Source organism: Pantoea sp. UBA5923 (genome assembly GCF_002431095.1).
Classification (GTDB): domain Bacteria; phylum Pseudomonadota; class Gammaproteobacteria; order Enterobacterales; family Enterobacteriaceae; genus Pantoea; species Pantoea piersonii.
In genome coordinates, this window is record NZ_DJDN01000078.1 from 93,537 (window position 1) to 149,111 (window position 55,575).

At 56.9% G+C, this 55,575-nt stretch carries 58 protein-coding genes and 1 other RNA gene (1 of these 59 cut by a window edge); 29 read left to right on the forward strand and 30 right to left on the reverse strand.

Features of this window, described 5'->3' with window-relative positions; all coding sequences use genetic code 11:
* The 3 genes from B3797_RS17750 to B3797_RS17760 all read right to left on the reverse strand — a co-directional run.
* The coding region (locus tag B3797_RS17750) for an AAA family ATPase (protein ID WP_311791775.1) at positions 1-394 on the reverse strand (394 nt) is incomplete at its 3' end.
* Positions 395-533: 139 nt separating this feature from the next.
* On the reverse strand, positions 534-1,085 hold the full coding sequence (gene apt / locus B3797_RS17755; protein ID WP_120451319.1) for an adenine phosphoribosyltransferase: 552 nt from the start codon (positions 1,083-1,085) through the stop codon (positions 534-536).
* Between the two features lie 141 nt (positions 1,086-1,226).
* A complete protein-coding gene (locus B3797_RS17760) occupies positions 1,227-1,616 on the reverse strand; it encodes a DUF454 family protein (RefSeq protein ID WP_311791776.1) in 390 nt (129 codons plus the stop codon).
* A 56-nt stretch (positions 1,617-1,672) separates the two neighbouring features.
* Between B3797_RS17760 and priC the strand changes: the two genes are divergently transcribed.
* From priC to rsmS, 3 genes are read left to right on the forward strand one after another with little or no spacing between them, the layout of a single operon-like run.
* Complete coding sequence (priC, locus tag B3797_RS17765) at positions 1,673-2,194, forward strand: primosomal replication protein (RefSeq protein ID WP_311782066.1); 522 nt, start codon at positions 1,673-1,675, stop codon at positions 2,192-2,194.
* Positions 2,195-2,230: 36 nt separating this feature from the next.
* Complete coding sequence (locus B3797_RS17770; RefSeq protein WP_311782067.1) at positions 2,231-2,476, forward strand: hypothetical protein; 246 nt, start codon at positions 2,231-2,233, stop codon at positions 2,474-2,476.
* Between the two features lie 9 nt (positions 2,477-2,485).
* The gene (gene rsmS, locus B3797_RS17775) at positions 2,486-2,641 is read left to right on the forward strand and encodes a pleiotropic regulatory protein RsmS (RefSeq protein ID WP_311782068.1); all 156 of its coding nucleotides are present in this window, start codon (positions 2,486-2,488) and stop codon (positions 2,639-2,641) included.
* On the opposite strand, the gene acrR is transcribed toward rsmS, so the two are convergent.
* A complete protein-coding gene (acrR, locus tag B3797_RS17780) occupies positions 2,638-3,276 on the reverse strand; it encodes a multidrug efflux transporter transcriptional repressor AcrR (RefSeq protein ID WP_311782069.1) in 639 nt (212 codons plus the stop codon). The genes rsmS and acrR overlap by 4 nt on opposite strands.
* Before the next feature lie 142 nt (positions 3,277-3,418).
* On the opposite strand from acrR, the gene B3797_RS17785 reads away from it, so the two are divergent.
* The 4 genes from B3797_RS17785 to ykgO all read left to right on the forward strand — a co-directional run bounded on the left by B3797_RS17785 (position 3,419) and on the right by ykgO (position 8,356).
* The gene (locus B3797_RS17785) at positions 3,419-4,621 is read left to right on the forward strand and encodes an efflux RND transporter periplasmic adaptor subunit (RefSeq protein ID WP_311791777.1); all 1,203 of its coding nucleotides are present in this window, start codon (positions 3,419-3,421) and stop codon (positions 4,619-4,621) included.
* A gap of 16 nt (positions 4,622-4,637) precedes the next feature.
* Entirely contained in the window at positions 4,638-7,793 is a 3,156-nt protein-coding gene (locus B3797_RS17790; protein WP_311782071.1) for an efflux RND transporter permease subunit, read from the forward strand.
* A gap of 159 nt (positions 7,794-7,952) precedes the next feature.
* Complete coding sequence (locus B3797_RS17795; protein ID WP_311791778.1) at positions 7,953-8,204, forward strand: type B 50S ribosomal protein L31; 252 nt, start codon at positions 7,953-7,955, stop codon at positions 8,202-8,204.
* A gap of 11 nt (positions 8,205-8,215) precedes the next feature.
* Positions 8,216-8,356 (forward strand): type B 50S ribosomal protein L36, encoded by a 141-nt coding sequence (gene ykgO, locus B3797_RS17800; protein WP_071997379.1) that lies wholly within the window; start codon positions 8,216-8,218, stop codon positions 8,354-8,356.
* Between the two features lie 41 nt (positions 8,357-8,397).
* Here ykgO and B3797_RS17805 read toward each other — a convergent pair whose 3' ends face one another.
* Genes B3797_RS17805 through B3797_RS17815 form a run of 3 tightly spaced genes read right to left on the reverse strand, consistent with a single transcriptional unit; the run spans position 8,398 to position 10,793 of the window.
* Positions 8,398-9,276 carry a metal ABC transporter substrate-binding protein gene (locus B3797_RS17805; protein ID WP_311791779.1) on the reverse strand — a complete coding sequence of 293 codons (879 nt, stop codon included), beginning with the start codon at positions 9,274-9,276 and terminating at the stop codon, positions 8,398-8,400.
* A gap of 12 nt (positions 9,277-9,288) precedes the next feature.
* A complete protein-coding gene (locus tag B3797_RS17810; RefSeq protein WP_311791780.1) occupies positions 9,289-10,128 on the reverse strand; it encodes a metal ABC transporter permease in 840 nt (279 codons plus the stop codon).
* Entirely contained in the window at positions 10,125-10,793 is a 669-nt protein-coding gene (locus tag B3797_RS17815) for an ABC transporter ATP-binding protein (RefSeq protein WP_311791781.1), read from the reverse strand. Before B3797_RS17815 ends, B3797_RS17810 begins: the two co-directional genes overlap by 4 nt.
* A 349-nt stretch (positions 10,794-11,142) precedes the next feature.
* Between B3797_RS17815 and B3797_RS17820 the strand changes: the two genes are divergently transcribed.
* The 3 genes from B3797_RS17820 to B3797_RS17830 all read left to right on the forward strand — a co-directional run bounded on the left by B3797_RS17820 (position 11,143) and on the right by B3797_RS17830 (position 12,264).
* Positions 11,143-11,496 carry a hypothetical protein gene (locus tag B3797_RS17820; protein WP_311782076.1) on the forward strand — a complete coding sequence of 118 codons (354 nt, stop codon included), beginning with the start codon at positions 11,143-11,145 and terminating at the stop codon, positions 11,494-11,496.
* 148 nt (positions 11,497-11,644) lie between these two features.
* On the forward strand, positions 11,645-12,022 hold the full coding sequence (gene tomB, locus B3797_RS17825) for an Hha toxicity modulator TomB (RefSeq protein ID WP_120451306.1): 378 nt from the start codon (positions 11,645-11,647) through the stop codon (positions 12,020-12,022).
* Between the two features lie 23 nt (positions 12,023-12,045).
* Positions 12,046-12,264, forward strand: a complete 219-nt coding sequence (locus tag B3797_RS17830) for an HHA domain-containing protein (RefSeq protein WP_120451305.1) — start codon at positions 12,046-12,048, stop codon at positions 12,262-12,264.
* A gap of 125 nt (positions 12,265-12,389) precedes the next feature.
* On the opposite strand, the gene ffs is transcribed toward B3797_RS17830, so the two are convergent.
* Positions 12,390-12,486: signal recognition particle sRNA small type (gene ffs / locus B3797_RS17835), an RNA gene on the reverse strand.
* Between the two features lie 165 nt (positions 12,487-12,651).
* Here ffs and B3797_RS17840 point away from each other — a divergent pair.
* The gene (locus B3797_RS17840; protein WP_311782077.1) at positions 12,652-12,963 is read left to right on the forward strand and encodes an MGMT family protein; all 312 of its coding nucleotides are present in this window, start codon (positions 12,652-12,654) and stop codon (positions 12,961-12,963) included.
* A 31-nt stretch (positions 12,964-12,994) separates the two neighbouring features.
* Here the strand turns inward: B3797_RS17840 and B3797_RS17845 are convergent, their stop codons facing one another.
* Complete coding sequence (locus B3797_RS17845) at positions 12,995-13,552, reverse strand: YbaY family lipoprotein (protein ID WP_311782078.1); 558 nt, start codon at positions 13,550-13,552, stop codon at positions 12,995-12,997.
* A 189-nt stretch (positions 13,553-13,741) separates the two neighbouring features.
* On the opposite strand from B3797_RS17845, the gene tesB reads away from it, so the two are divergent.
* Entirely contained in the window at positions 13,742-14,605 is an 864-nt protein-coding gene (tesB, locus tag B3797_RS17850; RefSeq protein ID WP_311782079.1) for an acyl-CoA thioesterase II, read from the forward strand.
* 118 nt (positions 14,606-14,723) lie between these two features.
* Here the strand turns inward: tesB and amtB are convergent, their stop codons facing one another.
* The 5 genes from amtB to B3797_RS17875 all read right to left on the reverse strand — a co-directional run bounded on the left by amtB (position 14,724) and on the right by B3797_RS17875 (position 20,668).
* Positions 14,724-16,016 (reverse strand): ammonium transporter AmtB, encoded by a 1,293-nt coding sequence (gene amtB, locus B3797_RS17855; protein WP_311791782.1) that lies wholly within the window; start codon positions 16,014-16,016, stop codon positions 14,724-14,726.
* A 33-nt stretch (positions 16,017-16,049) separates the two neighbouring features.
* Positions 16,050-16,388 (reverse strand): P-II family nitrogen regulator, encoded by a 339-nt coding sequence (gene glnK, locus B3797_RS17860; protein ID WP_033752690.1) that lies wholly within the window; start codon positions 16,386-16,388, stop codon positions 16,050-16,052.
* 257 nt (positions 16,389-16,645) lie between these two features.
* Entirely contained in the window at positions 16,646-18,421 is a 1,776-nt protein-coding gene (locus tag B3797_RS17865) for a SmdB family multidrug efflux ABC transporter permease/ATP-binding protein (protein ID WP_311791783.1), read from the reverse strand.
* On the reverse strand, positions 18,408-20,183 hold the full coding sequence (locus B3797_RS17870) for a SmdA family multidrug ABC transporter permease/ATP-binding protein (RefSeq protein WP_311782082.1): 1,776 nt from the start codon (positions 20,181-20,183) through the stop codon (positions 18,408-18,410). Before B3797_RS17870 ends, B3797_RS17865 begins: the two co-directional genes overlap by 14 nt.
* Before the next feature lie 23 nt (positions 20,184-20,206).
* Positions 20,207-20,668, reverse strand: coding sequence for an Lrp/AsnC family transcriptional regulator (locus B3797_RS17875; RefSeq protein ID WP_120451298.1), 462 nt, complete (start codon positions 20,666-20,668; stop codon positions 20,207-20,209).
* A gap of 115 nt (positions 20,669-20,783) precedes the next feature.
* On the opposite strand from B3797_RS17875, the gene B3797_RS17880 reads away from it, so the two are divergent.
* On the forward strand, positions 20,784-21,815 hold the full coding sequence (locus B3797_RS17880) for a PLP-dependent cysteine synthase family protein (RefSeq protein WP_414693110.1): 1,032 nt from the start codon (positions 20,784-20,786) through the stop codon (positions 21,813-21,815).
* Positions 21,816-21,849: 34 nt separating this feature from the next.
* Here B3797_RS17880 and cof read toward each other — a convergent pair whose 3' ends face one another.
* Entirely contained in the window at positions 21,850-22,671 is an 822-nt protein-coding gene (gene cof / locus B3797_RS17885; protein WP_311782083.1) for an HMP-PP phosphatase, read from the reverse strand.
* Between the two features lie 92 nt (positions 22,672-22,763).
* On the opposite strand from cof, the gene B3797_RS17890 reads away from it, so the two are divergent.
* Together B3797_RS17890 and queC are read left to right on the forward strand one after the other, a co-directional pair.
* Complete coding sequence (locus B3797_RS17890; RefSeq protein WP_311791784.1) at positions 22,764-24,446, forward strand: SgrR family transcriptional regulator; 1,683 nt, start codon at positions 22,764-22,766, stop codon at positions 24,444-24,446.
* Between the two features lie 74 nt (positions 24,447-24,520).
* Positions 24,521-25,216 carry a 7-cyano-7-deazaguanine synthase QueC gene (gene queC, locus B3797_RS17895; protein ID WP_311791785.1) on the forward strand — a complete coding sequence of 232 codons (696 nt, stop codon included), beginning with the start codon at positions 24,521-24,523 and terminating at the stop codon, positions 25,214-25,216.
* A gap of 21 nt (positions 25,217-25,237) precedes the next feature.
* Here queC and B3797_RS17900 read toward each other — a convergent pair whose 3' ends face one another.
* The 9 genes from B3797_RS17900 to bolA form a co-directional block, all read right to left on the reverse strand.
* Positions 25,238-25,636: a YbgC/FadM family acyl-CoA thioesterase gene (locus B3797_RS17900; RefSeq protein WP_311791786.1), complete on the reverse strand. Its 399-nt coding sequence runs from the start codon at positions 25,634-25,636 to the stop codon at positions 25,238-25,240.
* A 102-nt stretch (positions 25,637-25,738) separates the two neighbouring features.
* Positions 25,739-26,062, reverse strand: coding sequence for a ComEA family DNA-binding protein (locus B3797_RS17905; protein ID WP_311791787.1), 324 nt, complete (start codon positions 26,060-26,062; stop codon positions 25,739-25,741).
* Positions 26,063-26,201: 139 nt separating this feature from the next.
* Entirely contained in the window at positions 26,202-28,070 is a 1,869-nt protein-coding gene (gene ppiD, locus B3797_RS17910; protein WP_311791788.1) for a peptidylprolyl isomerase, read from the reverse strand.
* A gap of 246 nt (positions 28,071-28,316) precedes the next feature.
* Positions 28,317-28,592 (reverse strand): nucleoid-associated protein HU-beta, encoded by a 276-nt coding sequence (gene hupB / locus B3797_RS17915; protein ID WP_120451291.1) that lies wholly within the window; start codon positions 28,590-28,592, stop codon positions 28,317-28,319.
* Positions 28,593-28,806: 214 nt separating this feature from the next.
* Positions 28,807-31,161: an endopeptidase La gene (lon, locus tag B3797_RS17920; protein WP_311791789.1), complete on the reverse strand. Its 2,355-nt coding sequence runs from the start codon at positions 31,159-31,161 to the stop codon at positions 28,807-28,809.
* Between the two features lie 190 nt (positions 31,162-31,351).
* Entirely contained in the window at positions 31,352-32,623 is a 1,272-nt protein-coding gene (gene clpX / locus B3797_RS17925; protein ID WP_120451289.1) for an ATP-dependent protease ATP-binding subunit ClpX, read from the reverse strand.
* Positions 32,624-32,750: 127 nt separating this feature from the next.
* On the reverse strand, positions 32,751-33,374 hold the full coding sequence (gene clpP, locus B3797_RS17930) for an ATP-dependent Clp endopeptidase proteolytic subunit ClpP (RefSeq protein ID WP_033752709.1): 624 nt from the start codon (positions 33,372-33,374) through the stop codon (positions 32,751-32,753).
* A 336-nt stretch (positions 33,375-33,710) separates the two neighbouring features.
* On the reverse strand, positions 33,711-35,015 hold the full coding sequence (gene tig, locus B3797_RS17935; protein ID WP_120451288.1) for a trigger factor: 1,305 nt from the start codon (positions 35,013-35,015) through the stop codon (positions 33,711-33,713).
* 299 nt (positions 35,016-35,314) lie between these two features.
* Complete coding sequence (gene bolA / locus B3797_RS17940) at positions 35,315-35,629, reverse strand: transcriptional regulator BolA (protein ID WP_120451287.1); 315 nt, start codon at positions 35,627-35,629, stop codon at positions 35,315-35,317.
* 278 nt (positions 35,630-35,907) lie between these two features.
* Here bolA and B3797_RS17945 point away from each other — a divergent pair, with 278 nt between their 5' ends.
* The 8 genes from B3797_RS17945 (at position 35,908) to B3797_RS17980 (ending at position 44,732) form a co-directional block, all read left to right on the forward strand.
* Positions 35,908-36,486 carry a lipoprotein gene (locus B3797_RS17945; protein WP_311782090.1) on the forward strand — a complete coding sequence of 193 codons (579 nt, stop codon included), beginning with the start codon at positions 35,908-35,910 and terminating at the stop codon, positions 36,484-36,486.
* 51 nt (positions 36,487-36,537) lie between these two features.
* Entirely contained in the window at positions 36,538-38,028 is a 1,491-nt protein-coding gene (gene ampG, locus B3797_RS17950) for a muropeptide MFS transporter AmpG (protein WP_311791790.1), read from the forward strand.
* Between the two features lie 446 nt (positions 38,029-38,474).
* Complete coding sequence (gene cyoA, locus B3797_RS17955; RefSeq protein WP_120451284.1) at positions 38,475-39,401, forward strand: cytochrome o ubiquinol oxidase subunit II; 927 nt, start codon at positions 38,475-38,477, stop codon at positions 39,399-39,401.
* A 4-nt stretch (positions 39,402-39,405) separates the two neighbouring features.
* Positions 39,406-41,388 carry a cytochrome o ubiquinol oxidase subunit I gene (gene cyoB / locus B3797_RS17960; RefSeq protein WP_311791791.1) on the forward strand — a complete coding sequence of 661 codons (1,983 nt, stop codon included), beginning with the start codon at positions 39,406-39,408 and terminating at the stop codon, positions 41,386-41,388.
* Complete coding sequence (locus B3797_RS17965; RefSeq protein WP_311782093.1) at positions 41,388-42,005, forward strand: cytochrome o ubiquinol oxidase subunit III; 618 nt, start codon at positions 41,388-41,390, stop codon at positions 42,003-42,005. The genes cyoB and B3797_RS17965 overlap by 1 nt, the downstream gene beginning before the upstream one ends.
* Positions 42,005-42,334: a cytochrome o ubiquinol oxidase subunit IV gene (locus B3797_RS17970; RefSeq protein ID WP_120451281.1), complete on the forward strand. Its 330-nt coding sequence runs from the start codon at positions 42,005-42,007 to the stop codon at positions 42,332-42,334. The genes B3797_RS17965 and B3797_RS17970 overlap by 1 nt, the downstream gene beginning before the upstream one ends.
* A 13-nt stretch (positions 42,335-42,347) precedes the next feature.
* On the forward strand, positions 42,348-43,235 hold the full coding sequence (gene cyoE, locus B3797_RS17975) for a heme o synthase (RefSeq protein ID WP_311782094.1): 888 nt from the start codon (positions 42,348-42,350) through the stop codon (positions 43,233-43,235).
* 132 nt (positions 43,236-43,367) lie between these two features.
* Entirely contained in the window at positions 43,368-44,732 is a 1,365-nt protein-coding gene (locus B3797_RS17980) for an MFS transporter (protein WP_311791792.1), read from the forward strand.
* 66 nt (positions 44,733-44,798) lie between these two features.
* On the opposite strand, the gene adhP is transcribed toward B3797_RS17980, so the two are convergent.
* Positions 44,799-45,824 carry an alcohol dehydrogenase AdhP gene (gene adhP, locus B3797_RS17985; RefSeq protein WP_311791793.1) on the reverse strand — a complete coding sequence of 342 codons (1,026 nt, stop codon included), beginning with the start codon at positions 45,822-45,824 and terminating at the stop codon, positions 44,799-44,801.
* A gap of 160 nt (positions 45,825-45,984) precedes the next feature.
* A complete protein-coding gene (locus tag B3797_RS17990; RefSeq protein ID WP_120451277.1) occupies positions 45,985-46,476 on the reverse strand; it encodes a YajQ family cyclic di-GMP-binding protein in 492 nt (163 codons plus the stop codon).
* Between the two features lie 138 nt (positions 46,477-46,614).
* Between B3797_RS17990 and panE the strand changes: the two genes are divergently transcribed.
* Both panE and yajL read left to right on the forward strand, forming a co-directional pair.
* Entirely contained in the window at positions 46,615-47,535 is a 921-nt protein-coding gene (gene panE / locus B3797_RS17995) for a 2-dehydropantoate 2-reductase (protein ID WP_311791794.1), read from the forward strand.
* Positions 47,489-48,085 (forward strand): protein deglycase YajL, encoded by a 597-nt coding sequence (yajL, locus tag B3797_RS18000; protein WP_126689259.1) that lies wholly within the window; start codon positions 47,489-47,491, stop codon positions 48,083-48,085. The genes panE and yajL overlap by 47 nt, the downstream gene beginning before the upstream one ends.
* Before the next feature lie 51 nt (positions 48,086-48,136).
* Here the strand turns inward: yajL and thiI are convergent, their stop codons facing one another.
* Positions 48,137-49,585 (reverse strand): tRNA uracil 4-sulfurtransferase ThiI, encoded by a 1,449-nt coding sequence (thiI, locus tag B3797_RS18005; RefSeq protein ID WP_311782098.1) that lies wholly within the window; start codon positions 49,583-49,585, stop codon positions 48,137-48,139.
* Between the two features lie 231 nt (positions 49,586-49,816).
* On the opposite strand from thiI, the gene xseB reads away from it, so the two are divergent.
* From xseB to B3797_RS18025, 4 genes are all read left to right on the forward strand, one after another.
* The gene (gene xseB, locus B3797_RS18010) at positions 49,817-50,059 is read left to right on the forward strand and encodes an exodeoxyribonuclease VII small subunit (RefSeq protein WP_311782099.1); all 243 of its coding nucleotides are present in this window, start codon (positions 49,817-49,819) and stop codon (positions 50,057-50,059) included.
* On the forward strand, positions 50,059-50,958 hold the full coding sequence (gene ispA, locus B3797_RS18015; protein ID WP_311791795.1) for a (2E,6E)-farnesyl diphosphate synthase: 900 nt from the start codon (positions 50,059-50,061) through the stop codon (positions 50,956-50,958). The genes xseB and ispA overlap by 1 nt, the downstream gene beginning before the upstream one ends.
* Positions 50,959-50,977: 19 nt before the next feature.
* A complete protein-coding gene (dxs, locus tag B3797_RS18020) occupies positions 50,978-52,843 on the forward strand; it encodes a 1-deoxy-D-xylulose-5-phosphate synthase (protein WP_311782101.1) in 1,866 nt (621 codons plus the stop codon).
* Between the two features lie 62 nt (positions 52,844-52,905).
* The gene (locus B3797_RS18025) at positions 52,906-53,880 is read left to right on the forward strand and encodes an aldo/keto reductase (RefSeq protein WP_311791796.1); all 975 of its coding nucleotides are present in this window, start codon (positions 52,906-52,908) and stop codon (positions 53,878-53,880) included.
* A gap of 159 nt (positions 53,881-54,039) precedes the next feature.
* Here B3797_RS18025 and pgpA read toward each other — a convergent pair whose 3' ends face one another.
* The 3 genes in view from pgpA to nusB are tightly spaced (at most 50 nt apart) and all read right to left on the reverse strand, a layout consistent with a single transcriptional unit that may run on beyond the window.
* Entirely contained in the window at positions 54,040-54,579 is a 540-nt protein-coding gene (pgpA, locus tag B3797_RS18030) for a phosphatidylglycerophosphatase A (protein WP_311791797.1), read from the reverse strand.
* On the reverse strand, positions 54,524-55,501 hold the full coding sequence (gene thiL, locus B3797_RS18035; protein ID WP_311791798.1) for a thiamine-phosphate kinase: 978 nt from the start codon (positions 55,499-55,501) through the stop codon (positions 54,524-54,526). Before thiL ends, pgpA begins: the two co-directional genes overlap by 56 nt.
* Positions 55,502-55,551: 50 nt before the next feature.
* Positions 55,552-55,575: the 3' portion of a transcription antitermination factor NusB gene (gene nusB / locus B3797_RS18040; RefSeq protein ID WP_120451267.1), read on the reverse strand. The gene runs 396 nt beyond the window's last position; only the last 24 of its 420 coding nucleotides appear in the window; its start codon lies beyond the right edge, outside the window; its stop codon occupies positions 55,552-55,554.

Consider the following 55,575-nt stretch of genomic DNA (forward strand, 5'->3'; position numbering starts at 1 on the left):
ACAACATATGCACTTCGTCGATCAGATAGACCTTAAAGCGGCCCCGCGCGGGCGCATACTGCACGTTGTCCAGCAGATCGCGCGTATCTTCGACTTTCGTGCGCGACGCAGCGTCGATCTCAATCAGATCGACGAAGCGGCCCTGTTCAATCTCGCGACAGTTGTCGCACTGGCCGCATGGCGTGGCGGTGATGCCGGTTTCGCAGTTAAGTCCCTTCGCCAGCAGGCGCGCAATGGTGGTTTTACCTACGCCGCGCGTGCCGGAAAAGAGATAAGCATGATGGAGACGTCCCAGTGACAGTCCATTCGCCAGCGCGGTCAGGACATGTTCCTGACCGACAACGTCAGCAAATGCCTGGGGACGCCATTTTCGCGCAAGTACCTGATAGCTCATGTGGATTCGATCACTGGATGTGGTTGGAAAGATGAGCGCAGACGCGCTGCAACCCCTGTATATCGTTGCAGTAGTTTAACAGCGACGGCGGGCATTGCCTATCACTTGCTGGCCTCGCACACGGCGAGGCCATCGTCACTTAGTGACCCGGGAAGTTGACCAGGCTGTAGCAGTTGATGCCCAGCGCTTTCAGGCGGGATTCGCCGGTCAGATCGAAGAGGTTGATCACAAAGGCTGCGTCTTTAACTTCACCGCCCGCGCGGCGGATCAGCTTGACCGTGGCTTCGATAGTGCCGCCAGTCGCCAGCAGATCGTCCACCACCAGCACCACGTCGCCAGGCTTAATGGCGTCTTTGTGCAGTTCGAGGGCATCGGTGCCATATTCCAGCTCATAGGATTCGCTGAACGTTTCGCGCGGCAGTTTGCCAGGCTTACGCACCGGCACGAAGCCGACGCCTAACGCCAGGGCGACAGGTGCGCCAAACAAGAAGCCGCGCGCTTCGGTTCCGACGACTTTAGTAATGCCCTGATCGCGGTAGCGCTCAACAAACAGCGCAATAGTCGCGGCGTAGGCTTTAGGATCTTCCAGCAGGCTGGTGACGTCGCGGAAAAGGATCCCCGGTTTCGGGTAATCCGGAATGCTTTTGATGCTCTCTTTAATGAATTCAAGCTGCTGCGCAGTTGCGGTCATAATGTTACGCCTGGTAAAAACTTTATATCGCGCAGCTTCCATAGCGTCAGATTCCAAAATGAATCAGACGCAGAGAGTAAAAAAAGGGAAGCCACGCACGAAGATGCCCAAATCTAAGCAAATGGTCGGCTAAATGCAACCTTATCGCGGTGGCGCGCGATCGTCGGGCGATTCCGCCGTCACAGGAATACGCCACATCATCAGCAGCAAAATGCAGAGCATTACGCCAAGAAAAACGCGCACCCACAGAATTTTCACTATCCAGAGCGACACGCCGAAGGTCACCAGCATTAGTGCAACGGCGCGCCCTTTCGCGCCCGGCGGCATAGCGCGGTGCTGCTGCCAGTGGCGCAGATAGCGGCCGAACGGCGAACGCCACAGCAGCCAGTGATGAAAACGCGGCGAGGAGCGAGCGAAACACCAGGCGGCCAGCAGCACAAATGGCGTGGTCGGTAATAATGGTAATACAATGCCCAGCGCGCCGAGTATGATGGCCAGCCAGCCGAGAGTCAGAAGTAAAATACGTTGCATAGCGTTGCCTGGATCCTTTGCCTCCGCGCTACGTTAGCACAGATAAGGAAAAGATGATGACGGACGCCACCACACAACAGCGTCTCACCGCCTGCCTGGCGGCGCTTAAGGCGCAGATCGCCCGTCACCCCGACGGACGCTGCCGCACGCCGCGCTTCGACAGACAGCTGTTTATCACCACCGGCACGCGGCTGGCCGATTATCTGCAGGAGATCGAACGTAATCTGCAGCTGCTCTGCGCCTCTGCGAATGCGCAAGAGCGCGCCTGGCTGGCGGAAAAGCTGGTGAATCAAATCGCCGCCCTGCAGCGCGAAGCCAGCACGCAGCAGCTGCGCCCGCGCCGTGAAAGGCCCGTCGCGTCGCTGCGCCAGCAGAAGCTGGAAGAGTACCGCGAATATGAAAGGCGACTACAGGCGATGATCGACCAGCGCGAACAGCGACTGGCGCTGGCGGAGAGCCTGGCGACGCAGCAGCAGCTCAAACAGGATCTTGAGGTGCTGGAAGGCCGCATGGCGCGCTGTCGTCAGGCGATTCATGCGGTGAGCTGGGCGCTTTCGCTGCGCGGCGACGCCATCTGACGCCTATACTTAGCGCCACCTGTTCAGGAGCCTGAAATGGGAATCGTAGCCTGGATTATCACTGGCGTGGTCGCGGGCTGGCTAAAGCGGCGGTTTTTCCCCGGTCGGCCCGGCGGTCTCGCCGCCACGCTGGTGCTGGCGGTTATCGGCGCGCTAGTCGGCGGCTATATCGCCAGCTACTTTGGTCTTGGCTCGCTGGCGACGCTTCACCCTGCCGCGCTCGGTATCGCGCTGGCCGGCGCGTTAGCGATGATGCTGGTCGCAGCGAAATTGCGCATATGAGGAGCCACAATGTCACTGGAAAACGCCCCTGACGAAATAAAACTGGCGGTAGATTTGATTCAGCTGCTGGAAGAGAACCAGCTGCCAGCCGACACCGTGCTGGCGGCGCTGGCGATTGTACAGCGCGACTTTGAGAAGAAGCGCGCCGCAGAGCAGCAGGCCTAATGCGAAGCCGTTAACGTTGGGCTCAGGCGCAGCATATCGATAAACGACTCGACAATTTGCGGCGCGGTCGCAGCCAGGTCGAAACTCTCTGGCGTAAACAGCCAGCTCTCCATCATGCCGTTGACGTAGCCCCGCAGCAGCAGCGCCGCCTGGCGGGTATTGAGTGTGACGGGTAGTTGTCCTGCCTCAATACACTCTTTCAAAACGTCTTCTATTTTGTCATAACATTCCGACAGCAAACTTTGCTGCATGATTTGCAGCGCAGCCATTTCGCCGACGAATTCGCACTTATGGAAAATGATCTCCATCAGCGCGCGGCGTTGCGGATCCTTTGCTGTCGCTTCAAAGATATAGATCAGCATTGCGCGTAAGACGGAAAGTGGATCGCCGGGGTATTTTGTCTGATACTCAAGTTCCACATCATCAAGCCCAGCGTCGGTGCGCAGCCAGATCTCGTGTAACACATCGGCTTTATTTTTAAAGTGCCAGTAGATCGCGCCCCGCGTCACGCCAGCCGCTGCCGCAATATCCGCAAGAGAAGTGGCGGAAACGCCCTGGCAGGAGAAGAGTGCAAGGGCGGCATCAAGAATTTGGTGACGCGTTTCAAGCGCTTGGGCTTTGGTTTTTCGTGCCATAGGGAGCTTTTTTTACAAACTGGCAAGTTTACATACATTTGTGAATGTATGTACCATAGCACGACCCGGGTTTTAGCGCAGCAATGGGTTTATCGGTTTGTGATCCATTGATCAATTGATATCGGACACTAGAGGTTTATTTATGAATAAAAACAGAGGATTAGCGCCTCTGGCGGCCGTCCTGATGCTTTCAGGCAGCTTTGTGTTAACAGGATGTGATGATAATAAATCCCAGCAAGCCGCCCAGCAACATCCGCCGGAAGTGGGCGTTGTCACCCTTAAAAGCGAACCCCTGAAGATCACCACCGAGCTGCCGGGTCGTACCTCCGCCTATCGCGTGGCTGAAGTGCGCCCTCAGGTTTCCGGTATCATTCTGAAACGTAACTTTGTGGAAGGCAGCGACATCAAAGCGGGCGAATCGCTTTATCAGATCGATCCTGCAACCTATCAGGCGAGCTACGACAGCGCAAAAGGCGATCTGGCGCAGGCTGAAGCCAACGCGCGCATCGCGCAGTTAACGGTTAACCGTTACAAGCCGCTGCTCGGTACCAAATATATCAGCCAGCAGGATTACGATAACGCCGTTGCTACCGCCGCGCAGAACGCCGCCGCAGTGCAGGTCGCCAAGGCGAATGTCGAAACCGCCCGCATTAACCTTGCCTACACTAAAGTAACCTCGCCTATTAGCGGCCGTATCGGCAAATCGTCCGTGACCGAAGGCGCGCTGGTGCAGAGTGCGCAGACCACCGCGCTGGCCACTGTGCAGCAGCTCGACCCGATGTATGTCGATGTAACCCAGTCCAGCGACGAGTTTATGCGTCTGCGTGCAGAACTGGAGTCTGGCCAGCTGAAGCAGGTCGACGGCAAGGCCAGCGTAACCCTGCTGATGCAGGACGGCAGCGAATCGCCGCAGAAAGGCACGCTGGAGTTCTCTGACGTAACGGTTGACGAGACCACCGGTTCTATCACTCTGCGCGCCATCGTGCCGAACCCGGATCACCGTCTGCTGCCGGGCATGTTCGTCCGCGCGCGTCTGGAAGAAGGTACCAACCCGAATGCGCTGCTGGTTCCACAGCAGGCTGTAGCGCGCACCCCGACCGGTCAGGCGACCGTGATGGTGGTTGGCGCGGACAACAAGGTTGAGGTACGCAATGTCAACGCCGCGCAGGCGATCGGTGACAAATGGCTGGTGACCTCTGGCTTGAAAGAGGGTGAACGCGTCATCAGCGTCGGCACTCAGCGCGCGAAGCCAGGCGCCCAGGTGACGCCGCAGGAAGTCTCTGCCGAGCAAAAATCTGACGCGAATGCGCAATCTCAGACCCAGTCTGAAAAATCTTCGTCTTAACAGGAGCCGTTGATACATGGCTAAGTTCTTTATCGATCGCCCCATCTTTGCGTGGGTAATCGCCATCATCGTGATGCTGGCGGGTGCGCTATCGATTCTCAAACTGCCGATCGAGCAATATCCCAACGTTGCTCCGCCGGCCGTACAGATTCGTGCCGCTTATCCAGGCGCGGATGCGAAAACGCTTCAGGATTCCGTGACGCAGGTTATCGAACAGAATATGAACGGTATTGATGGGCTGATGTACTTCTCATCAAACAGTGATTCTTCCGGTAACCTGCAGCTGACCCTGAGCTTCGAATCCGGCACCGATCCCGATATCGCGCAGGTCCAGGTGCAGAACAAACTGCAGCTGGCGATGCCGCTGCTGCCGCAGGAAGTGCAGCAGCAGGGTATTCAGGTGCAGAAATCCTCCAGCAGCTTCCTGATGGTGGCGGGTTTCGTCAGCGATAACGGCTCCATGACGCAGAACGATATCGCAGACTTCGTCGCATCGAATATCAAGGACCCCATTAGCCGTACCTCCGGCGTGGGCGATACCCAGATCTTCGGTGCGCAGTATGCGATGCGTATCTGGATGGACCCGGCCAAGCTGAATAACTACCAGCTGACGCCAGTTGACGTCATTAGCGCCATCAACACGCAGAACGCCCAGGTAGCGGCGGGTCAGCTGGGCGGCGCGCCTGCCGCGCCAAATCAGCAGCTTAACGCCTCGATCATTGCGCAGACGCGTCTTACCTCTACCGACGAATTCGGCAAAATTCTGCTGAAGGTTAATACCGACGGTTCGCAGGTGCGCCTGCGCGACGTGGCGAAAATCGAGCTGGGCGGCGAGAACTACGAGGTCGTTGCGCGCTTTAACGGCAAACCGGCATCCGGTATCGGTATCAAACTGGCGACCGGCGCCAACGCGCTGGATACCGCTAACGCGGTGAAGGCGGAGCTGGGCAAGCTGCAGTCCACCTTCCCGGCCGGCCTGAAAGTCGTTTACCCTTATGACACCACGCCGTTCGTTAAAATCTCGATCTTCGAAGTCGTTAAGACCCTGTTTGAAGCGATCGTGCTGGTATTCCTGGTCATGTATCTCTTCCTGCAGAACTTCCGCGCGACGCTGATTCCAACTATCGCGGTGCCGGTGGTGCTGCTCGGCACCTTTGCCATCATCAATGCCTTCGGCTACTCGATAAACACGCTGACGATGTTCGGTATGGTGCTCGCCATCGGCCTGCTGGTGGATGACGCCATCGTGGTGGTAGAGAACGTCGAGCGCGTAATGGGCGAAGAGGGTCTGCCGCCGAAAGAGGCGACGCGCCGCTCGATGGAGCAGATTCAGGGCGCGCTGGTCGGTATCGCGCTGGTGCTGTCAGCGGTATTTATCCCGATGGCCTTCTTCGGCGGGTCAACCGGCGTTATCTATCGTCAGTTCTCCATCACCATCGTCTCCGCTATGGCGCTTTCGGTGCTGGTGGCGTTGATCCTGACGCCCGCGCTCTGCGCCACCCTGCTGAAGCCGATCCAGAAAGGCGAGCATGGCAAAACCAAAGGTTTCTTCGGCTGGTTTAACCGCCTGTTCGACAAGAGCACCAACCATTACGTCGACAGCGTAGGTCATATCGTGCGCAGCACCGGCCGTTATCTGGTGATCTATCTGGTGATCGTTGTGGGTATGGCCTATCTGTTCCTGCGCCTCCCCTCTTCGTTCCTGCCGGAAGAAGATCAGGGTCTGCTGCTTGCTCAGGCGCAGCTGCCTGCGGGCGCGACGCAAGAGCGTACGCAGAAGGTGCTGGATCAGGTGACGGATTACTTCCTGAATAAAGAGAAGGACAGCGTGCAGTCGGTGTTTACCGTTAACGGCTTCGGCTTCTCCGGCCGCGGTCAGAACACCGGTATCGCCTTCGTCAGTCTGAAACCCTGGGATGAACGCAGCAGCAGCAATCTGAAGGTACCGGCTATCGCCGGCCGCGCCATGGCGGCGCTGGGCCAGATTAAAGATGCAATGGTGTTCCCATTCAACCTGCCGGCGATTATCGAACTGGGTAACGCCACCGGCTTCGACTTTGAACTGATCGACCAGAATAACCTCGGCCATGAAAAACTGACCGAAGCGCGTAATCAGCTGCTGGGTATGGTGGCGCAGCACGCCGATACGCTGGTAGGCGTGCGTCCTAACGGTCTGGAAGATACGCCGCAGTACAAGCTGACTGTCGATCAGGAAAAAGCGCAGGCGCTGGGCGTGTCGCTCTCTGATATCAATACTACGCTGGGTGCGGCCTGGGGCGGCTCTTACGTTAATGACTTTATCGATCGCGGTCGCGTGAAGAAGGTCTACGTAATGGGTCAGGCCAAAGACCGTATGCTGCCTGACGACATCAGCAAGTGGTACGTGCGCAACAGCAGCGGCAATATGGTTCCCTTCTCCGCCTTCTCGTCGGCGAAGTGGCAGTATGGTTCGCCGCGTCTGGAACGCTATAACGGTCTGCCGTCAATGGAGATTCTGGGCCAGGCTGCGCCAGGTAAAAGCTCCGGCGACGCCATGAACCTGATGGAACAGCTGGCGGCGAAACTGCCTGCGGGCATCGGGTATGACTGGACCGGCATGTCCTATCAGGAACGACTCTCCGGCAACCAGGCTCCTGCGCTCTATGCCATCTCGCTGATTGTGGTCTTCCTCTGTCTGGCAGCGCTTTATGAGAGCTGGTCAATTCCGTTCTCGGTAATGCTGGTGGTGCCGCTCGGTGTTATCGGCGCGCTGATCTTTACCACGCTGCGCGGACTGAGCAACGACGTTTACTTTGTGGTGGGTCTGCTGACCACCGTCGGCCTGTCGGCGAAGAACGCCATTCTGATTGTCGAATTCGCCAAGGATTTGATGGAGAAAGAGGGCAAAGGTCTGGTAGAAGCGACGCTGGAGGCGTGCCGTATGCGTCTGCGTCCTATCCTGATGACCTCGCTGGCCTTTATTCTCGGCGTGTTGCCGCTGGCGATCAGCACCGGCGCGGGTTCCGGCGCGCAGAACGCCGTCGGTACCGGCGTAATGGGCGGTATGGTCACGGCGACCGCGCTGGCGATCTTCTTCGTTCCGGTGTTCTTCGTGGTGGTACGTCGCCGCTTCAGCAAGAACAAATCGGAGCTGGAAAAAGGTCACCCGACCGAACAAAGCCATCAGCACTAATCTTTTGCTGACTCACAAAAGGCCGCGCAAGCGGCCTTTTTTATTGGCTGCCTGCCCGCTTTCCTTTCACTCTTCCCGTTCAGGCATTAATCAGAGTTGCATTCAGGATGGATGAGCGCCATAATAATGTTACTTTATAACATAACATTTGGAGGCGTTATGAAACCGAATATCCATCCTGCTTACCGCCCGGTCGTGTTCCATGACACTACCGTCGATCAATATTTCAAAATCGGCTCCACCATTAAAACGGAGCGCACCATCGAGTTTGAAGGCGAAACCCTGCCCTATGTGACGCTGGATGTCTCTTCCGCTTCCCATGTCTATTACACCGGCAAGCAGAAAGACTTTGCCAAAGAAGGCAGCGCCGCGCGTTTCAATCAGCGCTTCGGTCGCTTTCTTAAGAAATAGGAGCATTACAGATGCAGGTACTAAGTTCGCTGGCGTCGGCAAAGAAGCGCCACAAGGATTGCAAGATCGTGCGGCGTCATGGACGTGTGTTTGTGATTTGCAAATCGAACCCGCGCTTTAAAGCGGTACAGGGAAGAAAGAAAAAACGTTAGGATGTGTCGTGATAGCTGGCCGGGGAACTCCCCGGCCTTTTTTATTTCATGCTGCGGATCATGGCATCTACGTTATGCCGGAACGCCGCGACATAGGTCGGCGCCGGGCCGGAGGACTGCGAAAGCGCTTCCGGATAGAGTTCGCCACCCGGCTGCGCGCCCGTTGCGCTGGCAATCTGCTTCACCAGGCGCGGGTCGGTCTGATTCTCAATAAAGTAGCTGTGGATATGCTCGGCCTGTAGCTGCTTTATCAGGCCCCCCACCTCGCTGGCGCTGGCCTCCGCTTCGGTAGAAAAGCCCACCGGCGCAAGAAAGGTTACGCCGTAGCGCTGGCCGAAGTAGCCAAAGGCATCGTGGCTGGTCAGCACCTTGCGCTTCGCCGCCGGTACCGTCGCGAAGGATGTTTTCGCCCAGCTGTCCAGCGCCTGCAGCTTCTGAATATAGTTTTCGCCGCTGCGTCGAATAGCATCAGCATCTTGCGGGTCAGCTTTAATCAAGGCGTTCATTACGTTGGTGGCGTAGATAACGCCGTTATACATGCTGTTCCATGCATGCGGGTCGGTAACGGTTTTGCCCTCTTCCTCCATGCTGCGCGTTGAAACGCCGCGCGAGGCGACCACCGGTTCGCCTTTATAGCCAGAGGCGCTGACCAGACGATCCATCCAGCCTTCAAGGCCAAGGCCGCTGACGAATACGATATCTGCTTTAGCCAGCGCCTGGCTGTCCTGCGGCGTAGGCTCAAAGGTGTGTGGATCGCCATTTGGCCCCACCAGCGATTTCACACTGACATGCTCGCCGCCGACCTGCTTCACAATGTCTGCCAGTACGGTAAAGCTCGCGACGGCATTAACGGTTTTCGCCATGGATAACGGGCTAATCAGCAGCGCGCCAATCGCCAGACTTAATGGTAACTTTTTCATAAATACCCCTGTTTAATGGCGGCGCAAAATGCCGCCGCATGGCCCTGCCAGAATGGAAAGGAAAAAGATCAGCGCGGCGCTCAGCACCACCGCCGGCCCCGCCGGCAGCGAATAGCGCCAGGAGAGAATCAGCCCGATAACGGCTGCGGCTATCGCCAGCGCCATAGCGACGGCCAGCATCCATGCCAGATGCCGGCTCCAGAACCGCGCGCTGGCAGCGGGCAGCATCATCAGCCCGACCGACATCAGCGTGCCGAGTACCTGAAAGCCCGCCACCAGATTCAGCACCACCAGCATCAGAAAAAGCCCGTGAACTAGCGGCGCACTCCATTTGCCCTGAGCGCGCAGAAAATCGGGATCGAAAGCGTCAATCACCAGCGGTCGGTAAATAACCGCAAGCATCAGCAGGGTAAAGGCGGCGATGCCCCCTACCAGCAGCAGCGCCGGGTTATCCACCGCCAGCAGCGAACCGAACAAGACGTGCAGCAGATCGACGCTGGAGCCGCGCAGCGACACCAGCGTGACGCCAAGCGCCAGCGAGCCCAGGTAGAATCCGGCAAAGCTGGCGTCCTCTTTCAGCGGCGTAAAGCGACTGACCGCGCCAGAGAGCAGCGCGACCGCCAGACCGGCGATCAGCCCGCCTACGCCCATCGCTACCAGCGATAAACCGGAAATCAGGTAGCCGATAGCCGCACCGGGCAAAACCGCGTGAGAAAGCGCATCGCCAATCAGGCTCATGCGACGCAGCGACAAAAAGACGCCGAGCGGTGTAGCGCTGACGGCCAGCGCCACGCAGGCGATCAGCGCGCGGCGCATAAAGCCGAATTCAATAAAAGGCTGAATCAGCGTCATGACGCCAGGCTCCGTAACGCGACTGACGCCTTAGCGACCGATCGGCTTGAATCAACGTCCATTGACAGCACGTCGCTGAAATAGCGCTCGACCAGCGGACGATCGTGCAATACCACCAGCAGCGTTGTGCCCGCCTGCTGCTGCCGTTGCAGGATCGACATCAGCAGCGTCACCGTTTTGTTATCAATACCGTTAAAAGGTTCGTCCAGCAGCCACAGCGGGCTGCGCTGCATCAGCAGCCGGGCAAAGAGCACGCGCTGCAGCTGACCGCCTGACAGCGTGGCGGGCTGTGCCTCGGCAAACTCGCGCATCTGCACCGCCTCCAGCGCCTCGTCGATCTCGCGCCGCATGGCGCGATTGATGCCGCCGAACCAGCCACAGCGCGGCCAGCAGCCCATCGACACCAGTTCGAAAACCGTTATGGGAAAGCGCGTTTCCAGCTCGCTGCGCTGCGGCATCCAGCCGATGGCTTTGCGGGGAAGCTGCAGTTCGCACCTTCCGGCCACCGGTTTAATGAGTCCGGCAATGGTTTTCAGCAGCGTAGATTTACCGCTGCCGTTGGCGCCGATCAGCGCCGTCATACTTCCAGACGTTAATTCAGCATTAACGATCGGCGTCACCGCCCTGTTCTGATAACCCGCCTGAAGTTGAATAAAACGCATCACGAAGCGATTCCCCACACGATTGCCAGCGCCAGCAGAGCGATAGTCATCAACGCGACGGCTAACCTTTCTCCCAGCGAAAGCAGCATTCCACTCTGATTCATCACACAGCCTATATGTTATAACATAACAATACTCTATCGTATCTCTGTGCCGCTGCGCGTAAGGAATATGTTTCAAAAGGTATCAACGATCTCAGACGTGCTGACGATATGCCCCGCCATTTATCTGATTCAATGAGAAAAAAAGGTTTGCGAATAATAACAATAGGTTTTGTCATTAACAGATGAGTTGCAAAGAGGTTGCACAAGCCTAATGATCGGTTTATCACTCTACTGAACCGGTAAACGTTATGTCACTGCAGCTTGAAAGCAATATCAACCCGGATAACCCAGACGTCCCAGAATTAAAGGCGTTTATCCAACGGAATATTCCCAAAATAGCGCAACCCCTGGCAGGCGATCTGCAATGGTATTCACCACACGCTCAGTTAGTTCCTGAGAGTTTTAAAATAAAGTCTGTTGAAAAGTTAGCCAGCAATCGTTTTAAAATGCTTTATCAATTCGATGGACATATATTTAGTCCTTGTCTGGATTTAAATGAGACATTTACCAGGGAAGAACAGGTTATGTTTCATGTTTTTCCCGGCAGACTTGAGTTTGAGTTGATTGACAACCAGCAACCTTCGCCCGCTGACGAATTGTAATATTTGGTAATTGAGGTGAGCAAAACTAATGATTGTGACTTATATTTAATGTAACCCTAGCTCTGACCGCTATTCATAATCGCTTCCTGGCCGCTTAACCTTAACTCGCCGCATTGCGGTATCCGTGCAAGCTATGGAGGGGAAAAAGATGGACGAGTACTCACCGAAACGGCATGATATTGCCCAGCTTAAATTCCTGTGTGAGAACCTGTTTGATGAAAGTATGGCGACGCTGACCGACAGTCATCACGGCTGGGTTAACGACCCGACTTCCGAGAACAATTTACAGCTTAATGATTTGATTGAGCACATTGCTTCTTTCACGATGAATTACAAAATAAAGCATGCTGAAGATGAAGATCTGATAACGCAAATCGACGACTATCTTGACGATACCTTTATGCTATTCACTAATTACGGTATCAATGCGCAAGATTTGAATCGGTGGCAGCGTTCTGCCCGGCGCTTATTTAATCTTTTTAGCGAAGAGTGCGCTTACCTTCAGCAACCCAGTCACTCCATTTAGGTAAACATGAGACCGGTTTATTTATGAACGATAAAACTCTGACTAAAACTGATTATTTGATGCGGCTGAGACGCTGCCGCTCGATCGATACGCTTGAACGCGTAATTGAAAAGAATAAGTATGAATTATCCGATGACGAACTGGCGGTATTCTACTCTGCCGCCGATCATCGTCTGGCTGAACTGACGATGAATAAACTTTACGACAAAGTGCCTGGCTCAGTATGGAAGTTCGTGCGTTAACACACTGTTTTTCCTTTCCCTTTGCTACAACCAACCCGTTTTGTTCTGAATAAATCTTTAACTGGCCATGGAGTGGCGGTTATAAGAGACGTATGAGGATTTTCCGAGGGAGAAAATGGTGGAGGCTCTGCCAGCCACATCCCGGCACACGCGTCGCCTGCTGCGGCTGCTTCCTTCCGGACCTGACCGAGTTCACAAGTTAGCATTGCGGGAGGACCAACAGAGCCTCCATTGATAAGCCCTCTTTCGAAGGCGGGGGCATTATCAGGGAAGCCCCCGGCAATTGCAAGCGCCGTCCGGGTGACCGTTGTTTTCTTGAACAATGGGTGCCGCCTGCGCGCGCGCCGCTATGCTAAAGTAGCGTTTTACGCCTACCGGAACGACGTTATGGATCCGCAAGAGAGTTTTCAGCAGCGTATATGGCATATTGTCGCCGCTATTCCGCAAGGAAAAGTCGCTACCTATGGCGATATTGCGCGTCTGGCGGGTTCGCCGCGCGCTGCGCGCCAGGTTGGCGGCGTATTGCGTCGTTTGCCGCAAGGCACGCAGCTGCCGTGGCATCGCGTAATTAATCGCCACGGCGCTATTTCACTACAGGGCGACGATCTGCTTCGGCAGCGCGATGCGCTGGCGGCCGAAGGCATTGAGATAAGCGACGATGGGCATATCGCGCTGGAACAGTATCGCTGGCAACCCTGACAGCGGGGCTATACGCCCCGCTCTCATCAGATTACAGGCTGGTCGGTGCAGGTACGGAAGAAGACGGCGTCACCTGCGTGGGAGAGGTTGACGGCACCGTAGTGGCCGCGCCCGGTTGTGTCGGCAGCGCCGTTTGCGGTACCGGCACCAGCAGCAGTTCCGCTTTGGTTCCGCCCTGGTTAATTACCGGCTTAACGGAATCGGTAATAAATGCCAGCTTGCCGTCAATAGTGATGGCCGCACTCAGCAAAATACGCGCGTTGGGCTGGATATCAGCAGGATTAAACGGCAGCACGAAGTTAAACGGCGCCTGCTTGCCCCGCGTGTGTACCGCGCGCTGCGAAAGCACTTTCGACGGCGCATTCGCCATCGTGGCATCAGAGAGCGTAACCGTCAGCACCGCGTCTGGCGGTAGCGCGACGCGCTGACGAATATAGACTGACCCGCTCACATTTGGCTGCGCAATCGCCGCCTGCTGTCCTGCTGCGCTTGCGCCCAGCGTCGGCACCGGTACAGATTTGCTGTGATCGGCACAACCTGCGGCGGCTGCAATTAACGTAATACCACTTACCACTTGCCAGAGTTTCATTGATGTCGTCTCCATCTGATCACTATGATTATCGGCTGCGAATTTATCGACTGGGATTTCATTCGCCTTATAGGGTTAATCCTGGCATAAAATCCAGATATTTCCTGTCGGTGCCTGATGCACTCTTTGATTGACGTTAACTGGTCGGATCTTTCACACTGAGCCGGTTAACTTTGTGAGGATTGCACTATGAGCCAGGCGCTGGAAAATCTGCTGAATTTATTAAATCTGGAAAAGCTGGAAGAGGGCCTCTTTCGCGGCCAGAGCGAAGACTTAGGACTGCGTCAGGTCTTTGGCGGTCAGGTGGTCGGCCAGGCGCTCTACGCGGCGAAACAGACGGTGCCGGAAGAGCGTATTATCCACTCTTTCCACAGCTACTTCTTACGGCCGGGCGACAGCAAGAAAAGCATTATTTACGACGTAGAAACGCTGCGCGATGGCAAAAGCTTCAGCGCGCGGCGCGTCAGTGCGATTCAGAACGGTCAGCCTATTTTCTATATGACCGCCTCTTTTCAGGCGCCGGAGAGCGGTTTCGAGCATCAGAATGAGATGCCCGCGGTACCCGGCCCGGAAACGCTGGTGTCGGAGCAGGATCTGGCGCAAAAGATGGCGCATCTGCTGCCAGAAAAGGTGCGTGAAAAATTTATTGCCGAGCGCCCGCTGGAGATTCGGCCGGTGCAAATCCACAATCCGCTTAAAGGCCGCGTCGACGAGCCGGTGCGTCAGGTCTGGATCCGCGCCAACGGCGGCTTGCCTGCTGATCTGCGCATCCATCAGTATCTGCTGGGCTACGCCTCCGATTTAAACTTCCTGCCGGTGGCGCTTCAGCCGCACGGCAAGGGCTTTCTTGAGCCAGATATGCAGGTCGCCACTATCGATCATTCGATGTGGTTTCATCGCCCGTTTAACTTCAGCGACTGGCTGCTCTATAGCGTGGTAAGCACCTCCGCCTCCGGCGCGCGCGGTTTTGTGCGCGGCGAGTTCTATAACCAACAGGGGGTGCTGGTCGCCTCGACGGTGCAGGAAGGGGTGATGCGCCAGCGCAGCGAATAACTTATTCGGGCGCTGAAAAACGCAGCGGGCTGGCCCGGCGACGGGCAAAAAATAAGGGGCGAATAGTCGCCCCTTGTCATTTTATAGTATGTTGCGCACTGCTCTTCTTTGCCCCGGCTTACTGGTTGTAAGCGTTTTCGCCGTGGCTGTTTACATCGAGACCTTCGCGCTCCTGCTCTTCCGGCACGCGCAGACCCACGATCATATCCGCCAGCTTAAAGCCGATAAAGGCGACCACCGCAGACCAGACGATAGTAATGGCGACGCTGTAGAGCTGCACCCATACCTGATGTCCCATGGTGACCCCTTCCGCATACCCAACGCCGCCCAGCGAAGAGGAGGCGAATACGCCGGTCAGAATACAGCCAATGATGCCGCACACGCCGTGTACGCCGAAGACGTCACAGGGATCGTCCACGCGCAGCATTTTCTTCAGCGAGGTTACGCCCCACAGCCCTGCCAGACCGCCCACCAGGCCGATAATCAACGCCCCGCCGACGCCTACATAGCCACAGGCTGGGGTAATGGCGACCAGACCGGCGATAAAGCCTGAACAGGCGCCCAGCAGTGAGGGTTTGCCGCGCACCGCCCACTCGCCGAAGGTCCAGGAGAGCACCGCGCCTGCGGTCGCTACTACGGTGTTCAGGAAAGCCAGCGCGGCGATCTCGTTAGCGGCAGAGGCCGAACCGGCGTTAAAGCCAAACCAGCCCACGTAAAGGATCGCCGTACCAGTAAAGACCATCGGCAGGTTATGCGGTTTAAATGCCTCTTTGCCGAAGCCTGCGCGCTTGCCTACCAGATAGGCGCCCACCAGACCGGCGATAGCGGCGTTAATATGCACGACCGTACCGCCCGCAAAGTCCAGCGCGCCATCCTGCGCCAGGAAGCCGCCCGCCCAGACCATATGTGCAATAGGCAGATAAGCCAGAGTGACCCAGACGCCGACAAAAATCAGTACGGCGGAGAAGCGAATACGCTCGGCGATAGCGCCAACGATCAGTCCCACGGTAATGCAGGCGAACGACGCCTGAAATGCGACGTGGATATACTGATAGAAGGTACCCATAACCGCCTTCAGCTCGATGTTTTTCAACATCGCCCACTGGAAGCTGCCGAAAAAGGCGTTGCCTTCGCTGAACGCCAGCGAATAGCCATACACAATCCACAGCACGCAGACTAACGCAAAGGTCACTGCGACCTGCGTCAGCATAGAGAGGACGTTTTTGCCGCGGATCAGGCCGCCGTAAAAGAGTGCGATCCCTGGAACCGTCATAAACAGCACCAGCGCGGTGCAAATCATCATAAACGCGTTGTCGGCCTTATCTGCAACCGCCGGCGCGGGCGCAGCCATCGCCAGCGAGGGCAACAGGGCCAGGCTGATGAGGCCCAACAAGGTGAGTGCTTTATTCATTTTTTTCCATCCCATCAGATTACGTAGCCGAAATCAGAGCGCAGCTTCGTCGGTTTCACCGGTGCGAATACGAATAACGCGCTGAAGCTCAGCGACAAAAATTTTGCCATCACCGATCTTGCCGGTGTAGGCCGCTTTGCTGATCACATCCACCACTTCGTCGAGCTGGTCGTCGGCAATGGCGACATCAATCTTGACCTTGGGCAGAAAGTTCACGCTGTATTCAGCGCCGCGATAAAGCTCTGCATGGCCCTTCTGACGTCCAAATCCTTTAACCTCAGATACGGTCAGCCCCTGAATGCCGATAGAGGAGAGTGCTTCGCGCACATCCTCCAGTTTGAATGGTTTGATGACTACGGTAACCAGCTTCATTACATCCCCTCCGGGTAGTAGACAAGTGAGTCGCCTCAGACGTGCAGAGACAGAAGCAAAGGCTGTGCCAGGAATGAAAAAGCGCGCGCAGTGCGCCCTGAATGCAGCGCAGCATGGCTTAACGCGGCAGGAAAAAAGAACCGGAGAAGAAAAGCGAAGCGGGATAGCGACAGGGTTGCACTTCTTTGGTGCTTCGGGCCTCAAAGAAGTGCAGCGATACGGAACATTCTGATAAATGCGCGCAAAAAAGGTGCAATTTACTCGACGGAGGCGACGGCTGTGCCCGACACCAGTTCATCGCCCGCCTGCTGTAGCTGGTACATTTGCCAGTATCGCCCCTGACGCGCCAGCAGCCCGGCGTGATCGCCCTGCTCCACCACCTGACCGCGATGCAGCACCAGAATGGTATCGGCCTCGGTAATGGTCGACAGACGATGGGCGATGACCACCAGCGTGGTGTGCTGGCGCAGCGCGCTCAGGGTCTGCTGAATCGCCTGCTCGGTGCCGGAGTCGATATTGGCGGTCGCCTCGTCGAGAATAAGGATCTGCGGCATCTCCACCAGCACGCGCGCCAGCGCCAGCAGTTGCTTCTGCCCCACCGACAGATTATTGCCCTGCTCGCCTAAACGCGTATGAATGCCGTCAGGCATATCGCGTGCCAGCGAGGCGAGCTGCACCTGCTCCAGCGCCTGCCAGACCGCCTCTTCGCTGATATCGCGGCCGAGGCGCACGTTAGCCAGCAAGCTGTCTGCCAGCACCACAGGATCCTGCTGCACCATAGCAATACCGCGACGCAGGGTCCGGTGGCTGAGCTGGCTGACGGGACGATCATCCAGTCTTATTTCACCGCGTGTCGCCGGGTAATAACCCATTAAAAGGCTGGCGAGAGTACTTTTTCCGCTGCCGGTATGTCCTACCAGCGCGACAAAGCTGCGCGCCGGCACTTCAAGGTTGATATCGCTCAGCACGTCGCGATCGGCGCGATAGGCGAAGCTCAGATGACGCAGCGAGATACGGCCTGAGCTCAGCGGACGATCGTCATCGCCGTAATGCTGCTGCGTCGCGTCCATCAGCTCGAAAATGCGCTCGCCCGACACCACCGCCTGCTGCAGCATTGACTGCTGCGTCGTCAGTTCGATCAGCGGTTCGTTGAGACGGCCAAGGTAGGTAATAAAGGCATAGAGCACGCCGACCTCAAATATGCCCGGCGAGGAGAAGCTGAACAGCATCAGCAGACCGCAGAGGATCAGCGCGGAAAAGAGGCTAAGCAGCGGGCGCAGCAGAAAACCGTCCAGCCGCAGCGTCTGCATACGCGCCAGATAGTGCGAACGACTGGCTTCGTTCATGCGCTCGCCGAAGCGCGCCTGCTGACGAAACTGCTGGATCACGCTCATGCCGTTGATCACTTCGTTAAAACCGTTATTGATATCTGCCAGATAGCTGCGTACGCGGCGCGCAATCGGCGTGCTGTAGCGCTGGTAAATCAACATCACCGTCAGCACCAGCGGGAAGATTACCATTGCCACCAGCGCCATGCGCCAGTCAAGGCTGAACATCGCCACCATCATCGCGCCGATCAGCGCTGCGCTGCGCAGTACCGTCGCCACCACGGTAACGTAGAGATCTTTAATCACCTCGGTGTCGTTGGTAACGCGTGAAATAATCTGCCCGACCGGCTGGGTATCGAAGGCGCTGAGCGGCTGACGCAGCGCCGCGTCCATAACGTCGCTGCGCAGCCGCTGTACCACGCCGATCGCCGCGCGGTTGAACAGCAAAGCCTGAAAATAGTGCAGTCCTGCCGCCAGCAGCTGCAGCAGAATAAAACTCACCACCAGCCCGGCAACGATGCCCCAGGGCATCCGGTGTTTCGCCACCAGGTTGTCGATAAAATAGCTGACCAGCACAGGGCCGGTCACCTCGGCCGCGGCGGCGATCCAGAGCATGCCGACCGCGAGGCCCAGCGACCGGCGCCACGGTTTACCATAGGCAAGCAGCCGCTTCAGCGTCGGCCATAAGCGTTTAGACTTCGCCATCGGGCGCTCCTTTTGCTGATTCATCCTCATCCAGCGCCGCCTCAAGCTGCTGATAGCGATACATATCGCGATACCATCCCGGCTGCGCCGCCAGCGCATCGTGATCCCCGCGCTGGGCGACCGCGCCCTGTTGCAGCACCAGAATTTCACTCGCCTCCGCCAGCGCCGACAGACGATGCGCGCTGATGATCAGGGTGCGGCCCTGCCCCCAGCGGCGCAGGTTATGCAGGATGTCATGTTCGGTACGGCCATCGACCGCCGACAGGGCATCGTCGAGGATCAGGATCTCCGCGTCGAGCAACAGCGCGCGCGCGATAGAGATACGCTGCTTCTGGCCGCCGGAAAGCATTACGCCGCGCTCGCCCACTTCGGTATCGTACCCCTGCGGCAGTCGCAAAATATCCTCGTGCACGCAGGCCAGCTTCGCCGCGCGCTCTATCTCTTCCTGACTGGCTTCGGGCCTGCCCAGCGCGATATTGCTAGCCACGCTGTCGGAGAAGAGGAACGGCGTCTGGCTGACCACCGCCAGGCGGCTGCGCCAGCTGTCGATGCGCAGCTGCGTCAGCGGAATGTTGTGATAGCGGATCTCACCCTGTTCAATATCGAAATGGCGCTGCAGCAGGCTGAGCAGCGTGCTTTTGCCGCTGCCGGTCGGGCCGCACAGGCCGAGCATCTGGCCAGGTTTCAGCTCAAAGCTGAGGTTGCGCAGCACCGGCGCGACGCTGGCCGGATAGCGAAACTCGCGGATCGCCGCCTTGAGTACGCCAGGGTTCGCAGGCGGAACCTGCTCGCCATCTTCCACGGCGGGCGCTTCCGCCAGCAGCGCGCCGATGCGGCTCCAGGCGGCGCTGCCGCGCTCGACAATATTAAACATCCACGCCAGCGCCAGCATCGGCCAGATCATCAGGCCAAGATACATAACAAAGCTGGTAAGCTGGCCAAGCGTCAGCCGATCGTGCCATACCATCCAGCTGCCGCCGCCGATCGCCAGCAGGTTCGAGAAGCCGATAGCGATATAGATGGTGGGGTCGAAGCGGGCATCGACGCGCGCCACGCGCAGGTTTTTCTCGCCGGTATCGCGGGCAATCGCGGAAAACTGTTCGGACTGGTGCGACTCCAGGCCAAAAGCCTTAATCATGCGGATGCTGGTCAGGCTCTCCTGGGTCTGATCGTTAAGGCTGGAAAAAGCCGCCTGCGCCAGCTTAAAGCGGTCGTGCAACTGGTTGCCGTAGCGATGAATAAACAGCGCCATAATCGGCATCGGCACCAGCGACAGCAGCGTCAGCTGCCAGCTAATCTGCAGGCTCATCACCAGCAGCACTACGCAGCCCATGACCAGCGAATCCACCAGCGTCAGCACCCCTTCACCGGCGGCAAAAACCACGCGATCCACATCATTAGTGGCGCGCGCGATAAGATCGCCGGTGCGATGGCGCAGATAAAAAGCCGGGTGCTGGCGGCTGAGCTGACGGTAAAAATCTTCGCGCAGTTCCACGGCAAGCTGGTAGGAGGCGCCGAACAACAGCACGCGCCAGACATAGCGCAGCAGATAGGTCGCCACGGCGGTAACCAGCATCACGCCGATCCACATCATAATGGTGCGCGCGCTCATGCTGCTATGCGTGACGCCATCGACGATAACGCCTACCAGATGCGGCGGCAGCAGCTGCAGGATAGCGATGATAATCAGAAGAGTGACCGCGCCCAGATAGCGTCGCCACTCGCGAATAAAATACCAACTTAACTGGCTGAATAATCGCACTACGCTCTTCTCTTTCTTTTGCCTCAGGGGGCAACGGGTAACGCCGTGGTGTATTTAATCTCCTCCATGGCGAAGCTGGAGGTGACATCAATCAGGCCCGGCACGCTGTTAACCAGACGCTTGTAGAATTCATCGTAACGTTTCATATCCGCCACCTGAATACGCAGCAGGTAGTCGTATTCGCCCGCCGTACGGTAGAACGCCAGCACCTCAGGCATCTCCTGCACCGCCGTGACGAAGCGCTGATACCATTCGCGACTGTGCTGCTGCGTTTTTACAAACATAAAGGCCGTAAGCGACAGGCCGAGCTTCTCCGCATCCAGCAGCGCGACGCGCGCGCGGATAATACCGTCATCCTCCAGCTTTTTCAGTCGCTTCCAGCACGGCGTGGTGGTGAGGTTAACGGCATCCGCCAGCGCCTGTAGCGACAGCGTGCAGTCCCGCTGTAGCAGATCCAGTAAATGACGGTCAGTTTTATCTAACATTTGTCTCTCCGGGAGAAAATTTTTCTCCATTGACGCCATTATAGCCGGAATAAAGCCAACTCTTTTTCCTGCCAGTGCCTTACAATCAGCGCATCTTTTTTGCCGGACTAGCATCATGAGTAACTGGACTCGCCACGCCATTAATGAGATCAACGCGGACTTTCAACGCTCTGCTGAAACTCACCTGATTCGCTTCCGCCTGGCGGATTATCCCGGCATCGCCTTCTATCTGAAAGATGAGAGCACCCATCCCAGCGGCAGCCTGAAACATCGCCTGGCGCGCTCGCTGTTTCTCTATGGGCTGGCGAACGGCTGGATTAAAGAGAACAGGCCGGTGATTGAGGCTTCATCCGGCAGCACGGCGGTGTCGGAAGCCTATTTCGCCCAGCTGCTCGGCCTGCCTTTTATCGCCGTGATGCCGGCGAGCACCGCGAAGCGCAAAATCGAACAGATCGCGTTCTACGGCGGTCAGTGTCATTTTGTCACCGATCCCTGCGAGCTTTACAGCGCCTCGATGCAGCTGGCGCGCGAGCTGAACGGCCATTTTATGGATCAGTTCACCTACGCCGAACGCGCCACCGACTGGCGCGGCAATAATAACATCGCCGAGAGTATTTTCCGTCAGATGGCGCTCGAACCCTTTCCGGTGCCGCACACGCTTATTATGGGCGCAGGAACCGGCGGCACCTCGGCGACTTTGGGACGCTATATCCGCTATCAGGGCTTTGCCACTCAACTGCTGGTGGTCGATCCTGAGCATTCGGTATTCTTTGATTACTGGCACAGCCGCGATGCGGCGCTGCGCAGCGCGCGCGGCAGCCAGATTGAAGGCATCGGCCGCCCGCGCGTCGAGCCCTCTTTTATGCCGGACGTGATTGACGAAATGATGAAGGTTCCTGACGGCGCGACGCTGGCGGCAATGCTGAAGCTGGCGCAGATTATCGGCCGCAAGCCTGGCGCCTCAACCGGCACCAACTTCTGGGGCATGATGCAGGTGGCGAAACGGATGCGCGCCAAAGGCGAACAGGGCGCGCTGGTAACGCTGATGTGTGACAGCGGCGAACGCTATCCCGACAGCTATTACGATGAAAGCTGGGTGGCGCGGCAGTTTGGTGATATCAGCGGCTGGCAGCGCGAGCTGGAATAAAATAGCGGACTCCCTGTCCGCTTCACTGTAATCCTCAGCATTCGGGGGAATACGCGAGGTGCGGCGTGGCCATCCAGTGATTTAAATAGTGAGACACCGCCTGTGTCTCGCAATGGCCGATAACCGGCAAATGGGGCAGCGCGGATTTGAGCTGACTCATGGCGTTGCCCATAACAAAACCTTTGCCCACCAGCGACAGCATTTCGCGGTCGTTCATGGCGTCGCCGAAGGCCATGCACTCCGCCAGCGTCAGCGAGAGATGCTGGCATAACATCGCCAGCGCGCTGCCTTTGTTGCAGTTGAGCGGCAAAACCTCCAGGCAATCCAGCGCCGAAAAACAGATATGCGCGCGGTCGCCGATCGCCGCATCCAGCTGCGTTTTCAGCTGGCAAAGCGCGTCATGATTATCGACAAAGCAAATCTTGGTGACTTCATGCGCGGGAAAGCTTTTCAGGTCGCGCAGCTGATAGCCAAAGCCGCTCATTGAGTGCGCCTGCAGCAGCTGCGGCACAGGCACGTCGGTAAACCAGCCCTCATCATTGAAAACGTGTACCGTCGCAGCGCTCTCCCAGCGGCTGTGCAGCACCTCTTCCGCTACCGAAGGCGAGAGATCGCTGGCAAACAGCACCTTACCCTCCAGATCGTGAACGCGCGTGCCGTTGCCGGTAATCAGCCATGCGGGCAGCGTGATGCGCTGGCGCAGGATCTGCATCTCCAGCAGGTGACGTCCGGTGGCGAACGCCAGATGCACGTCACGCTGATGCAGCGCCAGCAGGCTGGCGAGCGTCTGCTGACCCAACTGGTGGCTGGGCAGCAGCAGCGTGCCGTCCATATCGAATGCGGCTAGTCGCGCCATGGCTCTCTCCCGTTAATAAGTCAGAAGAGACTATCACCTGGTAATCCCGGAACTAATAGTGAATACTTTTCGAAAACTGTTCCGGGTTTCCTATGCGCCAGCTTAATCGCCTTAACCAGTTCCAGCGCCTGTGGCAGCACAGCCAGGGCTTGCCCCAGCAAACCTGCGTGGCCGAGATGGCCAGCCGCTGCTTTTGCAGCGATCGCCATCTGCGCACCCTGCTGTCGCAGTGGCAGCATGCGGGCTGGCTGCGCTGGCAGGGCGAATCAGGGCGCGGCAAGCTTGGCTTGCTGACCTTTCTGCGCACGCCGGAGCAGCTGCGACAGCAGCTGTTGCAGACGCAACTGCAGGCGGGCAACGCCGCAGAAGCGCTGCAGGTGCTGGATATGGCGCCGGAGCGGCTGATGAGCCTGCTGCGTCCGCTAATGGGCGGTCAGTGGCAAAACGACGCGCCGGTGCTGCGCATCCCCTACTACCGCCCGCTGGAGTCGGTCGCGCCGCTGCAAATCAGCGGGCGCGCCGAGCAGCATCTGGCGCGCCAGCTCTTTTCCGGCGTGACGCGTTTTGAAGCGGATGAGCCGGTAGGCGATCTGGCCCACCACTGGCAGCACGCCGATGAGGGACGCGTCTGGCTTTTCTGGCTGCGTCCTCGGCTGTTCTGGCATAACGACGAGCCGCTCCAGGCCGCGCAGCTGGTCGAGCAGTTTCAGCGCATCCTGCAGGACGAACGCGCGCGGCGCCTGCTGGCGGATGTTGAAAGCGTAGACGCGCCGCACCCGCTGGCGCTGCGTTTTCAGCTGAGCAGCAGCGATTACTGGCTGCCCTACCGGCTGGCGCATCAGCTCTGCCTGTTGCCGCATCCGCAGCAGCCGCGCCTTGGCAGCGGCCCCTGGAAGCTGGCGCACTTTACGCCGGAGCTGGTACGTATTGAGAGTCACGCGCGCTGGCACCTGCAGTTGCCGCTGATGCAGGCGGTGGAGTACTGGATTACGCCGACGCTGTTCGATCGCGCGCTAGGCACCAGCTGTCGTCATCCGGTGCAGATCGCCATCGGCGACGCGGCGGATCTGGCGTCGCTGCGTCCGGTCAGTCGCAGCATTAGCCTGGGCTTTTGTTATCTTGCCTGTCGTCCGCGCGCGGGCTTCAGCCCGGCGCAGGCGCGTCGTCTGTTCCGTCTGCTGCAGCAAAGCGGCATCGTTGCGCAGCTGCCGCTGGAAGAGGGATTGATTACGCCAAGCAAAGAGCTGCTGCCGGGCTGGCCGGTGCCGCCTGTTGAAGATGAAGCGCCGGATCTGCCGCCGCGTCTGACCCTGCACTACCAGCTGCCGGTGGAGCTGCATGAGATGGCGCAGGCGCTGCGTCAGCTGTTGCTGGCGGAAGGCTGTGAGCTGACCATTATCTTTCACGACGTCAAAAGCTGGCGACGCTTTGAGGATCTGGAGCAGGCCGATCTGGTTATGGGTGATCGGCTGATTGGCGACGCGCCGATCTTTACCCTGGCGAGCTGGCTGGAGCTTGACCGATTGTGGCCCGCCGATATCAGCAGCCGCCTTCGGCAGGAACTTTTGTCGATACAGCAGCTGGCCGACGGCGATGCGCGCAGCGACGCGCTGCACCAGCTTTACCATCATCTGATGTGCGACGGCCTGTTGCTGCCGCTGTTCAACTACCGCTATCAAATCTTCGCGCCGCCTGGCGTAGAGGGCATTCAGCTTAATACTCTGGGCTGGTTCGATTTCAGCCGCGCCTGGGTTCCCCCGCCGCTGGCGATGTGAAGTATCGTTTCAGGCTGTTCAGCGGCCCGGAGAGTTATTACCATAGGCGCAAAATTTTCGACCAGGACAATATAATGAAACGAGCCGTAGTCGTGTTTAGCGGTGGACAAGACTCCACTACCTGCCTGATTCAGGCGCTGCAGCAGTATGACGAAGTGCACTGCGTCACGTTCGACTATGGTCAGCGTCACCGCGAAGAGATTGACGTTGCCCGCGCGCTGGCACTGAAGCTGGGCGCGCGCGCCCATAAAGTGCTCGACGTCACTCTGCTGAACGAGCTGGCGGTGAGCAGCCTGACCCGCGACAATATTCCGGTCCCCTCTTACGATCCCGCCGCCAGCGGCCTGCCAAGCACCTTTGTGCCGGGACGCAATATTCTGTTCCTGACCCTCGCCTCGGTTTACGCGTATCAGGTAGAGGCGGAGGCCGTCATTACCGGCGTGTGCGAAACCGATTTCTCCGGCTATCCCGACTGCCGCGATGAGTTTGTCAAAGCGCTGAACCATGCGGTTGCGCTGGGCATGGCGCGCGACGTGCGTTTTGAAACCCCGCTGATGTGGCTTAACAAAGCCGAGACCTGGGCGCTGGCCGATTACTGGCAGAGCCTGACGCTGGTACGTGAAGAGACGCTGACCTGCTATAACGGCGTGAAGGGCGACGGTTGCGGCGAATGCGCCGCCTGCCATCTGCGCGCTCGCGGTCTGAACGACTATCTCGCCGACCGCGACGGCGTGACGGCGGCGATGAAAAGCAAAAGCGGTTTAGCCTGAGGCTGCGCGCCGCGCGGTTAATCAGGCTGAGAAAGCCTCCAGCCGCGCGCGCAGTTCGCTCTCCAGCGCCACCGCTTTCTGCGTGCGCAGATCGATGCAGACAAAGGTAAGCGCTGCATCCGCCACCAGGGTCTCGCTGCCCTCCAGCATCACGCGCTGGGTGATAATGCCGCTTTTGCCGTTCAGCTGCGTGATTTCACTGTAAATAGCCAGAACGTCGCCCAGCACAGCCGGGCGACGGTAGTTGATATTAATGTTCACCACTACGAACGCCAGCTGCTGCTCTTGCAGCCAGGTAAACGCCCCGGCCTCCTCGAGCCACTGCCAGCGCGCCTCTTCGAGAAACTCCAGATAGCGCGCGTTGTTGACGTGCTGATACACATCAAGGTGGTAGCCGCGAACTTTAATAGTGGTCTGCATGCCTGACATCTCCTGTCGCAAAAGGGCTAAACTGGTATGACCTCTTTAGCGTAGCAAAACTCCTTTTGCAGTGCGGCAAAAGCGTCAGGGTTGCGCCTCAGCTCACAGTTTCAGCCGTTCAGCGTTCCGTTCAATCAGCGCATTGCCAATGCCCGGCACCTCTTTTAACTGTTCAATAGCGGTAAAGGGGCCGTACTGCTCGCGGTAGCTGACGATCGCCTGCGCCTTTTTCAGCCCCACGCCGTTCATCGCCGCCGACAGCTGTTCAGCTGTCGCCTCGTTGATGCTGATTTGCTCGATCTGTGGTCCGGCCGCCTGCGCGACCGGCGTTTCGGTTGCGGTTTCCGCCGCCATCAGGCCGGGATGATAAAGGGCACCGCCAAGCGCTAAGGTTAAGTAAAGTGCTGACAACATTGATTTAGACATGCTCTGTTTCTCCTTGTGTTTAACAGCAGGGAGAGCGTGACAGAGAGGGCGGGAAGCGGCAAAAGGCAATATCTACCTATGGAAAAGGCCGCGCAAGCGGCCTTTTTGATTTTCACTGCAAAACAAATTTTTGCGAGCGTTACTGCATTTGCGCAGCGGCGCCGTATTTGATTTTGGCTTCTTTACGCAGGTTAGCGAGCAGCGCTTCGAATGCCAGCTGCGCGTTGTTCTGCGTCACGCCCCTGACCATTTCGTCAACCTGCTCCTGCGGCAGCGTGCCGCTGCTGACCTTATCCAGCGCCACCAGCACAACATTGCCCTGCATATCTTCGCTGACGCCCCAGGAGGTTTTACCGCTAACGGGCTGCGGCAGATTAAAGGCGGTCTGCGCTACCGGATCCTGACTGTTGCGATCGACAGTTTTGCTGGCGCTCAGCGTCAGCCCGGCCGCGCTCAGCGCGTCCTGTTTGCCCGCCTTGAGATCGGCCAGCAGCTTATCCGCCTGGGCTTTCGCCTGCTGTTCGGCTTTATCATGCTTCAGCGTGTCGGCGATCTGCGCTTTGACCTCTTCCAGCGGTTTGATCGCCTCAGGCTTGTGCTCGCTAATGCGCAGCACAAATGCACGATCGCCATCCACGGTGATAACGTCGGAGTTATTGCCGGGCGCGCCATTCTGGCCGAGCAGGCCGCCGTTAAACACGGCGTTTTTCACCGCGTCGAAGTTCAGTTCCTGCGGCACGCTGTCGTGGCTGAACCAGCCGGTTTCAACTACTTTCAAGCCTGAAGCCTGCGCAGCGCCAGCAAGAGACTCATTGTCGTTGCTCGCCGCTTCGCTCACCTTCTGCTGCTGCTGGTAGAAGGCGTCGACCGCTTTCTCCTGCTTCGCTTTACTGGCCACGGCGTCGCGCACTTCAGCCAGCGGCTTGATCTGCTCCGGCTGGATATCGTCCAGGCGCACCACCAGGAAGCCGACCGACGATTTAATCACGCCGGAAAGCTGCCCTTTTTGCGTCAGACCGGCATTTTTCAGCTCATCCGGGGTCGTGGCAGGCTCCAGCCAGCCCATATCGCCGCCTTTGCGCGCGGAGATAGGATCGATCGATTTGCTTTTCGCCAGCGCGGCAAAATCCGCACCGCCCTTCAGCTGTTCCAGCACAGCGCTGGCGTCCGCTTCGGTTTTGGTCTGGATGACGCTGTAGCGATTGCGCTGCGGCTGGGTGTAGTCCGCTTTATGCTGATCGTACCAGCTCTGAATCTCCGCATCACTGACGTTCGTCTGCATGCTGGCGGCATCCATTTTGATATAGCTGACGCGAAACTGCTCCGGCGCCATAAAGTTGTTTTTATGCTGCTGGTAATACTGCGAAACTTCGTCGTCGGTCGCGGTTTGCTTTGCCGCCAGCGCATTGACGTCGATTGTCGCCTGACGAATGTCGCGCTTCTGCGATACCAGATCGACCAGCTTGCTGGTTTCATCTTTCAGCATAAAGTCGGTATTCGCGACGGCGTTGATCAGCTGCTGGGTCGCCAGCTGCTTGCGCAGCGCTTCCGCATAGCGATCGGCGGTAAAGCCCATGCTGCTGAGCAGGCCATTATATTTGGCGTTATCGAATTTACCGTTGGTCTGAAACGCCTGCTGCGCGAAGATCGCCTGCTTCACCTGATCGTCGCTGATATTGATATGGAGATCGTTGATGTACTGATCGAGCAGCGCCTGGTCTACCAGCTGCGACAGCGCCTGCTGACGCATCTGCTGCATGAAACCGTCGTTGCCAGCAAGCTGAGAGAACTGATCGCCCAGCATTTGCTGCTGGCGGCTGCGCTCGCTGTTGAACGCCTGATCTAACTGCGCGCGGCTGATTTCCTGTCCGTTGACTTTAGCGGCGTAATCGCTGCCGCCGCCGATAAGGTAGTTGCCAACGCCGGTCAGCACGAAGGAGAGAATAATCAACCCCAAAATAACCTTGAGCACGACATGATTCGACGCCGCGCGTAAATTGTCCATCATGGTATGACAACGCTCCGCTGTAGTGTGGATGTAAATCTCGGGCGCAACGCCTGTCGGATAAAGGCCGTTACGCAACTGCCGTTTAGCCTGGCAGCTTTACTCCTGTAGAGACAAGTCTTACAGCGATTTATCCCCGGATCCGAATAAAAAAGGCACATCAAATTTGATGTGCCCGTATGTTACATGAGAACGCATGAACCGTCCTCTAGTCCACGGAAGAAAATGCTTCTGTGGACGGGTGCGTTGTCATGCGTTGACAGCGTCTTTCAGCGCTTTACCGGCGCGGAAGCCCGGCACTTTACCTGCGGCAATGGTGATCTCTTTGCCGGTCTGCGGGTTACGGCCGGTACGTGCGGCACGCTCGCGTACGGAGAAAGTGCCAAAGCCTACCAGAGCTACTTCGTCGCCGCCTTTCAGCGCGTCGGAAACAGAACTGGTGAATGCTTCCAAAACACGTCCCGCTGCTGCTTTAGAAATGTCAGCGTCTGCAGCAATTTTGTCGATCAACTGTGACTTATTCACTCTCTTCATCCCCTCTTTTATTATTTCACTTCACATCCGCGCGTCCTGCCGGATACGAATGCGCAGCACGTTATATCAAGCCTGTTGAGCCGAAACAACGGAATTCATCTTAATCGCTGTTTCCGCAGCCCCCTAAATTAACGGCACTAAAAAAAGCTGGCAAGCGCTCATTGGCCTGCCAGCTTCGCTTTTTAATGCTTTATGTCGCTAATCACTATTTTGCGGTAGCAACCTGCATGCCGTAAGGGGCGTTTTCCAGTGCAAGACCTAATACTTCTTCGATACGCTTCACCGGATGGATCTCCAGATCGGCAATAACGTTGGCCGGAATTTCTTCCAGATCGCGTTTATTATCGTCCGGGATCAGCACCACTTTAATGCCACCTCGATGGGCCGCCAGCAGCTTCTCTTTCAGACCGCCGATCGGCAGCACCTGACCGCGCAGCGTGATCTCGCCGGTCATCGCCACGTCGGAACGCACCGGATTGCCGGTCAGACAGGAAACCAGCGCGGTACACATCGCGATACCGGCGCTCGGGCCATCCTTCGGCGTCGCGCCTTCCGGCACGTGAACGTGGATGTCGCGCTTCTCGTAGAAGTCGCCGTTGATGCCCAGCTTTTCAGCGCGCGCACGTACTACGGTCAGCGCCGCCTGAATCGACTCCTGCATGACTTCGCCGAGCGAGCCGGTATAGGTCAGCTTGCCTTTACCCGGTACGCAGGCGGTTTCGATGGTCAGCAGATCGCCGCCCACTTCCGTCCAGGCCAGGCCAGTCACCTGACCAACGCGGTTTTCGCTGTCGGCGCGGCCATAGTCGAAACGCTGGACGCCCAGGTAATCCTTCAGGTTGTCGCCGTTGATGGTGATGTGCTTCTGCTCTTTATTCAGCAGCAGCGCTTTTACCGCTTTACGGCACAGCTTCGACAGTTCGCGCTCCAGGCTACGCACGCCCGCTTCGCGGGTGTAGTAGCGAATAATGCCGATAATCGCGCTGTCTTCGACCGTGATTTCGCTCTCTTTCAGGGCGTTACGCTCAATCTGCTTCGGCAGCAGATGCTGCTTAGCGATATTGAGCTTCTCATCCTCGGTATAGCCAGAGAGGCGGATCACCTCCATACGATCCAGCAGCGGCGCCGGAATGTTCATGGAGTTAGAGGTCGCGACGAACATCACATCGGAGAGATCGTAATCCACTTCGAGGTAGTGATCGTTAAACGCGATGTTCTGCTCAGGATCGAGCACTTCCAGCAGCGCAGAAGCGGGATCGCCGCGCATGTCGGATGACATTTTGTCGATCTCATCCAGCAGGAACAGCGGGTTTTTCACGCCGACCTTCGCCATTTTCTGGATCAGTTTGCCCGGCATAGAGCCGATGTAAGTCCGACGGTGTCCGCGAATTTCCGCTTCGTCACGCACGCCGCCCAGCGCCATACGCACATACTTACGGCCGGTCGCCTTAGCGATAGACTGACCCAGTGAGGTTTTACCCACGCCCGGCGGTCCCACCAGACAGAGGATCGGGCCTTTGATTTTGCTGACGCGGCTCTGTACGGCGAGATATTCAAGGATGCGGTCTTTAACGCGCTCCAGACCGTAGTGGTCGGTATCCAGCGTCTCCTGGGCTTTGCGCAGGTCTTTCTTGACCTTGCTGCGCGCGTTCCACGGTACCTGAACCATCCAGTCGATATAGCCGCGTACCACCGTCGCTTCGGCGGACATCGGCGACATCATTTTTAATTTCTGCAGCTCGGCTTCAGCTTTTTCACGCGCTTCGGCCGGCATTTTCGCCGCGTCGATTTTGCGCTTCAGGGCTTCATACTCGTCCGGCACGTCGTCCATTTCGCCCAGCTCTTTCTGAATCGCCTTCATCTGCTCATTCAGATAATATTCGCGCTGGCTCTTCTCCATCTGCTTTTTCACGCGGTTGCGAATGCGTTTCTCAACCTGCAGCAGATCGATTTCCGACTCCATCATCGCCATGAGATATTCCAGACGCTCGTTCACGTCCGACATCTCCAGCACTGACTGCTTATCGGCTAATTTCAGCGGCATATGCGCAGCAACGGTGTCGGCCAGACGCGCCGCATCGTCGATATTGTTCAGCGAGGTCAGCACTTCCGGCGGGATCTTCTTATTCAGCTTGATATAGCCTTCAAACTGATTGATCGCCGTACGTACCAGCACTTCCTGTTCGCGCTCTTCGATTTCCGGCGAGATCAGGTATTCCGCCTGCGCGGTAAAATGGTCGCCATTATCCGCCAGGGTAGTGATATGCGCGCGCTGCAGGCCTTCTACTAAAACTTTGACGGTGCCGTCAGGCAGTTTCAGCATCTGCAATACAGAGGCTACGGTCCCTACAGAGAAGAGATCGTTAATGCCAGGTTCATCCGTTGACGCCTCTTTCTGGGCAACCAGCATGATCTTCTTGTCATGATCCATCGCCGCTTCGAGGCAACGAATCGATTTTTCCCGACCAACAAACAACGGAATTACCATGTGCGGATAAACCACCACGTCGCGCAATGGCAACACGGGGATTTCAATGCGTTCAGAACGCTCAGGATTCATAGAGCTCTCTCTTAGTTAGTGTCCGCCAGGTGATGGGCACCGCATAATGCAGGGAATGTGCAGTTAAACCCACAGGATTATGAGTATATGGGGATGATCGTTCGACATTCAACGTCATGAGAGCGAGAAAAACAAAAGGGGAAAGAATTTTCCCCTTTTTTAATAATATCAATGCTCTTGCGGTGGCGAATTATTCGCCAGAAGCCTGAGCTTCATGCTTACCGTAGATCAGCATTGGCTCTGACTGGCCTTCGATCACCGACTCGTCAATCACCACTTTCTCCACGTCTTCCATGGAAGGCAGGTCATACATGGTTTCCAGCAGCGCGCCTTCGACGATAGAGCGCAGGCCGCGCGCGCCGGTCTTACGCGACATCGCTTTTTTAGCGATGGCGGTCAGCGCTTCGTCGCGGAACTCCAGCTCGACGCCTTCCAGGTTGAACAACGCCTGGTACTGTTTGGTCAGGGCGTTCTTCGGTTCGCGCAGGATCTGAATCAGCGCCTCTTCGCTCAGCTCGTTGAGCGTCGCGACTACCGGCAGACGGCCGATAAACTCTGGGATCAGGCCGAATTTGATCAAATCTTCAGGCTCTACCTGAGAAAGCAGCTCGCCTTCGGTCGCTTTTTGCGACTTGCCTTTTACCGTGGCGCCAAAGCCGATGCCGGAGCCGGTTTCTACGCGCTGGGAAATCACTTTGTCCAGGCCAGCGAATGCGCCGCCGCAGATAAACAGAATTTTCGAGGTATCAACCTGTAAAAACTCCTGCTGCGGATGCTTACGGCCGCCCTGCGGCGGAACCGCTGCCACGGTCCCTTCGATCAGCTTCAGCAGCGCCTGCTGCACGCCTTCACCGGAGACGTCGCGCGTAATGGACGGGTTGTCCGATTTGCGCGAGATTTTATCGATCTCATCGATATAGACGATGCCGCGCTGCGCTTTCTGCACGTCGTAGTCGCACTTCTGCAGCAGCTTCTGGATGATGTTTTCCACGTCTTCGCCCACATAGCCCGCTTCAGTCAGCGTGGTGGCGTCGGCCATGGTGAAAGGCACATCCAGCAGGCGCGCCAGCGTCTCCGCCAGAAGCGTTTTACCGCTACCGGTAGGACCAATCAGCAGAATGTTGCTTTTGCCCAGCTCAATACCGTTGCTGGTATCGCCGTTGCGCAGGCGTTTGTAGTGGTTGTACACCGCAACCGCCAGCACTTTTTTCGCCTTTTCCTGGCCGATAACATAATCATCGAGGTGATGGCGGATTTCGTGCGGCGTAGGCAGCGCGCTACGTTCGCGATGCGGGGCAACTTCTTTAATCTCTTCGCGAATGATGTCATTGCACAGATCGACACATTCGTCGCAGATATACACTGACGGCCCGGCAATCAGCTTACGCACTTCATGCTGGCTTTTGCCGCAAAAAGAGCAGTACAGCAACTTCCCTGAACCGTCTTTGCGCTTATCTGTCATCAGTTAACCTCTTCTTGTTCTCAGGCCATACTGGCGTACGGCGCAGGCCGTGTGAACACGGCCAATATTCATTCAACTCAAACCCGTTTCCCAGTAACTATAGCGTAAGGAAACGGGCAGATGAGTCTTATTCGCGATGTGTCAGGACGGAGTCGACTAAACCATACTCTACCGCTTCACTCGCCGAGAGGAAACGGTCGCGCTCGGTATCGCGCTCAATTTCTTCTAGCGACTTGCCGGTGTGCTCCGCCATCAGCTCGTTCATGCGCTGTTTCACTTTCAGGATCTCTTTCGCATGAATCTCAATGTCGGTCGCCTGGCCCTGATAGCCGCCCAGCGGCTGGTGGATCATCACGCGCGAGTTCGGCAGGCAGAAGCGTTTGCCTTTCGTGCCCGCGGTCAGCAGGAACGCGCCCATTGAGCAGGCCTGGCCCATACAAATCGTGCTGACGTCAGGCTTGATAAACTTCATGGTGTCGTAGATCGACATGCCCGCGGTGATGACGCCGCCGGGGGAGTTAATATAGAGATAGATATCTTTCTCTGGGTTTTCCGCTTCCAGAAACAGCATTTGCGCCACGATCAGATTGGCCATGTGATCTTCAACCTGACCGGTCAGGAAGATGACGCGCTCTTTCAGCAGGCGGGAATAGATGTCGTAGGAACGCTCGCCGCGCGAAGTCTGTTCAACCACCATGGGCACCAGCGCATTGCGCGGCGCAGTAAATTCACGATCGCCACTGTATGACATTACCGTCTCCTGGATATAGTTCATTGGCAACATTCTGTACCGATTTTATCTGAAGCGAGCCTGCTCTGCGCAGCTCAGCTTCGTTTCCGACACCTTCAAGGACGGTTAATCAGCCAGTCTAACTCTCTTCTGCATACTCCCTCAATCTGGGGATACTGCCCTGCTGTTTCAAGCATAACAACCTTTTCTCTATTCGCTAACCTGGAAAAAGCGCAACGTGAATAATTTGCCGGTTTATTAAGCGACTAGCGGCCAGAGAGAGAAGATAGTGCCGGAAAAACAAAAAAGCCCGCGACTTCACAGCCGCGGGCTCAGCACTTCTGGTTAAATCAGCGATCAGGCAGCAGTAGTCTGATTCATCAGTTCCTGGAAGCTGGTCGCTTTCTCAGTTACTTTCGCTTTTTCCAGAACGGCTTCAACCGCCTGCTCTTCCAGCGCAACGTTGCGCATGTTGTTCATCAGCTCGTTGTTCTTGCTGTAGAACTCGATCACTTCCTGCGGATCTTCGTAAGCAGAAGCCATCTCTTCGATCAGAGCGTTAACGCGTGCTTCGTCAGCTTTCAGCTCGTGGGTGCGGATCACTTCGCCCAGCAGCAGACCAACGATAACGCGGCGTTTCGCCTGCTCTTCGAACAGCTCACGCGGCAGTTCCAGCGCTTGCTTCTCGTTGCCGCCGAAACGCTGTGCAGCCTGGCGACGCAGTACGTCGATTTCGCTGTCGATCAGCGCAGCCGGCACGTCGATTTCGTTGGCTTTCACCAGACCGTCGATCGCCTGCGTCTTCACGCGGTTGCGGATAGCGCCTTTCAGCTCGCGATCCATGTTCTTACGCACTTCCGCACGCAGACCTTCAACCGAACCATCTTCCACGCCGAAACGCTTGATGAAATCTTCAGTCAGCTCTGGCAGTTCGCGCGTTTCAACTTTCTTCAGCACGATGTCAAACTTCGCGTCTTTACCTTTCAGGTTTTCCGCGTGGTAGTCTTCCGGGAATTTCACGTCGATAGTGAAGGTTTCGCCAGCTTTATGACCTACGATGCCCTCTTCGAAGCCCGGGATCATGCGACCCTGACCCATCGCCAGCACGAAGTCAGAGGCTTTACCGCCTTCGAACTCTTCGCCGTCGACTGAACCGGTGAAGTCGATGGTAGCGCGATCTTCAGCCGTAGCCGCCGCATCGCTCTCTTTCCAGTTAGCCTGCTGCTTGCGCAGCGTGTCCAGCATGGCGTCAACGTCAGCTTCGGTCACTTCCACCAGCGGTTTTTCTACTTCGATGCTGTCCAGACCCTGCAGTTCAACTTCCGGGTAGACTTCGAACTCGACCGCGTAGGTGAAGTCTTCGCCTTCTTTATACTCGCCCGGCACGTAGTTCGGCGCGCCAGCCGGGTTGATTTTTTCTTTGATGATGGCGTCAACGAAGTTGCGCGTCATCAGTTCGCCCAGCACGTCCTGACGAACAGAAGCGCCGTAGCGCTGTGCGATGATATTGGCCGGCACTTTGCCTTTACGGAAACCATCGATACGGACTTTTTTCGCCACTTCCACCAGTTCTTTCTTCACTGCGCTTTCGATGCTGTCAGCGGGGACAGTAATCGTAATGCGACGGCCCAGACCCTGCGTGGTTTCTACTGAAACTGTCATCTTGTTACCTCAAAAAATCGCGTGCTCGGTCAACTTCAGACACCACACATTATGCAATGCGCCGTATCCAACAACCGGGACGGCTTCCATTAAGAGAACCTGATCCCTGTCACCAGAAGCGTCCCGAAGACATTCCGGAAAAATAGACGCAGCATTATAGCGGCATCGCCCTGGTGAGTCGAGGCTGTAAACTCACCACTTTTTAGCGGCTTTGCTGCTTTTTTGCGCCGGAGATCGCGTTTATCGCTTAATAATGAAAAAAAACGGCCCGCAGGCCGTTTTTTCAAACAGAGAAGATTTCAGGCGAGCGTGCCGGCGCCGCGGCAGTTTGGCGAGGCGAGCACAGTATCCTGCAGCCCTTCCCATTCCTTTAAGGTGTAAGTGTGCAGCGCCAGCGCGTGCACGCTGCCTGCCAGCTCGGCGGCAAGCTCGCCATAGATAGCCCGGTGGCGCGCGAGAAAGCGCTGGCCAGCAAAAAGATCGCTGACGATAACGACCTTAAAATGGCTTTCCGAACCCGCCGGCACATTATGACGATAGCTTTCGTCATGTACTTCCAGATGTGCCGGCTGGAAAGCCAGGCGCAGCTTCTCTTCGATTTGTTCGCGGATCATTGTCTCTTTCCTCAATGGCGAGCGCTGTGCCCCATCTGGTTAAATATTAGTAGGTTTTCAGACGCATCCGCACAGATGTGTGAAAATATTTCTGCCGTCCTCTAAGCCGACCGACATGATAACGCAGCGAGAGCGGCGGTCAACGGTGCGTTTTCCTGAGCGTATAAAAAAGGCGCTTGCCCTTAATTTCCCTCTTTCGAGGGCTTTTTTCACTGCCGCGCAATGCTATGATGGCCGCAGTTTTTGCAAACCAACCCACAACATTAATGAGAATAAGTATGTTGAAAAAACTGTTATTTCCCCTGCTGGCCGCGTTCATTTTGGCCGGCTGTGCCAGCAACAGCAATACGCTGACCATTCAGCCTAAAATCGAGCTGCCACAGCAGGATCCAAGTCTGATGGGCGTGACTGTCAGCATCACCGGCGCCGACCAGCGCAGCGATCAGGCGCTGGCGAAAGTGAATCGCGACGGCCAGCTGGTAACCCTCACCCCATCGCGTGATTTACGCTTCCTGCTACAGGAAGTGCTGGAGAAACAGATGACCGCGCGTGGCTATATGATCGGCCCGGATGGCGCTGTCGATCTGCAAATCGTGGTGAATAACCTTTATGCAGACGTTACCCAGGGCAATGTACGCTACAGCATCACCACCAAAGCGGACATCTCGATTATCGCTACCGCGAAGAACGGCAATAAACAGGTGAAAAACTATCGCCAGACCTATAGCGTAGAAGGCGCGTTCAGCGCGACTAACGACAAGATCACCAAGGCGGTGAACTCGACGCTGGGCGATGTCATCTCCGATATGGCACAGGACACCAGCATCAACAACTTTATCAAGCAAAACGCGCACTAATCCGCCGTACTCTATGCCCGGCGCGCTGCCGGGCATCGCTTCAGGGTCATAATGAATCACTACCTCCGCATCTTCACCCAACGAAACGCCGCTGTTTTACTCCTGCTTGGCTTTGCTTCCGGCCTGCCGCTGGCGCTGACCGCCGGCACGCTGCAGGCGTGGATGACGGTGGAAAATGTCGATTTAAAGACCATCGGTTTTTTTTCGCTGGTCGGCCAGGCATACGTATTTAAATTTCTCTGGTCGCCGGTAATGGATCGCTTTACGCCGCCGTTTCTCGGACGCCGCCGCGGCTGGCTGATCGTGACGCAGCTGGCGCTGATCGCCGGTATCGTCGCCATGGGCTTTATGCAGCCCGGCCGCGACCTGACGCTGCTCGCCGCGCTGGCGGTACTGGTCGCCTTCTGCTCCGCCTCGCAGGATATTGTTTTCGACGCCTGGAAAACGGACGTGCTGCCGCCGGAAGAGCGCGGCAGCGGCGCTGCTATTACCGTGTTGGGCTACCGGCTGGCGATGCTGGTCTCCGGCGGGCTTGCGCTCTGGCTGGCGGATCGCTATCTCGGCTGGCAGGCAACTTACTGGCTAATGGCATTGCTGATGATTCCCGCGCTAATCGCCACGCTGATGGCGAAAGAGCCCGATACGCGCGCCACGACGCCGCACTCGCTGCGTGAGGCGGTATCGCTGCCGCTGCGGGATTTTTTCCAGCGCAACAACGCCTGGCTGCTGATCACCTTAATCGTTCTTTATAAGCTCGGCGACGCCTTTGCCGCCTCGCTGACCACCACCTTTTTGATTCGAGGCGTCGGGTTCAACGCTGGCGACGTGGGGCTGGTAAACAAAACGCTCGGCCTGCTGGCAACCATTATCGGCGCGCTCTACGGCGGCGCGCTGATGCAGCGCCTGAGCCTGTTCCGCGCCCTGATGATTTTCGGCATCTTGCAGGCGGTTTCTAACTTCGCGTACTGGCTGCTGGCGGTGACGCCCCACCATTTATGGAGTATGGCCAGCGCGGTCTTTGTAGAGAATCTGTGCGGCGGTATGGGGACGGCGGCATTTGTCGCCCTGCTGATGACCTTATGTAATAAGTCGTTCTCCGCGACGCAGTTCGCCCTGCTTTCGGCGCTCTCTGCGGTAGGCCGCGTTTATGTTGGCCCTGCGGCTGGCTGGCTGGTCGAACTCTGGGGATGGCCCACTTTTTACACCTTTACCGTCGTGGCAGCGCTGCCGGGTCTGCTGCTGCTGCTGCTCTGTCGCGACACGCTGAATGTCGCGCAGCGTAGCGAGCAATTTTTACCGCGCACGCGTTTTGCTGCTGGCTACCGCTGGACGACGCGCTTGTTCTGCGCCGGATGCGCTGTTATTGCGCTCTGGCTGGCGGCGCTGGCGTTTCAGGCACTGGGTTTCTGGCGGCTGGAAAACCTGCCCGGTGGCCTGTTCGAACTCGGCATGGCGCTGCTGGTACTGGCGGTGTGCGGTGGCGTGACGCTTGATTATATGGCGCAGCGGAAAAGCGCTGCGGCGATCGCGCCCGTTGATTAATAACGGGTATTATTTCAGCATGAAACTGAAACGGCCGACCTTCGCGGATAACGAAAGTTAAACTTTGCCAACGCGAGTTATTTTCCAGAAAATATTAAGATTAAAATTCTTCGTTTAACAAATATATTAAAAACCGGTGCGTAATTATGTTGTATAAATTTCATCACACAAATGATGCAGATTTGTTAACGAATTGAGCACCAAAAGTAAGGTTTATTCTTTCCCTGATTTCTTTAGGGATACTTTCATCGGTTTTTGTTATAATTAGTGCCAACTGCTTGTCGCAGTTAATAATTTGTCACCCCAGGCAACATCTGTGACACCCTTAGCAAAAGGTGTCAACACGCTGCTGACATATCCTTATGCTGGTTTACACTGCATAAACCTTCCCGTAAAATGCGCGCACACTTAAACGACAATAAGCCCTTTGTCATTGAGGTCGTTAAATGAGACTCAGGAAATACAATAAAAGTTTGGGGATTTTGTCATTAATTGCAGGCACTTTGTTAATGAGTGGCTGCGATAATGCGTTGTTAAATCCCAAGGGACAGATTGCACTTGAGCAACGTTCGTTGATTCTGACAGCCTTCGGCTTGATGTTGATCGTCGTTATTCCCGCAATCTTGATGGCGGTGGTGTTTGCATGGAAATATCGTGCATCCAACACTGAAGCGAAGTACAGCCCTAACTGGTCACACTCTAATAAAGTGGAAGCCGTGGTCTGGACCATTCCGATCCTGATCATTCTCTTCCTCGGCGTGCTGACATGGAAATCAACTCACGCGCTGGAGCCGAGCAAACCGCTGGCCTCCGACGTTAAACCGGTTGAGATCCAGGTTGTGGCGCTGGACTGGAAATGGTTGTTTATCTACCCGCAACAGGGTATTGCTACCGTTAACCAGATCGCTTTCCCGGCTAATACGCCGGTGAGCTTCAAAATTACCTCCAACTCCGTCATGAACTCTTTCTTCATTCCGACGCTCGGCAGCCAGATCTACGCCATGGCGGGCATGCAGACTCAGCTGCACCTGATCGCCAATGAGCCAGGAACGTTTGACGGTATTTCCTCGAACTTCAGTGGTCGAGGTTTCTCTGGTATGAAGTTCAAAGCCATTGCAACCAAGGACGATGCGGAATTCCAGCAGTGGGTCGCCAAAGTTAAAGCGGCGCCTAACACGCTGACCACGATGGAAGATTTCGAGAAAGTGGCTGTGCCAAGCGAAAATCATCCGGTGGAATATTTCTCTTCAGCGAATCCTGAACTGTTCAAGCAAGTCATTGCTAAGTTCATGACGAGCCACGGGAAGATGGACATGCCGCAGCACGAAGGCATGGACATGAGTCACACCGCTTCCGCGGGAGCCGAGGAATAATACGATGTTCGGAAAATTAACACTGGATGCAGTGCCGTACCATGAGCCAATTATCATGGTCACGGTTGCCGGGATCATCATTGGTGGTCTGGCAGTCATCGCTGCCCTAACCTACTTTGGTAAATGGCAGTACCTGTGGTCAGAATGGCTCACCTCCGTCGACCACAAAAAACTGGGTATCATGTACATCATCATGGCGTTCGTCATGCTGCTGCGCGGCTTTGCCGATGCGATTATGATGCGTACCCAACAGGTGATGGCTTCCGCTGGGGAAGCTGGCATACTCCCGCCGCACCACTACGACCAGATCTTTACCGCGCACGGCGTGATTATGATCTTCTTCGTGGCGATGCCTTTCGTTGTTGGTCTGATGAACATCGCGGTTCCGCTGCAAATCGGCGCGCGCGACGTTGCATTCCCGTTCCTGAACAACCTGAGCTTCTGGTTTACCGCGATCGGTGTGATCCTGGTTAACCTGTCGCTGGGTGTGGGCGAGTTTGCACAGACTGGCTGGCTGGCCTATCCGCCGCTGTCAGGCGCGGAGTACAGTCCTGGCGTCGGGGTCGATTACTGGATCTGGAGTCTCCAGCTTTCCGGTATCGGGACCACGCTGACCGGTATCAACTTCTTCGTTACCATTCTGAAGATGCGTGCGCCGGGCATGGACCTGTTCAAAATGCCGGTGTTTACCTGGGCTTCCCTGTGCACCAACGTCCTGATCATCGCTGCGTTCCCGGTTCTGACCGTGACCCTGGCGCTGTTGACGCTCGATCGTTACCTTGGCTTCCATTTCTTTACCAATGATATGGGCGGTAACATGATGATGTACGTCAACCTGATCTGGGTCTGGGGTCACCCGGAGGTGTACATCCTGGTTCTGCCGGTGTTTGGCGTCTTCTCTGAAGTCACTGCGACCTTCTCGAAAAAGCGTCTGTTTGGCTACACCTCACTGGTGTGGGCGACCATCGCCATTACCGTACTGTCGTTTATCGTTTGGCTGCACCACTTCTTCACCATGGGTGCGGGCGCGAACGTTAACGCCTTCTTCGGCATCATGACGATGATCATCGCGATTCCGACCGGCGTGAAAATCTTTAACTGGCTGTTCACCATGTACCAGGGCCGCATCGTGATGCACTCTGCCATGCTGTGGACCGTTGGCTTCCTGGTCACCTTCTCTGTAGGTGGTATGACCGGTGTTCTGCTGGCGGTGCCGGGTGCGGACTTCGTGCTGCACAACAGTCTGTTCCTGATTGCGCACTTCCATAACGTCATCATCGGCGGCGTGGTATTCGGTTGTATGGCTGGCGTGACCTACTGGTTCCCGAAAGCCTTCGGCTTCACCCTGAACGAAACCTGGGGCAAACGCGCTTTCTGGTTCTGGATTATCGGCTTCTTCGTCGCCTTTATGCCGCTGTATATTCTGGGCTTCATGGGTATGACCCGTCGTCTGAGCCAGGATATCGATCCACAGTTCCACTCTCTGCTGGTGGTTGCGGCTGTCGGTGTGGCGCTGATTGCCTGTGGTATTCTTTGCCAGCTGATCATGTTCTACGTTTCGGTCCGCGACCGTCACCAGAACCGCGATCTGACCGGTGACCCGTGGGGCGGACGTACCCTGGAGTGGGCAACCTCTTCACCACCGCCGTTCTACAACTTTGCCACTATCCCGCATATCCACGAGCGCGATGCGTTCTGGGAAATGAAAGAGAAAGGCGAAGCGCACAAGCAACCGGCTCACTATGAAGAGATTCATATGCCGAAAAACAGCGGCGCGGCTATCGTTATCGCTGCATTCGCTACGGTGTTCGGCTTTGCCATGATCTGGCATATCTGGTGGCTGGCTGGCCTCACCTTCCTGGGCATGATTGTGACCTGGATTGTGAAGAGCTTCGATCAAGACGTGGACTACTACGTTCCGGTTGCCGAGATTGAGAAGATCGAAAAGCAGCACTTTGACGATATCAGCAAAGCGAGTCTCAAATAATGTCAACTGAAACTCTGACAAAACACCACCACGACGCCCATGCGGAGCATGGGCATCACGATGCGGGAGCCAATAAAGTCTTTGGCTTCTGGATCTACCTGATGAGCGACTGCATTATCTTCGCAACGCTGTTTGCGACCTATGCAGTAATGGTCAACAGCACTGCTGGCGGCCCGGCAGGTAAAGACATCTTCGAACTGCCGTTCGTTCTGGTTGAAACAGCGCTTCTGCTGTTGAGCTCCATTACCTACGGCATGGCGGTTATCGCCATGAACAAGGAAAACAAAGGCGCCGTTATCGGCTGGCTGGCGTTAACCTTCCTGTTCGGTGCTGGCTTTATCGGCATGGAGCTTTATGAGTTCCATCACCTGATCGAAGAGGGCTTTGGTCCGAACCGCAGCGGTTTCCTGTCTGGCTTCTTTACGCTGGTCGGTACCCACGGTCTGCACGTGACCTCTGGCCTGATCTGGATGGCGGTACTGATGTTCCAGATCGCGAAGAACGGTCTGTCGGCAACTAACCGTACCCGTATCATGTGCCTGAGTCTGTTCTGGCACTTCCTGGACGTAGTGTGGATCTGCGTGTTTACCGTTGTTTATCTGATGGGAGCCATGTAATGAGTCATTCTGTAACTGAACATGGTGCATCGCACGGTAGCGTTAAGTCCTACATGATCGGCTTTATCCTCTCTATCATCCTGACGGCAATCCCGTTCTGGATGGTAATGGATGGAAGTGCGTCGCACGCTACCATTCTGGGCGTAGTGCTTGTCTGTGCAGTGGTGCAGGTGCTGGTTCACCTGGTTTACTTCCTGCATCTCGACAGCAAGTCCGAAGGCGGCTGGAACATGGTGGCCATCGTCTTCTCGGCGGTCATTATCCTGATCGTCGTGGTTGGCTCGCTGTGGATTATGTGGAACCTCAACTACAACATGATGGTTCGCTAAAGAGTCGCTCGTAATGATTAAGCAATACCTGCAAGTAACAAAACCAGGAATTATTTTCGGGAATTTAATTTCTGTGATTGGCGGATTTCTGCTGGCTTCGAAAGGCAGCATTGATTACGCCCTGTTTCTCACCTCTCTGGTCGGCGTATCGCTGGTTGTGGCATCAGGTTGTGTTTTTAACAACGTGATCGACCGTGATATTGACGTGAAGATGGAGAGAACCAGGAATCGAGTGCTGGTAAAAGGCCTCATCTCCGCGAAAGTAAGCCTGATTTATGCTACCGCGCTAGGTATTGCTGGCTTTGCGTTGCTCTACTTTGGTGCCAATCCGCTGGCCATGTGGCTGGCGGTCATGGGCTTCGTGGTTTACGTCGGTATTTACAGCCTCTACATGAAGCGTCACTCGGTATACGGGACGCTGATTGGCAGCCTGTCTGGCGCGGCGCCGCCGGTGATCGGCTACTGCGCCGTCACCAACGAGTTTGATGCGGGCGCGCTGATCCTGCTGGCGATCTTTAGCCTGTGGCAGATGCCGCACTCCTATGCGATTGCCATCTTCCGCTTTAAAGATTACCAGGCGGCGAACATTCCGGTTCTGCCGGTGGTGAAAGGCATCTCCGTCGCGAAGAATCATATTACGCTCTACATTCTGGCGTTTATGATTGCCACGCTGATGCTGTCGCTGGGCGGTTACGCGGGTTATAAATATCTGGTGGTCGCGGCGGCCGTTAGCGTGTGGTGGCTGGGAATGGCGTTATCAGGTTACAAGACCTCAAACGATCGCGTCTGGGCACGTAAGCTGTTCGTCTTCTCTATCGTGGCTATCACCGCGTTGAGCGTGATGATGTCGGTGGACTTTATGGGGCCGGCGTCAAAAGATCTGCTGACCTATGTGTGGTAAACCCACACTGCTATAGCATGCTAAGGGCGCGATTTCGCGCCCTTTCTTTTTGTTACCACTTCTTAAACACTATCATTTTACCCGCCCTGCCCTGCTCCCTAAAATAGATACGGCAAACTTACAGAGGTTGGAATGAACGATAATAAAATGACGCCGGTGGAGCTTCGCGCCACATGGGGTTTGGGCACAGTTTTTTCCCTGCGAATGCTGGGCATGTTTATGGTCCTGCCGGTATTAACTACCTACGGCATGGCCCTTCAGGGTGCAAGTGAAACGCTTATCGGCCTGGCGATCGGTATCTACGGTCTGGCGCAGGCGATCTTTCAGATTCCTTTCGGCCTGATGTCTGACCGCATCGGCCGTAAGCCGCTGATCGTCGGCGGTCTGCTGCTGTTTGTGTTGGGCAGCCTTATCGCGGCGACCACCACCTCTATCTGGGGCATTATTCTCGGCCGCGCCTTACAGGGTTCCGGCGCGATTGCCGCGGCCGTCATGGCGCTGCTGTCTGATTTGACCCGTGAACAGAACCGCACCAAGGCGATGGCCTTTATCGGCATTAGCTTTGGCGTCACCTTCGCCATTGCGATGGTGATCGGCCCGATTGTCACCCACGCGCTTGGGCTGCACGCGCTGTTCTGGATGATCGCTATCCTCGCCTCGCTGGGCATCGTGATCACCCTGCTGGTGGTGCCCAACGCGCCGGGGCATGTGCTGAACCGCGAATCGGGCATGGTGAAAGGCAGCTTCCGCAAGGTGCTCGGCAATTCGCGTCTCATCAAGCTCAACGTCGGCATTCTCTGCCTGCATATCTTGCTGATGTCCAGCTTCGTCGCCCTGCCCGGTCAGTTCGAGCAGGCTGGTCTGCCTGCCGCCGAGCACTGGAAAATTTACCTGGTGACGATGCTGATCGCCTTTGTCGGCGTGGTGCCCTTTATTATCTATGCGGAAGTGAAGCGCCGCATGAAGCGCGTATTTGTCGGCTGCGTAGGATTGATTGTTATCGCGGAGATCGTGCTGTGGGGCGCTGAAGGTCACTTCTGGACGCTGGTGATCGGCGTGCAGCTTTTCTTCTTTGCCTTTAACCTGATGGAAGCGATTCTGCCTTCGCTGGTCAGCAAAGAGTCACCGGCCGGCTACAAAGGCACCGCGATGGGGCTCTATTCCACCAGCCAGTTTATCGGCGTGGCGATCGGCGGCAGCCTCGGCGGCTGGGTATTTGGGCATTTCGATGCGCAGACCGTATTCCTGGTCGGCGCGATTGTCGCAGCGATCTGGCTGTTCGTCGCCATGACCATGCAGGAGCCGCCCTATGTCAGCAGCCTGCGTATTGTCCTGAGCGATAGCGCACTGGCGGTGCCGAATCTTGAACAGCGTCTGAAAGCGCAACCGGGCGTGTCGGCCGTACTGATCGTGCCGGAAGAGAAAAGCGCCTATATCAAAATTGACAGTAAGGTGACCAGCCGTCCCGAACTGGAAGCGCTGCTGGCAAGCAGCTGAGCGCCTTGAAAAACGCCTATACTAAAGAACCGGCCTGGCGCCGGTTCTTTGCTTTTTACGTCTGGTTCAGAGCGACATATCGACGACAATACGCCCCTCGATTTTTCCGGCACGCATACGTGCGAAAATATCGTTGATATTGCTCAGCGGCTCGACTGCGATAGTGGCTTTGACTTTATGCCTTCCAGCGAAATCGAGCGCCTCCTGTAGATCTTTCCGCGTGCCGACAATGGAGCCGCGTACGGTAATGCCGTCCAGCACCATATCGAAAATAGAGAGATCGAATTTACCCGGCGGCAAGCCGTTGAGCACCATTGTACCGCCGCGCCGCAGCGTCCCGATAGCCTGCTCGAACGCCTTAGGCGATACCGCGGTTACCAGCACGCCGTGGGCGCCGCCGAACGCGTTACGGAAAACCTGAGCCGGATCCTCGTTACGGGCGTTTACCACCACGCTGGCGCCAAGACGCTGCGCAAACGCCAGTTTTTCATCATCAATATCTACCGCCGCGACATTTAATCCCATCGCCACGGCATACTGCACCGCCATATGCCCCAGCCCGCCAATACCGGAAATCACCACCCACTGGCCAGGCCGGGTATCGGTCATTTTTAGCCCTTTGTAGACGGTAACGCCTGCGCAAAGGATAGGGGCGATTTCTGCATATCCGACATTATCCGGCAATATGCCGACGTAATTCGCATCGGCGAGGCAATATTCAGCAAAGCTGCCGTTAACCGAGTAGCCTGCATTTTTCTGGCTCAGACAAAGCGTTTCCCAGCTGTCGAGGCAGTGTTCGCAATGGCCGCACGCCGAATAGAGCCAGGGTATCCCGACGCGGTCGCCCAGCTTGAGATGCGTAACATCCGGCCCTTTCGCCACTACTTCCCCGACGCCTTCATGGCCTGGAATAAAGGGCAGCACAGGTTTCACCGGCCAGTCGCCTTCCGCCGCATGCAGATCGGTATGGCATACGCCGGTCGCGGCGATTTTGACCAGAACCTGGCCCGGCCCTACTTCCGGCACCGGCACCTGCTCAATAATTAACGGCTCGCCAAAGGCTTTCACTACCGCAGCTTTCATCGTTTTCATGATTTATCTCCAGTTAGTCAGGCTCATAAACCAATGTGCACGACTTTGTTATGCACAGCGTTGATATAAAGCAGGGTAAAATGGAAACAGGCCGTGTGACAATATTGAAAAGCGTAACGTGCGGACAGCAATGTAGCCGTGTCCGCACGCTATGAGAGGATTAATCGCGGAAGTTTTTAAACTGGAAAGGTTGACCGAGGTTGCCGCCGCGCACCAGCGCCATCGCGCCCTGCAGATCGTCACGCGACTTGCCAGTTACGCGCAGTGAATCGCCCTGAATCTGCGTCTGCACCTTCAGCTTGCTGTCTTTAATCAGCTTGACGATTTTTTTTGCGACTTCGGTCTCAATGCCTTTTTTCATTTTGGCATCGACGCTCCAGTTTTTGCCGCTGTGCTCGATCTCCTCAGGAATATCGAGCGCGGCGCCCTCGATGCCGCGCTTGAGCAGTTTCTCACGCAACATATCCACCAGCTGTTTCACCTGAAAATCGGACTCGCTGGTCACTTTGATGGTTTCATTCTTTTCGTTGAGCTCGAAACTGGCGCTCACGTTGCGAAAATCGAAGCGGGTTGTTAATTCACGGTTGGCGTTTTCGACCGCGTTGCGAACTTCCTGCATGTCGATTTCTGAAACGATATCGAAAGATGGCATCTCTTCTTCTCCTGACGCTAAAGTGACATGCATAATACGCGTCTTACCGCACTAAACAAAATCAGGCTGCGCACAACGCTATACTTATTATCGCTGTGTATTAAAGAATAAACGACAAACCCGGATACGGGAGGCAGTATGAAAATTACCGTGTTGGGTTGCGGGGCTATTGGCCAGGTCTGGCTTACGGCCCTTGCACGCCAGGGCCATGACGTTCAGGGATGGCTGCGCGTACCGCAGCCCTACTGCTCCGTCAACGTGATTGATTACCAGGGCAGGGTGAGCAATAACACCTTTATCGCCAACGATCCGCTGTTTCTGGCTGACAGCCAGCTGCTGCTGGTGACGCTAAAGGCGCCGCAGGTTTCGCCCGCGGTGCGTAACCTGCAGAGCGTGCTGTCAGAAGATTGTCCCATCCTGCTGCTGCACAACGGTATGGGTACGCTGGAGGAGCTGAAAGGCCTCAGCCAGCCGCTGCTGCGCGGCATCACTACGCATGCGGCGATGCGCGACGGCACCGTGATAAAACACGTCGCCAGCGGCATTACCCACATCGGCCCGGCTAACCGCAAAAGTGCGGCCTACAGCGACCTCGCCGATATTCTGCACGCGGCGCTGCCGGACGTCGCCTGGCATGACAATATCGGCGCCGCCTGCTGGCGCAAGCTGGCGGTAAACTGCGTTATCAATCCGCTCACCGTTGAGCACGACTGCCAGAACGGCGCGCTGCGCGCCTGGCCGGAGCAGATCGATATGCTCTGTCAGGAGCTGAGCTGGGTCATGGAGCGCGAAGGCCAGCATATCACCGCCGACAGCCTGCGAGACCTCGTTTACAACGTGATTGAAACCACAGCGGCTAACACCTCCTCGATGCTGCAGGATGTGCGGGCGCAGCGTCTGACTGAAATAGATTACATTACCGGGTTCCTGCTGCGCCGCGCGCGCGCGCAGGGCATCGCCGTACCGGAAAACACCCGCTTATATGAGCTTGTAAAACGCAAGGAGTCCCATTATGACCGCGAACACGCCAGTTCTGGTATGCCTCGCACATGGCAGTGAAGAGACCGAGGCGGTTACCACCATCGATTTGCTGGTGCGCGGCGGTCTGAAGGTCGTTACCGCCAGCGTAGAGAGCGACGGCGCGCGTGAAATCGTCTGCTCGCGCGGCGTACGCCTGCTGGCCGATGCGCCGCTGGTGGAGGTTGCCGACGACGACTACGCGGCGATTGTACTGCCGGGCGGTCTGAAAGGCGCGGAGACCTTCCGCGACAGCCCGCTGCTGGTGGAAACGGTGCGCCAGTTCCATCTTTCCGGCCGCATCGTTGCGGCGATCTGCGCGGCGGCCGGCACCGTGTTGGTGCCGCACGATCTCTTCCCGGTCGGCAATATGACCGGATTCCCGGGTTTAAAAGAGACGATTCCAGCGGAGAAATGGATGGAGAAACGCGTGGTGTGGGATCCACGCGTTAATCTGCTGACCAGCCAGGGGCCGGGTACGGCGATGGATTTCGCGTTAAAGCTGATCGATCTGCTGGCAGGAAAAGAGAAAGCGGCGGAAGTTGCGTCCCAGCTGGTGCTGGCGGCGGGTATCTACGATTACAGCGAATAACGATCTTCCGTCCGTCGACGGCTAAAACAGGTCGCCGACGGACAGCGTCTTTTACGGACGATAAACCTTCACGTTTTTAAAGCCCTGCTCATGCAGATAGAGCGCCTGCAGCTTGCTCATCACGCCGCGATCGCAGTAAAGCAGCCAGGTTTTGCTCTGGTCGAGATCGGCGAACTGGCTGCTGAGCTTGTAGAACGGCAGCGATTTCACCTCGGTGCCCTGTAGCGCCAGCGGTTTGTCTTCCTGCTCGTCGATGGCGCGGATATCAAGCACCACATCGTCGCTGCCGAACGAATCCACGGTTTCGACTTCTACCACTTCCTCTTCGGCCTGCTCAGCGATATCGCGAATATCGACGTTGCTCGCCTCTTCCACCACGCGCTGCAGGATGCTGAAGTCGAAATGCTGCTCTTCCGCTTCAATCTTCGCTTTCACCGCTTTTACCGTCGGGCTTTTAGAAATCACGCCGCAATATTCCGGCATGGTGCGGGCAAAATCTTCGGTGCCGATGTCGCGCGCCACCTTGATGATGTGCTCTTTATCGTGCGAGATCAGCGGACGCAGGATCAGGGTATCGGAGGCGTTATCGATCAGGCGCAGGTTGGTCAGCGTCTGGCTGGATACCTGGCCCAGCGCTTCGCCGGTCACCAGCGCCTGAACGCCATAGCGCTCTGCGACCATTGACGCGGCGCGCACCATCATGCGCTTCAGCACCACGCCCATCTGGCCGTCATCCACTTTTTCCAGAATCTCGCCGACTACCGGCTCGAAGTTAATCGCCACAAAGCGTACGCGATGCGAGCGGCCGAAGCGGTTCCAGATATAGTGCGCAACCTGACGTACGCCGATCTCATGCGCTGCCCCGCCGAGATTAAAGAAGCAGTAGTGTACGCGACAGCCGCGGCGCAGCAGCATATAGCTGGAGACGCCGGAGTCGAATCCGCCGGAGATCAGCGACAGCACATCTTCCTGCGTGCCGATCGGGAAGCCGCCCAGCCCCTCATAGCGTCCGGTGATCAGCAGCAGGCGATCGTTCTCGATTTCGAGATGTACGGTAACGTCCGGCTTGTTAAGCTGCACCTTCGCGCTGGCGATATGCTGATTCAGACCGCCGCCGACGTAGCGCTCTACGTCCTGCGAGCTAAACTCATGTTTACCGCGGCGCTTAACGCGCACGCAGAAAGTTTTGTTTTGCAGGCTGTCGCCATAAAGCGCCAGCGTCTGCTCAAAAATATCGTGCACGTCGGTATAGGCACGATCTTCAACCGACAGCACATGGTGAATGCCGGGAATGCGGGTGAGCTCATCCACAATCACGCCGCGCAGCCCTTCGTCTTTCGAACGGACTTCGATGTGATCCCAGTGACGCACCACGGCGATATCCTCGCCGACGGTTTTCAGCACGTTGCGAATATTGCTGGTGAGGATTTTAATAAAGCGCAATCGCACCGACTGACTTTTGATGGTGATTTCGGGAAATAACTTGATGATAAACTTCATGGCGACACGAATTCGTTGGGCAAATAAGTGCGAGCACGCGGCACTTAGCTGGTAAAATCACAAAAATTGCGGGCTAAAGGGCGCATCCGCATCCGAGGCGCGAGAGTATATCACCTTTGTCAGATGACTGCTTCTGCAACCGCAGTCACATTGATTATTTTGCTAATCAAACGCTCTCCGCTACCATGACCGATTACGAGATAAAGTCTTACACGTGAGTCGACACTGAATATGCCGAAAAAAGCCGAACCGCCCGCTAGTTTTGAAACCTCCCTACAGCAGCTGGAGCAGATCGTCAGCCGGCTGGAGAGCGGCGAGCTGCCGCTTGAAGAGGCGCTGAATGAGTTTGAGCGCGGCGTACAGCTGGCGCGCAACGGTCAGCAAACGCTGCAACAGGCCGAGCAGCGCGTACGCATTCTGCTCAGCGACGATAAAGAGGCCGATCTCAGCCCCTTCACACCGGAAAAAGAGTAATGGATTTTATTCACCTGCTGAGCGTTTATCCGGAACGCGCAAACGCTGCGCTGTCGCGCTTGTTAGAGCCGCTTCCCTTTCAGAGTTCTCCTCTGGTTAATGCCATGCGTTATGGGGCATTATTGGGCGGTAAACGCCTGCGTCCTTTTCTGGTCTACGCCACCGGCGAAATGTTTAACGCGGACCCGACGAGCCTCGATGCGCCTGCCGCCGCCGTGGAATGCATTCACGCCTACTCCCTGATCCATGACGACCTGCCAGCGATGGATGACGACGCGTTACGCCGCGGTCAGCCGACCTGCCATATTAAGTATGGCGAAGATACGGCGATACTCGCAGGCGATGCGCTGCAAACCCTGGCGTTCTCTATTCTGGCCGAAGAGCCGATGCCGGGCGTCAGCGACGCAAACCGCATCGCAATGATCGCCGAACTGGCGCGCGCCAGCGGCGTAGCGGGCATGTGCGGCGGCCAGGCGCTCGATTTAGCGGCGGAAGGCCAGCGCGTCGGGCTGGCGCAGCTGGAGCAGATCCATCGCCATAAAACCGGCGCGCTGATCCGTGCCGCCGTACGTCTTGGCGCGCTTGCGGCAGGCGAACGCGGACGCAACGCGCTGCCCGCGCTGGATCGCTACGCTGACGCTATTGGTCTCGCGTTTCAGGTGCAGGACGATATTCTTGATGTGGTAGGCGACAGCGCGGTTACCGGTAAAAAACAGGGTGCCGATCAGGATCTGGATAAAAGCACCTACCCGTCGCTGCTGGGGCTTGATAACGCCCGAGCGAAAGCCAGGGAGCTTCACCAGCAAGCGCTGAGCGCGCTGGATATTCTTGCGGCGCAATCGTTAGACACCACAGCATTGCAGGCGCTGGCAAGCTTCATAATTGAACGCGACAAATAACTTCCATAATGAGTCTCTGATGAGTTTTGATATTGCAAAATACCCGACACTGGCGCAGGCAAGCACCGTTGAGGAGCTGCGTTCTCTCCCGAAAGAGACGCTTCCGGCGCTGTGCGATGAACTCCGTCAATACCTGCTGGACAGCGTGAGCCGCTCAAGCGGCCATTTCGCTTCGGGTCTGGGCGTCGTCGAGCTGACCGTCGCGCTGCATTACGTCTATAACACCCCGTTCGATCATCTGGTGTGGGACGTCGGACATCAGGCCTACCCGCATAAAATTCTGACCGGCCGCCGCGATCGCATCGGTACCATTCGCCAGAAAAACGGCCTGCACCCTTTCCCGTGGCGCGGCGAGAGCGAATATGACGTGCTGAGCGTCGGCCACTCTTCGACTTCGATCAGCGCCGGGCTGGGCATGGCGGCGGCGGCGGAGCGCGAAGGCCTGGGCCGCCGCACCGCCTGTATCATCGGCGACGGCGCTATCACCGCCGGTATGGCGTTTGAGGCAATGAACCACGCGGGCGATATTAAGCCCGATATGCTGGTGATCCTTAACGACAACGAGATGTCGATCTCCGAGAATGTCGGCGCGCTGAACAACCGTCTGGCGCAGATCCTCTCTGGCAAAACTTACTCGCGCCTGCGCGAAGGCGGCAAACGTGTGCTGGGCGGACTGCCGCCGATCAAAGAGCTGGTGAAGCGCACCGAAGAGCACCTGAAAGGCATGGTGGTGCCAGGCACGCTGTTTGAAGAGCTGGGCTTTAACTATATCGGCCCGGTCGACGGTCACGACGTCCTGACGCTGGTCACCACGCTGAAGAACATGCGCAGCCTGAAAGGGCCGCAGTTCCTGCATATTATGACCAAAAAGGGCAAAGGCTACGCGCCGGCAGAAGAAGACCCGATCGCCTGGCACGCAGTGCCGAAGTTCGATCCCGCCAGCGGTGCGCTGCCTAAAAGCGCCGAAGGGCTGCCGAGCTATTCCAAAATTTTCGGCAACTGGCTGTGCGAAATGGCGCAGGACGATCCGAAGCTGATGGCGGTTACGCCCGCGATGCGTGAAGGCTCCGGCATGGTGGAGTTTTCACGACGCTATCCTTCCCAGTATTTCGACGTGGCGATTGCTGAACAGCACGCGGTCACCTTCGCCGCTGGTATGGCGATTGGCGGCTATAAGCCGATTGTGGCGATCTACTCGACTTTCCTGCAGCGCGCCTACGACCAGGTGATCCACGACGTGGCGATCCAGAAGCTGCCGGTGCTGTTCGCTATCGATCGCGGCGGCATCGTCGGCGCCGACGGCCAGACTCACCAGGGCGCATTCGACCTCGCGTTCCTGCGTTGCGTGCCGGAGATGGTGATTATGACGCCGAGCGACGAGAACGAATGTCGTCAGATGCTCTATACCGGCTATCACTATCAGGACGGCCCGAGCGCGGTACGCTATCCGCGCGGCAATGCGGTCGGCGTCGAGCTGACGCCGCTGCAGAGCCTGCCGCTCGGCAAAGGCGTGGTGAAGCGCAAGGGTGAGAAACTGGCGATCCTCAACTTCGGCACGCTGCTGCCTGCGGCGGCGGAAGCGGCGGACGCGCTCAACGCCACGCTGGTGGATATGCGCTTCGTTAAGCCGCTGGATGAGGCGCTGATCGCCGAACTGGCGCAGAGCCATGAGTCGCTGGTCACGCTGGAAGAAGGCGCGATCAAAGGCGGCGCGGGCAGCGGCGTCAATGAAACCGTGATGGCGAAGCGTCTGCGCGTGTCGGTGCTCAACCTGGGTCTGCCGGACGAATTTATCCCGCAGGGCACTCAGGATGAAGTGCGTCGCGATTACCAGCTGGACGCGCAAGGCATTCAGCAGCAAATTCGCGACTGGCTCGTTCAGTAAAAACCCCTGCCCTCCTCTCCTGCTATGCTTAGCTGATTGTTTAATGCATAGCAGGAGTCTTCATGAAAACCACGCAGTTAGGCAACACCGACCTTCAGGTTTCCCGTCTCTGCCTCGGCTGTATGACGTTTGGCGAACCGGATCGCGGTCGTCACGCCTGGACGCTGCCGGAAGAGAGCAGCCGCCCGCTGATCCGTCAGGCGCTGGAAGCGGGCATCAACTTTTTCGATACCGCGAACAGCTATTCCGACGGCAGCAGTGAAGAGATTGTCGGCCGCGCCCTGAAAGAGTTTGCGCGGCGCGAGGATGTTGTGGTTGCCACCAAGGTTTACTTCCCGCTCAGCAACCTGTCGCAGGGTCTGTCGCGTAAAAATATTATGCAGTCGATCGACGACAGCCTGCAGCGTCTGGATATGGAGTATGTCGACCTGCTGCAAATTCACCGCTGGGATTATGAGACGCCGCTGGAAGAGACGCTGGAAGCGCTGAGCGACGTGGTAAAAGCGGGTAAAGCGCGTTATATCGGCGCCTCTTCCATGTACGCCTGGCAGTTCGCTAAAGCGGTATACACGCAGCGCCAGCATGGCTGGGCGCAGTTCGTCAGCATGCAGGATCAGTACAACCTGATTCAGCGTGAAGAGGAGCGTGAGATGCATCCCCTTTGTCTGGCGGAGAATATCGCCGTGTTGCCCTGGAGCCCGCTGGCGCGCGGCAGGCTGACGCGTCCCTGGGGCGAAACCACGGCGCGTTCAGCATCAGATGAGTTCGGCAAAACCCTCTACAGCGCCACGGAAGAGAACGATGCGGTTATCGCACAGCGCGTAGAGGCGATTGCCGCGCAGAAAGGCGTTAGCCGCGCGCAGGTCGCGCTCGCCTGGCTGTTGCATAAGCCCGCCGTTACCGCGCCGATTATCGGGGCGTCACGCACCGAGCAGTTAGCGGATCTTGTGAAAGCAGTTGAGGTCACGCTGAGCGCGGAAGAGATTGCCGAGCTGGAGTCGGTCTATCAGCCTCACCCGGTGGTAGGATTCGAATAAGGTTCTTTTCAGGCCGCACGACACTGGCGGAAGCGGGTGGCGTGGGCAGAAGAGCAAAGCGTCCCGCGCCAGGGATGGCGCGGGCCGAGCGAGCATGGATGCCTTGAGCGACTTTGCGATCGGCCCATGCCACCCGCATGGGCACGTTATATCAGCCTGTCAGAATCCCAGCCAGCGCCCCGCCCCATAGAGCAGCGCCGCTGAGATCACGCCGGCGATAATATCATCCACCATAATCCCCATGCCGCCGTGAACGTTGCGGTCGAACCAGCGGATCGGCCAGGGCTTCCACATATCGAAAATGCGGAATATGACAAAACCGGCCAGCACCCACTGCCAGGTATGCGCCGGAATCGCCATCAGCGTAATCCACATGCCGATAAACTCATCCCAGACAATGCTGCCGTGATCGTGCACGCCCATATCTTTGGCAGTGCGGTGACAAAGATATACGCCAAGACTGATCCCCAGCAGCACGATCAGCGAGTAGAGATCCTGCGGCAGCCGCGCCATCAGCCACCAGAAAGGGATCGCCGCCAGCGATCCCATCGTGCCTGGCACAAAAGGGCTTAATCCGCTGCCAAAACCGGTAGCGAGCAGATGCCAGGGATTGCGCATGCGCAGGCGGCTTTTCGCCACATCCTTATTTAGCGTCAAAATGATCAAATCCCTTATGACTGAAGGTAACCTGTTTGCCATCCTCCAGCAGCGTCAGCCCTTCTGCTTCCGGCATCAGCTGCCCGATACAGGTAAAGGGCACGCCAAGATGGCCCAGCGCGACGTCGAGCGCGCCGCGGTTTATCTCCGGTACGGTAAAGCAAAGCTCATAATCCTCGCCGCCGCTCAGCGCCCAGCGCTGCACCTGCTCAGGCTCGAAGTGGTCGCGCAGCGCAGATGACAGCGGCAGCGCGTCAAGATTAAGCCGCGCGCCGCAGCCGCTCGCCTTGAGAATATGGCCGAGGTCGGAAATCAGCCCGTCGGAAATATCGATTGCCGCCGAGGCGAGCGAGCGCAGCGCCTGTCCCTGCAGGATGCGCGGCATCGGCCGCAGGTGGCGCTTAATCAGCACTTCATGCACCGCCGGATCGTCAATGCGGCGATGATGCTGCAGCAGCGCCAGACCCGCCGCGCTGTCGCCCAGCGTGCCGGTCACGTAAATCCAGTCGCCCGGCTTCGCACCTGAACGTTTCAGCGCGCGCCCCTGCGGCACCAGGCCGTGAATGCCAAGCGTCAGGCTCAGCGGACCGCGCGTGGTATCGCCGCCCACCAGCTGCATATCGTAATACTCCAGCAGCTCGAACAGGCTTTCGCTGAAGGCTTTCAGCCAGGCCTCGTTGACCTCCGGCAGCGTCAGCGCCAGGGTCAGCCACGCCGGATCGGCGCCCATTGCCGCCAGATCGCTGAGATTAACCGCCAGCGCTTTATAGCCGAGATCGGCAGGATGGATATCGCGTAAAAAGTGGACGCCCGCCACCAGCGTATCGGTGCTGATCGCCAGCGTCTGTTTCTCCGGCACGCTCATCAGCGCGCAGTCGTCGCCGATGCCGGTTTCGACATCCCGGCGGCTGCGGGTTCTGCGATTGAAATAGCGTGCAATGAGTTCGAATTCGCCACAGGACATGATTGCGTTCCGCTTACTGATGAAAAAAGGCCAGCAAGCTGGCCTTTTCTTTATTTGCGATTGGGTCTGATTTG

Bases quoted from the DNA above. Each gene is read 5' to 3' on its own strand.
- apt (WP_120451319.1), bottom strand. From the start codon at position 1,085: ATGACCGCAACTGCGCAGCAGCTTGAATTCATTAAAGAGAGCATCAAA.
- B3797_RS17760 (WP_311791776.1), bottom strand. From the start codon at position 1,616: ATGCAACGTATTTTACTTCTGACTCTCGGCTGGCTGGCCATCATACTC.
- priC (WP_311782066.1), top strand. From the start codon at position 1,673: ATGACGGACGCCACCACACAACAGCGTCTCACCGCCTGCCTGGCGGCG.
- B3797_RS17770 (WP_311782067.1), top strand. From the start codon at position 2,231: ATGGGAATCGTAGCCTGGATTATCACTGGCGTGGTCGCGGGCTGGCTA.
- rsmS (WP_311782068.1), top strand. From the start codon at position 2,486: ATGTCACTGGAAAACGCCCCTGACGAAATAAAACTGGCGGTAGATTTG.
- acrR (WP_311782069.1), bottom strand. From the start codon at position 3,276: ATGGCACGAAAAACCAAAGCCCAAGCGCTTGAAACGCGTCACCAAATT.
- B3797_RS17785 (WP_311791777.1), top strand. From the start codon at position 3,419: ATGAATAAAAACAGAGGATTAGCGCCTCTGGCGGCCGTCCTGATGCTT.
- B3797_RS17790 (WP_311782071.1), top strand. From the start codon at position 4,638: ATGGCTAAGTTCTTTATCGATCGCCCCATCTTTGCGTGGGTAATCGCC.
- B3797_RS17795 (WP_311791778.1), top strand. From the start codon at position 7,953: ATGAAACCGAATATCCATCCTGCTTACCGCCCGGTCGTGTTCCATGAC.
- ykgO (WP_071997379.1), top strand. From the start codon at position 8,216: ATGCAGGTACTAAGTTCGCTGGCGTCGGCAAAGAAGCGCCACAAGGAT.
- B3797_RS17805 (WP_311791779.1), bottom strand. From the start codon at position 9,276: ATGAAAAAGTTACCATTAAGTCTGGCGATTGGCGCGCTGCTGATTAGC.
- B3797_RS17810 (WP_311791780.1), bottom strand. From the start codon at position 10,128: ATGACGCTGATTCAGCCTTTTATTGAATTCGGCTTTATGCGCCGCGCG.
- B3797_RS17820 (WP_311782076.1), top strand. From the start codon at position 11,143: ATGTCACTGCAGCTTGAAAGCAATATCAACCCGGATAACCCAGACGTC.
- tomB (WP_120451306.1), top strand. From the start codon at position 11,645: ATGGACGAGTACTCACCGAAACGGCATGATATTGCCCAGCTTAAATTC.
- B3797_RS17830 (WP_120451305.1), top strand. From the start codon at position 12,046: ATGAACGATAAAACTCTGACTAAAACTGATTATTTGATGCGGCTGAGA.
- B3797_RS17840 (WP_311782077.1), top strand. From the start codon at position 12,652: ATGGATCCGCAAGAGAGTTTTCAGCAGCGTATATGGCATATTGTCGCC.
- B3797_RS17845 (WP_311782078.1), bottom strand. From the start codon at position 13,552: ATGAAACTCTGGCAAGTGGTAAGTGGTATTACGTTAATTGCAGCCGCC.
- tesB (WP_311782079.1), top strand. From the start codon at position 13,742: ATGAGCCAGGCGCTGGAAAATCTGCTGAATTTATTAAATCTGGAAAAG.
- amtB (WP_311791782.1), bottom strand. From the start codon at position 16,016: ATGAATAAAGCACTCACCTTGTTGGGCCTCATCAGCCTGGCCCTGTTG.
- glnK (WP_033752690.1), bottom strand. From the start codon at position 16,388: ATGAAGCTGGTTACCGTAGTCATCAAACCATTCAAACTGGAGGATGTG.
- B3797_RS17865 (WP_311791783.1), bottom strand. From the start codon at position 18,421: ATGGCGAAGTCTAAACGCTTATGGCCGACGCTGAAGCGGCTGCTTGCC.
- B3797_RS17875 (WP_120451298.1), bottom strand. From the start codon at position 20,668: ATGTTAGATAAAACTGACCGTCATTTACTGGATCTGCTACAGCGGGAC.
- B3797_RS17880 (WP_414693110.1), top strand. From the start codon at position 20,784: ATGAGTAACTGGACTCGCCACGCCATTAATGAGATCAACGCGGACTTT.
- cof (WP_311782083.1), bottom strand. From the start codon at position 22,671: ATGGCGCGACTAGCCGCATTCGATATGGACGGCACGCTGCTGCTGCCC.
- B3797_RS17890 (WP_311791784.1), top strand. From the start codon at position 22,764: ATGCGCCAGCTTAATCGCCTTAACCAGTTCCAGCGCCTGTGGCAGCAC.
- queC (WP_311791785.1), top strand. From the start codon at position 24,521: ATGAAACGAGCCGTAGTCGTGTTTAGCGGTGGACAAGACTCCACTACC.
- B3797_RS17900 (WP_311791786.1), bottom strand. From the start codon at position 25,636: ATGCAGACCACTATTAAAGTTCGCGGCTACCACCTTGATGTGTATCAG.
- B3797_RS17905 (WP_311791787.1), bottom strand. From the start codon at position 26,062: ATGTCTAAATCAATGTTGTCAGCACTTTACTTAACCTTAGCGCTTGGC.
- ppiD (WP_311791788.1), bottom strand. From the start codon at position 28,070: ATGATGGACAATTTACGCGCGGCGTCGAATCATGTCGTGCTCAAGGTT.
- lon (WP_311791789.1), bottom strand. From the start codon at position 31,161: ATGAATCCTGAGCGTTCTGAACGCATTGAAATCCCCGTGTTGCCATTG.
- clpX (WP_120451289.1), bottom strand. From the start codon at position 32,623: ATGACAGATAAGCGCAAAGACGGTTCAGGGAAGTTGCTGTACTGCTCT.
- clpP (WP_033752709.1), bottom strand. From the start codon at position 33,374: ATGTCATACAGTGGCGATCGTGAATTTACTGCGCCGCGCAATGCGCTG.
- tig (WP_120451288.1), bottom strand. From the start codon at position 35,015: ATGACAGTTTCAGTAGAAACCACGCAGGGTCTGGGCCGTCGCATTACG.
- bolA (WP_120451287.1), bottom strand. From the start codon at position 35,629: ATGATCCGCGAACAAATCGAAGAGAAGCTGCGCCTGGCTTTCCAGCCG.
- B3797_RS17945 (WP_311782090.1), top strand. From the start codon at position 35,908: ATGTTGAAAAAACTGTTATTTCCCCTGCTGGCCGCGTTCATTTTGGCC.
- ampG (WP_311791790.1), top strand. From the start codon at position 36,538: ATGAATCACTACCTCCGCATCTTCACCCAACGAAACGCCGCTGTTTTA.
- cyoA (WP_120451284.1), top strand. From the start codon at position 38,475: ATGAGACTCAGGAAATACAATAAAAGTTTGGGGATTTTGTCATTAATT.
- cyoB (WP_311791791.1), top strand. From the start codon at position 39,406: ATGTTCGGAAAATTAACACTGGATGCAGTGCCGTACCATGAGCCAATT.
- B3797_RS17965 (WP_311782093.1), top strand. From the start codon at position 41,388: ATGTCAACTGAAACTCTGACAAAACACCACCACGACGCCCATGCGGAG.
- B3797_RS17970 (WP_120451281.1), top strand. From the start codon at position 42,005: ATGAGTCATTCTGTAACTGAACATGGTGCATCGCACGGTAGCGTTAAG.
- cyoE (WP_311782094.1), top strand. From the start codon at position 42,348: ATGATTAAGCAATACCTGCAAGTAACAAAACCAGGAATTATTTTCGGG.
- B3797_RS17980 (WP_311791792.1), top strand. From the start codon at position 43,368: ATGAACGATAATAAAATGACGCCGGTGGAGCTTCGCGCCACATGGGGT.
- adhP (WP_311791793.1), bottom strand. From the start codon at position 45,824: ATGAAAACGATGAAAGCTGCGGTAGTGAAAGCCTTTGGCGAGCCGTTA.
- B3797_RS17990 (WP_120451277.1), bottom strand. From the start codon at position 46,476: ATGCCATCTTTCGATATCGTTTCAGAAATCGACATGCAGGAAGTTCGC.
- panE (WP_311791794.1), top strand. From the start codon at position 46,615: ATGAAAATTACCGTGTTGGGTTGCGGGGCTATTGGCCAGGTCTGGCTT.
- yajL (WP_126689259.1), top strand. From the start codon at position 47,489: ATGACCGCGAACACGCCAGTTCTGGTATGCCTCGCACATGGCAGTGAA.
- thiI (WP_311782098.1), bottom strand. From the start codon at position 49,585: ATGAAGTTTATCATCAAGTTATTTCCCGAAATCACCATCAAAAGTCAG.
- xseB (WP_311782099.1), top strand. From the start codon at position 49,817: ATGCCGAAAAAAGCCGAACCGCCCGCTAGTTTTGAAACCTCCCTACAG.
- ispA (WP_311791795.1), top strand. From the start codon at position 50,059: ATGGATTTTATTCACCTGCTGAGCGTTTATCCGGAACGCGCAAACGCT.
- dxs (WP_311782101.1), top strand. From the start codon at position 50,978: ATGAGTTTTGATATTGCAAAATACCCGACACTGGCGCAGGCAAGCACC.
- B3797_RS18025 (WP_311791796.1), top strand. From the start codon at position 52,906: ATGAAAACCACGCAGTTAGGCAACACCGACCTTCAGGTTTCCCGTCTC.
- pgpA (WP_311791797.1), bottom strand. From the start codon at position 54,579: ATGGCAAACAGGTTACCTTCAGTCATAAGGGATTTGATCATTTTGACG.
- thiL (WP_311791798.1), bottom strand. From the start codon at position 55,501: ATGTCCTGTGGCGAATTCGAACTCATTGCACGCTATTTCAATCGCAGA.